Raw genomic sequence first — 55,843 nt, forward strand, 5'->3', positions numbered from 1 at the left:
TGGGACCGCAACGACGCCACCGACGTCGGCCTGTACTCCGGCACCGTCTCCGGGCAGTGGACCTCCTACCTGCGTCCCCAGGAGAACGGCAACAAGACCGACGTCCGCTGGGCCGCGCTGACCGACGGCCGGGGACGCGGCTTGCTCGTGAGCGGTGAGCCGCTGGTGGAGGTCAACGCCTCGCACTTCACGCCCGAGGACCTCTCGGCCGGGGCCCGCCACGACTACCAGCTCACGCCACGGGACGCGGTGGTGCTGCGGATCAACCACCGCCAGATGGGCGTGGGAGGCGACAACAGCTGGGGCGCGCACACCCACGACGAGTTCAAGCTGCCCGCGAACCGCACTTACGCGTACACCTACCGGCTGCGTCCGCTGACGCGCGTGAGCGAGGCGATGGAGGCCTCACGCCGGCCGACCGCCACCGAATAGCACCGACGGTGGGGCAGCGGCGCCGACTCAGTCGGTGGCGTCGCTGATGCCGAGCCGCAGATGCTCCACGTGGTACACGGCCTGGTCGAGCAGCTCGGCGACATGGTGGTCGTGCAGCGCGTAGACCACCGAACGGCCCCGCCGCTCACCCACGACCAGGCCCAGATTGCGCAGCAGCCGCAGCTGGTGCGAACAGGCCGACTGCTCCATGCCGACCTCGGCGGCCAACTCCGTGGCCGGCAGCGGGCCTTCGCGCAGCCGCGCCAGGATCATCAGCCGGGAGGGCGTGGACAGGGCCTGGAGCGTGGTGGCGACCTTCGCGACGTTGTCCGCGTCCAGGCGTACGCGCTCGGCGGTCTCCTGCGCGGGGGTGACGGCTCCATGACCCATGACGTCATCGTACCGGCCCCGCACGAACACATGAATGAATCTTCATCTGTCCCGGTGGGGCGGTGCCGCGCTACCACGTCGATGTCGGATTCTCGCCAGCCCCGGGCCGCCCGGTGCCGGATGCTGGACGCATGCAGATGGGGATGCACACCGACACCGAGCGCTGCCTGCGCGCCGTCCGGTCGAAGGACGCGCGGTTCGACGGCTGGTTCTTCACGGCCGTCCTGACCACCGGCATCTACTGCCGTCCCAGTTGCCCGGTGGTGCCGCCCAAGCCGGAGAACATGGTCTTCCACCCCAGTGCGGCGGCCTGTCAGCAGGCCGGGTTCCGGGCCTGCAAGCGCTGCCGGCCCGACACCAGCCCCGGCTCCCCGGAGTGGAACCAGCGGGCCGACCTCGTGGCCCGCGCCATGCGGCTGATCGCGGACGGAGTCGTGGACCGCGAGGGCGTGCCCGGTCTGGCCGGCCGCCTCGGCTACAGCACCCGGCAGGTCGAACGCCAGCTCCTCGCCGAGCTGGGTGCGGGTCCTCTCGCGCTCGCCCGTGCCCAGCGCGCCCAGACGGCCCGGCTGCTCATCGAGACGACCTCACTGCCCATGGCGCAGATCGCCTTCGCCGCCGGTTTCGCCTCGATCCGCACCTTCAACGACACGGTCCGCGAAGTCTTCGCCCTCCCGCCGAGCGAACTGCGCGCCCGCGCCCCGAAGCGGCAGGGCGCGAGCACCCCCGGCGCCCTGTCCCTGCGGCTGCCGTTCCGTGCCCCGCTCAACCCCGACAACCTCTTCGGCCACCTGGCCGCGACGGCCGTACCCGGCGTGGAGGAGTGGCGCGACGGCTCCTACCGCCGCACCCTGCGCCTGCCCTACGGCCACGGCATCGTGGCCCTCACCCCGAACCCGGACCACATCGCCTGCCGCCTCACCCTCAGCGACCCGCGCGATCTGACCGTCGCCATCAGCCGCTGCCGCCGTCTGCTCGACCTGGACGCCGACCCCGTCGCGATCGACGACCAGCTGCGCGCCGACCCGGTCCTCGCGCCCCTGGTCGGCAAGGCACCCGGACGGCGCGTGCCGCGCACGGTCGACGAGGCCGAGTTCGCCGTCCGGGCCGTGCTCGGGCAGCAGGTCTCCACCGCCGCCGCCCGCACCCACGCCGCCCGCCTGGTCGCCGCGCACGGCGAACCCGTCGAGGACCCCGAGGGCGGACTCACCCACCTCTTCCCGGCCCCCGAAGCCCTCGCGGCGCTGGACCCCGAGTCGCTGGCGATGCCCCGCACCCGCCGCACGACCTTCACCACCCTGGTCCGCGGGCTCGCCGGCGACGACCTCCGCCTGGGCGTCGAGAGCGACTGGCCGCGCACCCGCGCCGAACTCCTCGCCCTGCCCGGGTTCGGCCCCTGGACGGTGGACGTCATCGCCATGCGCGCCCTCGGCGACCCCGACGCCTTCCTCCCCACCGACCTCGGCATCCGCCGCGCCGCCCGGGACCTGGGGCTGCCGTCCACCCCGGCCGCCCTCACCGCCCGCGCGGCGGCCTGGCGCCCCTGGCGGGCGTACGCGGTCCAGTACCTCTGGGCGACCGACAGCCACCCCATCAACTTCCTTCCGGTGTAAGGACCCCCCGATGAAGCAGCACACCGTGACCGACAGCCCGTACGGCCCCCTCACCCTCGTCGCCGACGACGGTGTCCTGTGCGGGCTCTACATGACGGACCAACGGCACCGCCCGCCGGAGGAGTCCTTCGGCACCCGCGACGCCACCCTCTTCGCGGAGGCGGAGGAGCAGCTGAAGGCCTACTTCGCGGGCGAGCTCAAGGAGTTCACCATCCCCCTGCGCCTGAACGGCACCCCGTTCCAGCGCAGCGTCTGGGACGAGCTGCGCCGCATCCCCTACGGCGAGACCCGCACCTACGGCCGGCTCGCCGACGCCCTCGGCGCCCCCACCGCCTCCCGCGCGGTCGGCCTCGCCAACGGCCGCAACCCCATCGGCATCGTCGTCCCCTGCCACCGCGTCATCGGCGCGAACGGCAGCCTGACGGGATACGGCGGCGGCCTGGAACGCAAGCAGCGCCTGCTTGACTTCGAACGCGGGGCGGCGCTGTTCTAGGGCCTGTCGCGTGAGTCCGCCACGATGTGCACCTGTCCGCGGTGGCCGATCGCGACGAGACGCGGCGCTCGGTGTCGGAGGGCGTCCTGAAGAAGCCGGGCAGCCCCGGCGATTCAGACAGGCATCACGCCGTCAGCGCCGTCGAGCAGGTTAGCTCCGTCCGGCCCGGCAGACGGGCCGGCCAGCAGGGAGGACTCGTCGCCGTGAGCATCCACACGCACGGCGGGCATCGCAGAGTCGATCGACAGGGTCTGGGACTCCGTCAACGACCTCTACGCCGCTGCCGAGGTCCTCGACGCAGATGCCGGCCACTTCCGGGAGCTGCCGGTCTTCGGCGGGCGCGCCGTGGCACACAGCGCCGATGCCGACCCCTCCCACCCGCCCCTGGGGGGTTCTATGCACGGGCGGCTGAAGCAGGCCACGCCGTGGTCAGGGCGGTGTGGGCTTGAGACGAGGCCGCGTGCCGGGCCCAGCCATGCGTCAGATGCCGTCCCCGAGGCGGCGCAGCAGCTCCGGCAAGGCCGTGCCGATGGGATCGCGGACGATCTCGTCGGCGCGGTCGTCGTACGGGGTCGGCTCGGCGTTGACGATGACCAGGCGGGCGCCGTGGTCGGCGGCGACACCGGCGAGACCGGCGGCGGGCTGGACCTGAAGGCTCGTGCCGACGGCGACGAAGACCTGACAGGCCTTGCTGATGGCGGCCGCCTCGCCGAGGACGACGGGGTCGAGCCGCTCGCCGAACATCACCGTCGCCGGTTTCAGGATCCCGCCGCACTCCCGGCACGGCGGATCGGCCTCACCGGCGTCGACCCGCGCGAGCGCGTCGGTCATCGGGCCGCGGGCGTGACAGCCGGTGCAGACGACACCGCGGGCCGACCCGTGCAGTTCGAGCACCTTGCGGGCGGGCATCCCGGCGAGCTGGTGCAGCCCGTCCACGTTCTGCGTGATCACCCGCACCGGCACCCCGGACCGCTCCAGTTCCGCCACCGCCCGGTGCGCGGCGTTGGGCTCGGCCCGCAGCGCCCCGCTCTCGCGCCGCATCAGCCAGGAGCGGCGGCGGATGTCGGCATCGCCCATGTAGTACTCGTACGTGACGAGCTTCTCGGCGTCGGGATCCCGCCGCCACAGCCCGTTCGGCCCGCGGTAGTCCGGGATGCCGGAATCCGTGCTGATGCCGGCACCGGTGAGCAGGGCGACGAGGGGTTTGGCCATGGCGCCGAGGGTATGCGGGGCCGCGGGACGGCGGCGAGCGGATATCGGACGGGACGCAGCGGCTCGGGGGCCGGGGTGAGCGGCCGCGGGCCTCAGTGCACCCGCCGGCCGTTCTCCAGCTCCGCCGTGCCCGAGCCGTCCGCCAGAACGTCGAGGGCGGCCAGGACGCGGCCGCCGAGCGCGCCCGGCAGATGGCCGGGCAGCTCCTCGCGCCGGACCAGCCGCCAGGACAGCAGCTCCTCCTCCTGGAGACGGATCGCCTGCAGCTCGTCCCCGCTCAGCACCCCGCCGTCGTACAGGTACGCCACCAGCGGCGGACGGCCCGTGCCGTGCACCCAGTCCACCGCCAGCAGCCGGCCGGGCTCCCGGTCCAGGCCGATCTCCTCGGCCGTCTCACGCCGCGCGCCCTGCCGCGGGGTCTCGCCGTCGTCGGACTCGACGGTGCCGCCGGGCAGCGCCCAGCCCTCCCGGTAGTTGGGCTCGACGAGCAGCACCCGGCCCGTACCGTCCCGGAACAGCACGGCGGCGCCGGCCAGGACACGGGGCAGGGAGGCGATGTAGGCGGCGTAGTCAGGAGAGGTGGTCATCGGTGCAGGGTAACCACGCGAGTCGCCGCCTCGTACCCGGGCGGTCAGGCCGCAGGCTCCGCCAGCCGCAGCGTCCGTTCCGCCAGCTCGCTGATCCGCACCCCGTCGAAGCCGAACACCGCGCTGCGGACCGTGTCCTCCAGCGGCTCCTTCCACTGGCCCGGGATGTCCGCGGCCCCGCCGAACACCCCGGCCACCGAACCCGCGGTCGCGCCGTTGGAGTCGGTGTCCAGGCCGCCGCGGACCGTGAGCGTGATGGTCCGGGTGAAGTCACCGTCGCCGTAGAGCAGGCCGGCGGTGAGCACGGCGGCGTTCGGGACGGTGTGGATCCAGCCCATGCCTGAGGTCTCCTCTGCGACCGTGGTGAGTGTGTCCTCCCAGGACATCCGGGTGTCGTGCAGAGCGACCACCCGGCGCACCGCGCGGGCGAGGCGGCTGCTCGCCGGGATCACGGTGAGGGCCTCGTCGACGGCGTGCCGCACGGTGGGCGCGGTGAACGCCGCCGCGATCAGCGCCGCCGCCCACATCGCCCCGTAGACCCCGTTGCCGGTGTGCGACAGCACCGCGTCCCGCCGGGCGAGCAGGGCGGCGCGGCGCGGGGCGCCCGGACAGGTCCAGCCGAAGACGTCGGCCCGGATGAGGGCGCCGATCCACTCCTGGTACGGGTTGTCGTACGTCGCCGTCAGCGGCGGCTTGAGCCCGCTCGCGAGGTTGCGGTAGGCGGCCCGCTCGGCGGTGAACGTCTGCAGGTACGGCAGCCGCAGCAGCCACAGGTCGCCGACCTGCTCGGTGGTGAAGCCGAAGCCGTGGGTCTCCAGCAGGTCGAGGCCGAGGATCGCGTAGTCGACGTCGTCGTCACGGCAGCTGCCGTGGATGCGGCCGCGGACGCAGCTGCGCCATTCGGGGCGCAGTGCGAACCCGTCGTACTCGCTGATCGGCTCGGGCAGGTAGTCGGTGAGCGGCAGCGCCGCGGCCTGTCTCAGATAGCGGTCGATGCGGTCGCGGGTCCACACCTCGCCCTGTTCGACCGGCTTGCCGAGCATGTTTCCCGCGATGCGGCCGGTCCAGCCGCCGAGGATGCGGTCGGAGAGCGCCGTTCCGGTGCCAACGAGGGTCATGGTTGTGGTCTACCCGTTTCGGGAGGGGGCTTGCGGCGTGTTCGGGTCTGCCGGTGTTCGGTGGTTGTTCGCGCGCCCCCCGGCGGCGGCAGCCGCATCGGACGCAGTCCCGCGCGCCTGGGAGCCTCGGGCCACGAGCCGGGCGGATGCTGACGGACGGGGCGTCGGCCGGTTAAGGTCACAGCGGCGCGACTGGCCTTGACGTGCGTGAGGGCCCGGAGAGCAAGGGGAGTGCAAGTGGCGGACGCTGCAGTGAGCGGCACCCGGAAGGCAGAGCGGGTGCTCGTCGCCGCGGACAAGTTCAAGGGGTCGCTGACGGCCGTGCAGGTCGCCGAGCGGGTCACGGCCGGGCTGCGCCGGGCCTGCCCGGACCTCGAGGTCGAGGCGCTGCCCGTGGCCGACGGCGGCGACGGGACCGTGGCCGCGGCGGTCGCGGCCGGGTTCGAGCGCCGGGAAGTACGGGTCGCCGGCCCCCTCGGTGACGAGGTGACCGCGGCGTTCGCGCTGCGTGCGGGCACCGCCGTCGTGGAGATGGCCGAGGCGAGCGGGCTGCAGCGGCTGCCCGCCGGGGTCTTCGCCCCCCTCACGGCGTCCACGTACGGCTCGGGCGAGCTGCTGCGGGCCGCGCTGGACGCCGGTGCCCGCACGATCGTCTTCGGGGTCGGCGGCAGCGCCACCACCGACGGGGGCGCCGGGATGCTGTCCGCGCTCGGTGCCCGGTTCCTGGACGCCGAGGGGGAGCCGGTGCCCCCGGGCGGCGGCGGACTCGCCGAGCTGGCCACCGCCGACCTGTCCGGCCTCGACCCGCGCCTCGCCGAGGTCGAGCTGGTCCTCGCGAGCGACGTCGACAACCCACTGACCGGCCCGAAGGGCGCGCCCGCGGTCTACGGCCCGCAGAAGGGCGCCTCACCCGACGACGTAGCGGCCCTGGACGCGGCCCTCGCGCACTTCGCGGAGGTGCTCCGGGGTCCGGCCGGCGCGAAGGCCGCCGAGTACGCGGCGTCGCCGGGCGCGGGCGCGGCGGGTGGCATCGGCTACGGCGCCCTCCTGCTGGGCGCCCGGTTCCGTCCCGGCATCGAGGTGATGCTCGACGTTCTGGGCTTCGCGGCCGCCCTGGAGCGCGCCGATCTGGTCATCACCGGAGAGGGCTCCCTCGACGAGCAGACCCTGCACGGCAAGGCGCCGGCGGGCGTGGCCGCGGCAGCCCGTGCCGCGGACAAGGACGTCGTGGCGGTCTGCGGCCGTCTCGCGCTGCCGCCGCAGACGCTGGGCCGTGCCGGTTTCCGCCGGGCCTACCCCCTGACGGACGCGGAACCGGACGTCGCGAAGTGCATCGCGGAGGCCGGGCCGATCCTGGAGCGTGTGGCGGAGCGGATCGCGCGGGACTTCCTGACCTGAGCCGGGCGGATCCCGCCGCCCGGGCACGAGGAAGGCCCCGAGCTCCTTGGGTTCTAGCGGTCCTCGCAACACCCGCGATTTGTGGGAGTTGCGAGGACCGTGGGCGTTGAGCGTGATCTTGCGGATTGCGGGAGCGTTTCCTTGCACGGCTGGATGTCGTGGGGAACGTGACCGTGGTGGCGCGTGAGCTGGGGGTGAACCGGAACACCGCTTTCGGCTGGGCTCGGAAGGCCGGACGGAGTTCGGTGCGTCTGCCGCGCCGGCATCCCGGGCGGGACGAGTACGAGCGGCTTCGGGCCACCGGTGTCGCACGCCGAGTGGCGGCCCGGCAGGTCGGTGTGAACGAGCGCACGGCCAAGGACTGGGACTGGGGCGTCAAGAAGAGCCGCTCTGCGCGCACCTATGCCGACGGGCGCCGTGTCGATTACACGGCGGGGACCGTCACGATGTGCGGTGTGACCACAGCACCGGTGGGCCTGACGGCCCTGGAGAAGCAGCTCAACCCGCGGTTCTTGACACTGGCCGAGCGCGAACGGATCCGCGATCTCCGCACGACAGGTCAGTCACTGCGGGCGATCGGACGGGCCCTGGGACGGCCGGCGAGCACGATCAAGCGGGAGATCGACGCGAACTCGGGCAGCGAGGGCTACCAGCCCTACACGGCCCACCGGACGGCGGCAGCGCGCAGGCCCCGGCCCAAGGACCGCAAGCTGCTGCGCGAGGGACGGCTGCGCCGCTTCGTCCAGGACGGACTGCGCAGACGGTGGTCACCGGCACAGATCTGCCACGCTCTGCTGAGGGAACATCCCGACGACGAGAGCATGCGGGTGAGCGTGGAAACGATCTACCAGGCGCTGTACTTCCAGGCCCGCGGCGGCCTGAAACGGGAAGTGCAGGCAGCCATCCGCTCCGGCCGGACCCGCCGCAAACCACGCCGGGATCCCGAGCGGCGCACCCCACGATTCATCGACCCGATGGTGATGATCAGCGACCGCCCCGCCGCCGTCGAGGACCGGGCCGTGCCCGGACACTGGGAAGGCGACCTGATCATCGGCGCGGGCGGGCGCTCCGCGATCGCCACCCTGGTCGAACGGAGCACCCGCTACACCATGCTGGTCCACCTGCCGGGCGGAGCCCACGACGCCGAGACCGTCCGCGACGGGCTCGTCCGCACCATCCAGACCCTGCCCGACCACCTGCGCGGCTCTCTCACCTGGGACCAGGGCAGCGAGATGGCACGTCACAAGCAGTTCAGCATGGCCACCGACATGCCCGTCTACTTCTGCGACCCGGCCTCGCCCTGGCAACGCGGCTCGAACGAGAACACGAACGGGCTGCTGCGGCAGTACTTCCCGAAAGGCACCGATCTGAGCCTGCACAGTCCTGAAGACCTCGAACACGTCGCCCAGGAACTCAACGGCCGCCCACGCAAGACGCTCGGCTGGGATACCCCAGCCGAGCGTCTACGTGATCTACTCACCACCTGAAACCAAGCGGTGTTGCGACGACCCCTTGAACCCAAGCTCGAAGCTCGGGGCCTTCCTCGTCGTACGGTCGCTACGGCAGCTGAGCCGCCCGCGCCTCCCGGCGGTTGCCGCGGAAGTTGTTCACCCGCCGAGCCGTCGCGAACAGCGGGATCACCGCCCCCATGACCAGCTGGAGCGCACAGCCCGTCTGGAGCAGCAGCTGGCCGCTCGGCGCGTCGAACGCCCAGGCGGCCATCAGGCCCATGCCCAGCACGATCCACGACAGCATCGCCACGGCGAGCCGGCCCCGCGGCTTCGGGTACTCCACGCGGCTCACCATCAGCCACGCCGTCCCCAGGATCGCCAGCAGGGTCGCCACGAAGGGCAGCTCCAGCAGCACGATGGACACGACCGTCAGTGCGCCGAACGGTGACGGCATGCCCTGGAAGGTGCCGTCCTTGACCGTGACGCACGAGAACCGGGCAAGCCGCAGCACCACCGCCAGCAGCACCACGATCGCCCCGACCGCCGCGACCCGCTGGTACGCGCCCTCGGCCACCATGCCGTAGACGAGGACGAAGTACGCCGGCGCCAGGCCGAAGCTGATCAGGTCGGACAGGTTGTCCAGCTCGGCGCCCATGGGGGAGGAGCGCAGCTTGCGCGCCACCAGGCCGTCGAACAGGTCGAAGACCGCCGCGCACAGCATCAGGATGACCGCCGTGGCCGCGCTGTTGCGCGCCATGCCGGACTCCTGGCTGCCCATGAGGTCAGGGATCAGGATGCCGGTGGTGGTGAAGTACACCGCCATGAAGCCGCACGTCGCGTTGCCGAGCGTCAGGGTGTCCGCTATCGACAGGCGAAGAGAGAGGGGCATCTCCTCTTCTTCGTCGACCTCGTCGGCCTCCGGGACCCAGCCGGCCTTGGTATCAGGATCAATCACGGTCAATGCGAGTCACCCCCGCCACGGTCTTCTGACCGACCTCGACCGCGACCTCCACGCCCTCGGGCAGGTAGAGGTCCACGCGCGAGCCGAAGCGGATCAGGCCGATCCGCTCGCCCTGCTCGACCTTGGTGCCCTGCGGCACGTAGGGGACGATGCGGCGGGCGACCGCGCCGGCGATCTGGATCATCTCGATGTCGCCGAGCTCGGTGTCGAAGTGCCAGACGACACGCTCGTTGTTCTCGCTCTCCTTGTTGAAGGCGGGAACGAAGCCACCGGGGATGTGCTCGACCGACGTCACCGTGCCGGCCAGCGGCGCGCGGTTGACGTGGACGTTGAGCGGGCTCATGAAGATCGCGACGCGGGTGCGGCCGTCCTTCCACGGCATGATGCTCTGCACCACACCGTCGGCGGGCGAGATGACCCGGCCCTGGGTGATCTCGCGCTCGGGGTCGCGGAAGAACCACAGCATCCCCGCCGCCAGCGCGGTGGCGGGAACGGCCACGGCCTTGGCGGCGCCGGAGCGGCGCGCGCGGGCGAGGCTGAGTGCTGCGGTGGCGACGGTCGGAAGGAGCCACGGCGATGCTCCGCGCGCGAGGCGTACGCCGGCCCGGCTGTCGCGAGGTGCAGAGGTTTGGCTGTGGGGCATGGATGACCTTCGTAGCGGATGATGCCGCACTCTGACGGGGGACGGCGGCTTTCCGGCGATCGTAGCGGCTCGGGGCCGTAACTGGGTAAGCCAGGCAGCCGAGTCGGCGGCAGAAGAGTGCTGACGGGGTGTGATCTTCTTCTCCAAGAAAACACCCCGTATCCGGACATCTAGCCCTGGAATCGATACTCTTCGAGCAGCCGCCTGCCGATGATCATTTTCTGGATCTCGGCGGTACCTTCACCGATGAGCAGCATCGGGGCCTCGCGGTAGAGGCGCTCGATCTCGTACTCCTTGGAGAAGCCGTAGCCGCCGTGGATCCGGAAGGCGTCTTCGACGACCTCCTTGCAGTACTCGGAGGCGAGGTACTTCGCCATCCCTGCTTCGAGGTCGTTTCGCTCCCCGGAGTCCTTTTTGCGAGCTGCGTTCACCATCATCGCATGGGCGGCCTCGACCTTGGTAGCCATCTCGGCCAGCTTGAACTGGATCGCCTGGTGCTGGGCGATCGGCTTCCCGAAGGTGTGGCGCTGCTGGGCGTACTGGACGCCCAGCTCGAACGCACGCTGAGCGACGCCGCAACCACGCGCCGCCACGTTCACGCGGCCGACCTCGACCCCGTCCATCATCTGGTAGAAACCACGGCCGGTGACCCCGCCGAGCACGCGATCCGCAGGAATCCGCAGGCCATCCATGATGAGTTCGGTGGTGTCGACCCCCTTGTAACCCATCTTGTCGATCTTGCCGGGGATCGTGAGACCCGGACGCACCTCGCCGAAGCCGGGCTCCTTCTCGACCAGGAAGGTGGTCATCGACTTGTGGGGCGCCGTGCCCTCGGGGTGACCTTCGTCACTTCTGACCAGGACGGCCACCAGGGACGACGTTCCGCCGTTTGTCAGCCACATCTTCTGGCCGTTGAGGACGTACTCGTCGCCGTCCTTCACCGCCTTCGATGTGATCGCCGACACGTCCGAGCCGAGGCCCGGCTCCGACATCGAGAAGGCGCCCCGGATGTCGCCGGCCGCCATCCTCGGCAGGAAGTGGTCCTTCTGCTCCTGCGTGCCGTGCTGCTTGAGCATGTACGCCACGATGAAGTGGGTGTTGATGATGCCGGACACCGACATCCACCCGCGGGCGATCTCCTCCACGCACAGCGCGTAGGTAAGGAGCGACTCGCCCAGGCCCCCGTACTCCTCGGGGATCATCAGGCCGAACAGGCCCAACTCCTTCAGCCCGTCGACGATCTGCTGGGGGTACTCGTCGCGGTGCTCCAGCTCGGTCGCGACCGGAATGATCTCCTTGTCCACGAAGTCCCGGACAGTGGACAGGATCTCCTGCTGGACGTCCGTCAGACCGGCGGTCTGGGCGAGTCGCGCCATGGCTACTTCTCCTGCTCCTTGAGCTCGGGGCGGCCGGGCTGCTCGCCGCCGCGCTCCTTGATGTACGTCTCGGTCGGCACCATCACCTTGCGGCGGAACACACAGACCAGCGTGCCGTCCTGCTTGTAGCCCTTGGTCTCGACGTGCACGATGCCGCGGTCGTTCTTCGACTTCGACGGCCACTTGTCGAGCACGGTCGTCTGGCCGTAGATCGTGTCGCCGTGGAAGGTCGGCGCCACGTGCTTGAGCGACTCGATCTCCAGATTGGCGATGGCCTTGCCGGAGATGTCCGGCACGGACATGCCGAGCAGCAGCGAGTAGATGTAGTTCCCGACGACGACGTTCTTGCCGAAGTCCGTCGTCTTCTCCGCATAGTTCGTGTCCATGTGGAGCGGGTGGTGGTTCATGGTGAGGAGACAGAACAGGTGGTCGTCGTACTCCGTGACCGTCTTGCCCGGCCAGTGCTTGTACGTCGCCCCGACCTCGAACTCCTCGTAGGTGCGCCCGAACTGCATCGCGCTCAGCCCTCCGGAATCTCGAACTTGCTGGTGCGCTGCATACCGGCGGCGCGGCCCTTGCCGGAGATGACCAGCGCCATCTTGCGGCTGGCCTCGTCGATCATCTCGTCGCCGAGCATCGCCGAGCCCTTCTTGCCGCCCGCCTCGGACGTGTAGTAGTCGTACGCGTCCAGGATCAGCTCGGCGTGGTCGTAGTCCTCCTGCGACGGCGAGAAGATCTCGTTGGACGCCTCGACCTGGCCCGGGTGCAGCACCCACTTGCCGTCGAAGCCGAGCGCGGCGGCGCGCTGGGCGACCTCGCGGTAGCCGTCGATGTTGCGGATCTGCAGGTAGGGGCCGTCGATCGCCTGGAGGTTGTTGGCGCGGGCGGCCATCAGGATCTTCATCAGGATGTAGTGGTAGGCGTCCGCCGGGTAACCGGGCGGCTGCTCGCCCACCACCAGCGACTTCATGTTGATGGACGCCATGAAGTCGGCCGGGCCGAAGATGATGGTCTCGACGCGCTGGGACGCCGTCGCGATCTCGTTGACGTTGTTCAGGCCCTGCGCGTTCTCGATCTGCGCCTCGATGCCGATCTTGCCGACCTCGAAGCCCATCGTCTTCTCGATCTGCGTCAGCAGCAGGTCGAGGGCGACGATCTGCTGGGCGTCCTGGACCTTCGGCAGCATGATGCAGTCGAGGTTCTGGCCGGCGCCCTCCACGACCGTGACGACGTCGCGGTAGGTCCACTCGGTCGTCCAGTCGTTGACGCGCACGACCCGCGTCTTGCCCGTCCAGTCGCCCTCGTTGAGGAACTTGACGATGGTGTGCCGCGCCTCGGGCTTGGCGAGCGGGGCGCAGGCGTCCTCCAGGTCGAGGAAGACCTGGTCCGCGGGGAGGCCCTGGGCCTTCTCCAGGAAGCGCGGGTTCGAGCCCGGTACCGCCAGGCAGGAACGCCGGGGGCGAAGGCGGTTGACCGTGGTCATGCGGGGACCTCCAGGGGGTCGAGCTTGTTCGCTTTCCGGATCTCGTCGACGATGCGGCCGATGATTCCGGTGATGTCGAAGTCCTTCGGGGTGAAGACCGCGGCCACTCCGGCTTCCCTGAGCTGCTCGGCGTCACCATGGGGGATGATGCCACCGGCGATCACGGGTATATCTGTGGCACCGGCCACACGCAGCCGTTCGAGGACGTCCGGGACCAGCTGGGCGTGGGAGCCGGACAGGATGGACAGTCCCACCGCGTGCACGTCCTCGGCGAGGGCCGCGTCCACGATCTGCTCGGGCGTCAGCCGGATGCCCTGGTAGACCACCTCGAAGCCGGCGTCGCGCGCACGGACGGCGATCTGCTCGGCGCCGTTGGAGTGACCGTCCAGGCCCGGCTTGCCGACCAGGAAGCGCAGCTTGCCCACGTTCAGGTCCTTGGCCGTGAGGTCGACCTTGCGGCGGACCACGGCGAGCGCGCTGCCCTCCTCGACCGGAACGGCCACCGGCGCCGACGAGACGCCCGTCGGGGCCCGGAACTCGCCGAACACCTCGCGCAGGGCCCCGGCCCACTCGCCGGTCGTCGCCCCGGCGCGGGCGCACTCCAGGGTGGCCTCCATCAGGTTCTCGTCGCCGCGCGCGGCCTCCTTCAGCCGTTCCAGGGCCTTGCAGGGCCGCGGGTGGTTGAAGGGCGGCTGGTAGCGGCTGTCGCGCCACTGCTGGAGCGAGGCGATGACCCGGGCCTCGACCGCCGGGTCCACCGTCTGGATCGCGGTGTCCAGGTCGGCGGTCAGCGGGTTGGGCTCGGTGCCCTCGAAGGCGTTGACACCGATGATCTTCTCCTGGCCGGACTCGATCCTGCCCCGGCGCTCGGCGTGCGAGGCGACGAGCTGCGACTTGAGGTAGCCGGACTCGACGGCCGCCATCGCACCGCCCATCTCCTGGATGCGCTCGATCTCGGCGAACGCGTCCTCGACCAGCTGCTCCACCTTCGTCTCGATCACCTTCGAGCCCTCGAAGATGTCCTCGTACTCCAGCAGATCGCTCTCGTACGCCAGCACCTGCTGGATGCGCAGCGACCACTGCTGGTCCCAGGGGCGGGGCAGGCCCAGGGCCTCGTTCCAGGCGGGCAGCTGCACGGCACGCGCGCGGGCGTCCTTGGAGAGGGTGACGGCCAGCATTTCCAGGACGATCCGCTGGACGTTGTTCTCCGGCTGCGCCTCCGTCAGGCCCAGGGAGTTGACCTGGACGCCGTAGCGGAAGCGGCGCTGCTTGGGGTTCTCGATGCCGTACCGCTCGCGGGTGATGCGGTCCCAGATGCGGCCGAACGCCCGCATCTTGCACATCTCCTCGATGAAGCGGACGCCCGCGTTCACGAAGAAGGAGATGCGCGCCACGACATCGCCCATGCGCTCCTGCGGCACCTGGCCGGAGTCGCGCACGGCGTCCAGGACGGCGATCGCGGTGGACATCGCGTACGCGATCTCCTGGACCGGCGTGGCGCCCGCCTCCTGCAGGTGGTAGCTGCAGATGTTGATCGGGTTCCACTTCGGGATGTGCGAGACCGTGTACGCGATCATGTCCGTCGTCAGGCGGAGGCTCGGCCCCGGCGGGAAGACGTGCGTCCCGCGGGACAGGTACTCCTTGACGATGTCGTTCTGGGTCGTGCCCTGGAGCTTGGTGATGTCCGCGCCCTGCTCCTCGGCGACGACCTGGTAGAGCGCCAGCAGCCACATGGCGGTGGCGTTGATCGTCATCGAGGTGTTCATCTGCTCCAGGGGGATGTCCTGGAACAGCCGGCGCATGTCACCGACGTGCGCGATCGGCACGCCGACCCGGCCGACCTCGCCGCGGGCGAGGACGTGGTCGGAGTCGTAGCCGGTCTGCGTCGGCAGGTCGAACGCCACCGACAGACCTGTCTGGCCCTTGGCGAGGTTGCGCCGGTACAGCTCGTTGGACGCCTCGGCCGTGGAGTGACCGGCGTACGTGCGCATGAGCCACGGCCGGTCCTTCTCCCGCTTCGCCTGGGCGGGCTGACGCTCAGTCATCTATGACCCCGGGTGTCTCAGATGTTGCGGAAGCGGTTGATGGCGTCGATGTGCTGGGCGCGCTTCTCCTGGTCGCGCACGCCCAGGCCCTCCTCGGGGGACATGCAGAGCACGCCGACCTTGCCCTGGTGGAGGTTGCGGTGCACGTCGAACGCGGCCTGGCCGGTGTCCTCCAGGGAGTACACCTTCGACAGGGTGGGGTGGATCTTGCCCTTCGCGATGAGCCGGTTGGCCTCCCAGGCCTCGCGGTAGTTGGCGAAGTGCGAACCGATGATCCGCTTCAGCGACATCCACAGGTAGCGGTTGTCGTACTCGTGCATGTAGCCCGAGGTCGAGGCGCAGGTGGTGATGGTGCCGCCCTTGCGCGTGACGAAGACGCTCGCGCCGAAGGTCTCACGGCCGGGGTGCTCGAAGACGATGTCGATGTCCTCGCCGCCGGTGAGTTCGCGGATGCGCTTGCCGAAGCGCTTCCACTCCTTGGGGTCCTGGGTGTTCTCGTCCTTCCAGAACTTGTAGCCCTCGGCGTTGCGGTCGATGATCGCCTCGGCGCCCATCGAGCGGCAGATGTCCGCCTTCTGGTCGCTGGAGACGACACAGATCGGGTTGGCGCCGCCCGCCAGCGCGAACTGGGTGGCGTAGGAGCCGAGTCCGCCGCTCGCGCCCCAGATCAGGACGTTGTCGCCCTGCTTCATGCCGGCGCCGTTGCGGGAGACCAGCTGCCGGTAGGCGGTGGAGTTGACCAGACCGGGGGCGGCGGCCTCCTCCCACGACAGGTGGTCGGGCTTCGGCATCAGCTGGTTGGACTTGACCAGCGCGATCTCGGCCAGGCCGCCGAAGTTGGTCTCGAAGCCCCAGATGCGCTGCTCGGGGTCGAGCATCGTGTCGTTGTGGCCGTCGCTGGACTCCAGCTCGACGGACAGGCAGTGCGCGACGACCTCGTCACCGGGCCGCCAGGCGTTGACGCCCGGGCCGGTGCGCAGCACGACGCCCGCGAGGTCGGAGCCGATGATGTGGTACGGCAGGTCATGGCGCTTGGCCAGCTCGCTGGTGCGGCCGTAGCGCTCCAGGAACCCGAAGGTGGACAGCGGCTCGAAGATCGAGGTCCACACCGAGTTGTAGTTCACCGACGAGGCCATGACGGCCACCAGGGCCTCGCCCGGGCCGAGCTCGGGCAGCGGCACCTCGTCCAGGTGGATCGACTTGCGCGGGTCCTTCTCGCGGGTCGTCATGCCCGCGAACATCTCCGTCTCGTCCTTGTGCACGGTGATCGCGCGGTACGACTCGGGGAGCGGGAGGGCAGCGAAGTCCTCCGACGTGGAGTCGGGCGACTGGATCGCGGCCAGGATGTCCTTAACGGTCACGGTGTTGCCTCCGGCGGTGAGCGCCCTGAGGGAGGGGCGCCGATGGGTTCGTCGGTGCTGCTGAGGGTTGAGGGTGTGCCGTCGGTTCGGCGATGGTGCTGTTCGGCAGCGCATGGTGGCGCGGGAGGTTGCCTGTGACGCAGGCGTCCGGGCGTGCAGGCGGGTTCGGCCTGCCGGGACGTCGTCCGGACTCCTTCAACGTATGACACCGCGTGTCACCCCGCAAGGCACTGAGTGCCAGAACTTGGCCTCAGATGAAATCTTTACGTAACAAATGAGCGATGATCGATCGAATGGGCTCGGCAAGGCCCAGCAAAACAGCCTCTGACATGCCAAAACGGCCACCCCGAAGGGTGGCCGTCATCACAGGGCGGGGGAGGCTCAGCGCTCCTTGAGTGCCTGCTCGATGGTCCGCATGACCTCGTCCAGCGGCGCGTCGGTGCGGGCGACGGTCACGAGCACCTCGCCCTGCGCCGAGGCGGTGGCCACGGCCGGCTGTGGTTCCGTGGAGCGCCCGGCCCCGATGCCCGTGCCGAACGTCTTGCGCACGATCGCGAAGGCGTGGTCCAGCTGCGCCTCCACGTCGCCCTGCCCGCCCGCACGCAGCCAGCGCCGCAGGACGTGGTTGTGGGCCGTGACGACCGCGGACGCGGCGACCTCCGCCAGCAGCGGGTCGTCGTTGGCGTCGTCGGCGTGCGCCCGCTCGTCGAAGTGACCGAGGAGGTAGCGGGTGAAGAGGCGCTCGTAGCGGGCCACCGACGCGATCTCCGCCTCACGCAGGGTGGGCACCTCGCGCGTCAGCTTGTAGCGGGCGACCGAGATCTCCGGCCGGGCCGCGTACATCCGCATGACTTCCTTGATGCCACGGCACACCGTGTCGAGCGGATGCTCGTGCGCGGGCGCGGCGTTGAGCACCGCCTCGGCGCGGATCAGGGTGTCGTCGTGGTCGGGGAAGATCGCCTCTTCCTTGGAGCGGAAGTGGCGGAAGAAGGTGCGGCGGGCGACGCCGGCCTGGGCCGCGATCTCGTCGACGGTGGTCGCCTCGTACCCCTTGCTCGCGAACAGCTCCATCGCTGCGGCTGCCAGTTCCCGGCGCATCTTGAGCCGCTGGGCGGCGGCGCGAGAGCCGGCGGCACTCTCCGGCGCGTCGGCCGTGGCGGGTGTACGTGAGGACTTGGCGGGCTGGGGCATGCCCTGAACGTACTGCATGTGCGCAGCTCGCCGCGCATGGCCCGGTTCTTCCCCGGCGCCCGGGGGCGGGGGAGGGGCGGACCGGCCGGCCGGGTGGAACCGGTCCGGGCCGAGCAGGCCGCCCCACTCCGCGCCGGACCGGAACCGGTCGCCGGATCGCTCAGCGCTTGGCATATTCGCGGAAGCCACGGCCGGTCTTGCGGCCGAGGCAGCCCGCGGCCACCAGGTGCTCCAGCAGCGGCGCGGGAGCGAGCCCCGGGTCGCGGAACTCGCGGTGCAGGACCTTCTCGATGGCGAGCGAGACGTCCAGCCCGACCACGTCCAGCAGCTCGAACGGGCCCATCGGGTAGCCGCCGCCCAGCTTCATCGCCGCGTCGATGTCGTCGAGCGAGGCGTAGTGCTCCTCGACCATCTTGATCGCGTTGTTCAGGTACGGGAACAGCAGCGCGTTCACGATGAAACCGGCCCGGTCACCGCAGTCCACCGGGTGCTTCCTGATCCGGCCGCACACCTCGCGGACCGTCGCGTGGACGTCGTCGGCGGTCAGCACCGTACGGACGACCTCGACCAGCTTCATGGCCGGCGCCGGGTTGAAGAAGTGCATGCCGATCACGTCCTGCGGGCGCGAGGTGGCACGGGCACAGGCGACGACCGGCAGCGACGAGGTCGTGGTGGCCAGGATCGCGCCCGGCTTGCAGACCTTGTCCAGGGCCGCGAACAGCTGCCGCTTGACCTCCAGGTCCTCGGCGACCGCCTCCACGGCCAGGTCGACGCCCGCGAAGTCGTCGTAGGTGCCCGTGGCGGTGATGCGGTCCAGGGTCTCGGCGGCCGCCTCCGCGGTCATCCGGCCCTTGTCGACCGAGCGGTTCAGGGACTTGCCGATCCGGGCCTTGGCGTTCTGAGCCTTCTCCGCGCTGCGGGCGGCGATGACCACCTCGTACCCGCCCTTGGCGAAGACCTCGGCGATGCCGGAGGCCATGGTGCCCGAACCCGCGACACCGACCGAGCGGACTTCCCGCCCGGGGACCAGGTCGCCGCCCTCCACCGGGGTCTGCGCGTCCCGCACGACGACCGCGCTGCCCGGCGCCTCGTACGTGTAGAAGCCGCGCCCCGCCTTGCGGCCCGTCAGGCCCGCCTCGCTGAGCTGCTTGAGGATCGGGGCCGGGGCGTGCAGCCGGTCACGGGAGGCGGCGTACATGGCCTCCAGGACCGTGCGCGCGGTGTCGACGCCGATCAGGTCGAGCAGTGCCAGCGGCCCCATGGGCAACCCGCAGCCCAGCCGCATCGCGGCGTCGATGTCCTCGCGGGAGGCGTACTTCGCCTCGTACATCGCGGCGGCCTGGTTGAGGTAGCCGAACAGCAGGCCGTCCGCGACGAACCCGGGCCGGTCGCCGACCGCGACGGGCTCCTTGCCCAGGTCGAGCGCCAGATCGGTGACCGCCGTGACGGCCGCCGGCGCGGTCAGCACCGAGGAGACGACCTCGACCAGCTTCATGGCCGGGGCCGGGTTGAAGAAGTGCAGGCCCAGCACCCGCTCGGGGCGGGAGGAGTCCGCGGCCAGCCGGGTCACGGACAGGGCGTTGGTGCCGGTCGCCAGGATCGTCTCGGGGCGCACGATCCCGTCGAGTTCCCGGAAGATCTGCTGCTTGATCTCGTACGACTCCGGGGCCACCTCGATGACCAGGTCGGCGTCGGCCGCGGAACGCAGGTCGGCGGAGGTGCGGACACGGCCGAGGATCTCGGCACGCTCCTGCTCGGTCAGCCGCCCGCGCTCGACGCCGCGGGCGGTGGATGCCTCCAGCGCGGCGACGCACTTCGCGGCCTGGGCCTCGCTGATGTCGATGCCGACGACCGTGCGGCCGGCCTGGGCGAGGACCTCGGCGATGCCGGTGCCCATCGTGCCGAGGCCGACGACGGCGACGGTCCGCAGCGGGGACAGGGACGGGTCGGAAAGGGGAGTGGCCATCGCGGGACTCCAGGATGAGGGTGACGACGGGGAACGCGCTCCGGGTGCGCCGGAGGCGGCCCGGCAGGAGCCGGACCACGGGCGCACCGGGTGCGTGGTGAAGTGCGGGTGCTGGCCGGGCTGCGAAGCGCACACGCCCGGTGCCGCGCCGCGGGCGTGCACACGCCCGGGGTGAACGGCGGATCCGACCGGCCCTGTCCCGGGGCCGAGCCGTACTGCGGTACCTGAGGCACCGAACCGACTGCTCCCGCGACAGCCGCGTCACCAGACCGCCGCGAGGAAATGCGAGTGGGTAACTCGCTCGTCTGAGCTTAACTGGCGGGTAACGAGCGCGCCAGCCCTCGTCTTTGTGATGTACGTCCCGCGCGGCTCGCCACGCCCTAACCTCTGATTCATGGACGAAGAGTTGCGATCACTCACGGAGCGCTTACGGCGGGAGTCGGGGGCCTCGCCCGTGTTCGAGCGGCTCGTGGCGACCGGCGACCCCGACGCCCTGGCAGCGGTGCTGACCGAGCCCGGACAGCCCCTGTGGGCGCGGGAGCTGGCCGCGTTCCGGCTGGGGCTCGCGCAGGACCGGCGGGCGTTCGAGGCGCTGGTGCTGCTGCTCAACCACCGCGACCCCCCGCGCTGCGCCTCCGCCGCCCACGCGCTGTCCCGGCTCGGAGACCCGCGCACCGCCCGCGCGGCCGCCGCCCTCGCCACCAACGAACTGCGCGTCGCCTACGCCCTGCATCCGGTACGGCTCCTGGTCGAGCTGCGGGCCCCCGAGGCGGTGCCCGCGCTCATCACCACGCTCCGGCGGCGGCTGCGCCCGCACGACCCCCACCGCCGCGTGGCCCTCGCCTGTGTGGACGGGCTCGGCGCGCTGGGCGACGTCCGGGCCGGGCCCGTGCTGAACGAGGCCCTCGCGCATCCGGCGCTGGCCGAGGCGGCGGTGCGGGCGCTGGGGCGGATTCCGAGGCAGAGGTGAGGTCAGCGGGGGAGTGACCTGGCGTACCGCACCTCGGGGACCGCGACCCCGTCCACCTCGAACGGCTCCTCGGCGCCGTCCGCCCGGAACCCGGCCCGCTCGTAGAAGCGGCGGGCCCGGTCGTTCTCCTTGAGCACCCACAGCAGGAGACGGCCGTGGCCCACGGCGGAGCAGCGGGCCACGGACTCCGTGAGCAGGGCCCGCCCCACGCCTCGTCCCAGCTGATCGGGGTGCACGTAGATGGCGTACAACTCGGCGTCCCCGGTGAGGATTTCGCCTTCCCGGTACGGGCCGTGGCACGCCCAGCCGACGAGTTCGCCGCCGGCGTCCTCGGCGACCAGGTTCACCACGCTGCCGTCGGCCTGCGCGAGGTACGCACGACGCCGCTCGGCGTCCGCCCCGACGCTGAGCCCGTCCAGGTAGGACTGCGGGATCAGGCCCCGGTAGGCGCTGCGCCAGCCGCCGACGCGGATCTCCGCGACGCGGTCGCAGTCGGCGAGCGCCATCTCCCGTATCCGCAGGCTCATGACGCGACCGGAAGGCTGTGCCGGGCGGGTGGGGCGACGCCGTCGGGGGCGGGGGTCCTCGTCGGTTCACTCATGGCCCCCATGGTGGACCATGGCGCGGACGGCACCGCCCCCGACGGGTCGTCAGCCGATCAGTGGCCGAAGCCCAGCAGGCCGTGCAGCGTCGAGCCGTTCGAGGAGGCCGGCGTCGCCTTCGCGGCCGCCGCCGGTTCCGGATCGGGCAGCGCCTCGCACACCGCGTCCGCCTCGCCGTGCCCGCGCGGCACGGTGCCGTCGGTCAGGTACGCCGCCAGGTGCTCGTCCAGACAGGCGTTGCCGCTCAGCGTGACGCCGTGGTTGCCGCCGCCCTCCTCCACGACCAGGCTGGAACCGGCCAGCAGACGGTGCACGGTGACGCCGCCCTCGTACGGGGTGGCCGCGTCGCCGGTCGCCTGGAACAGCAGCACCGGCGGCAGCTTCCCGTTCGCCACGTTCAGCGGGCGCAGCGAGCCCGCCGGCCAGAACGCGCACGGTGCGTTGTACCAGGCGTTGTTCCAGGTCATGAACGGCGCCTTCTCGTACACCGCCCAGTTGTCCTCCCGCCACCGCCGCCAGTCGCGCGGCCAGCCGGCGTCCCGGCACTGCACAGAGGTGTAGACGCTGTAGCCGTTGTCGCCCGAGGCGCCGACCGCGCCGAAGTCCTCGTACGCCTCGACGAGCGGCTCGGAGTCCTCGTCGTTCACGTACGCCGCGAACGCCTCCGCGAGGCTCGGCCAGTAGCCGTTGTAGTAGCCGCCCGGGATGAAGGTGTCCTCCAGTTCCGAGGCGCCCACCGTGCCGCCCGCCGGCTTCTCGGCGAGGGCCGCGCGCATCGCGTACCACCTGGCCTCGACCTTCTCCGGATCGGTGCCCAGCCGGTACGTCGCGTCGTGCCCGGCGACCCAGGCCAGGAAGGCGCGGTGGCGGTCGTTGAAGGCCAGGTCCTGGTTGAGGTTGGCCTCGTACCAGACCTCGGTCGGGTCGACCACGGAGTCCAGCACCATGCGCCGGACCCGCTCCGGGAAGAGCTCGGCGTAGACCGCCCCCAGGTAGGTGCCGTACGAGTAGCCGAAGTAGGTGATCCGCTGCGCGCCCAGGGCCCGCCGGATCGCGTCCATGTCGCGCGCGGCGCCGGTGGTGTCGATGTACGGCAGGAGATGCGCGTACTTCTTGCCGCAGGCGGCGGCGAAGGTCCTGGCGCGGTCGAGGTTGGCCTGCTCGATCGCGGGTGTCGTCGGCAGCGAGTCCGGGCGGACGGGGCCGAAGTGGCCCGGCCCGCAGTCCAGTGCGGGCCTGCTCGCCCCGACGCCGCGCGGGTCGAAGCCGATGACGTCGTACTGGGCCGCGACCTTCGCGGGCAGCGACGAGGCGACGAACCCGGCGAGCGTCAGCCCGCTGCCGCCCGGGCCGCCGGGGTTGACCAGGAGCGGGCCCTGGTGGGTCCGGGCGGTGTGCGGGACGCGGGACAGGGCGAGGGTGATCTTCTCGCCCCGGGGTCTGCGGTGGTCGAGCGGCACTTTCAGCGACGCGCACTGGAGCGTCGGATGATCCTCGGTGGCGCAGCTCTTCCAGGAGAGCTCGGCGTACCGGGTGGTGGTCGCGGTGCCGGATGCGCTCGCCTCGGCGGGGACGGCCGTGAAGGTGCCGGCCATGACGACGGCGGCGCCGCACAGCGCGGCTGCCCGTTTTCTCATGGAGTCCTCCCGGGACGGCGGGATGTCGGACCGCTGGGGTCGCCGTCCTCGCGGCATCGTCCCGGAAAGCGGTCCCGGAAGAACTCATTGCGTACAGCTCATGACCCGATCGGATCTTCGGATTGCCTCGAATGCTCGTCACGGGGCAGCCGGTCGATCCTCCTAGAGGAGAGAGAGCTGGGTCGGTCCCGCGACCGGCGGCTCCGGCGCCGGCTCGGGAGGGCTGATCCGTCGCGGCGTCCCCGCGCGGGTCGGTCCGATGCCGTATTCCTCGGCCAGTTCGTGCACCTGACGGGTGATCCGCCGCTGGTACCACTTCGGGGCGTACGAGCCCTCCGCGTACAACCGCTCGTAGCGGGCCACCAGGTGCGGATGGTGCTGCCCCAGCCAGGCCATGAACCACTCGCGGGCACCGGGCCGCAGATGCAGGACCAGCGGCGTCACTGACGTGGCGCCGGACATCGCGATCGCCCGTACGGCGGCGCGGAGTTGGGCGGGGGTGTCGCTCAGGAACGGGATCACCGGCGCCATCAGCACTCCGCAGCCGATGCCGTGATCGCCGAAGGTGCGCACGACCTCCAGGCGCCGTTCGGGGGCGGGTGTGCCCGGTTCCACGGTGCGCCAGAGCTCCTGCTCGGTGAAGCCGACCGAGACGGAGACGCCGACGTCGGTCACCCGCGCCGCCTGCTTGATCAGCTCCAGGTCGCGCAGGATGAGCGTGCCCTTGGTGAGGACGGAGAAGGGGTTCGCGTGGTCGCGCAGCGCCGCGATGATGCCCGGCATCAGGCGGTAGCGGCCCTCGGCGCGCTGGTAGCAGTCGACGTTCGTGCCCATGGCGATGTGCTCGCCCTGCCAGCGGCGCGAGCCGAGCTGCCGGCGCAGCAGCTCCGGCGCGTTGGTCTTGACCACGATCTGGCTGTCGAAGTCGAGGCCCGTGTCGAGGTCCAGGTAGCTGTGCGTCTTGCGGGCGAAGCAGTACACGCACGCGTGCGAGCAGCCTCGATAGGGGTTGACCGTCCACTGGAACGACATCCGTGACACCGCCGGCACCCGGTTGATGATCGAGCGGGCCCGGATCTCGTGGAAGGTGATCCCGCGGAACTCCGGCGTGTCGAAGGTACGCGTGACCACCGCGTCCGCGCCGAACAGCGCGGCATCGGCCCGGCTGTGTTCGGAGTCCACGGTGAGGTTCTCCCAGCGCATGACGCCTCCTCGGTAGCACTGACCACAGAATAGAACACATGTTCCCTTGATCGTGCGAGGGCGTTTTCCGAACGCGTTCGACCACGTTGCGCCACCCCGATTTGGGGGGCCGGGTGGCGGGGTGGTTGGCTTGCCCCGACCCCCGAGCAACCAGGTCCTGGAGGAAAGCGATGGCGCAGGTCGAGGCCACTACGGAGCGGATCGTCGCGGCGGACGCGGAGACGGTGTTCGACGCCCTCGCCGACTACAGCGGCACGCGCGCGAAGCTGCTGCCCGAGCAGTTCAGCGAGTACGAGGTCAGGGAGGGCGGTGACGGCGAGGGCACCCTCGTCCACTGGAAGCTCCAGGCCACCAGCAAGCGCGTGCGCGACTGCCTCCTGGAGGTCGCCGAGCCCACCGACGGTGAGCTGGTCGAGAAGGACCGCAACTCCTCCATGGTCACCACCTGGCGGGTCACCCCGGCCGGTGAGGGCAAGTCCCGGGTCGTCGTGACCACCACCTGGACCGGCGCCGGCGGCATCGGCGGCTTCTTCGAGCGGACCTTCGCTCCCAAGGGACTCGGCCGGATCTACGACGCGATGCTCGCGAAGCTCGCCGCCGAGGTCGAGAAGTAACCCGCCCCAAGACCCGGATTTGCAGGGGCTGTTGCGCCCCTCACCGGTTCGAGTGATCTCCCCACGGCCGGCTCCCGTGCCGTAACTCGTCGCGCTTGCTCGTAGTTGTCGCCTTTACGCGGGAATGGTGCGGCAGCGCGACGAGGGGAGCGGTGAGTGGGCGGGATCACTCTGGCGCAGGACGAACCGGCGGTGGCACCTCCCCACGCCCCCGTACCACCACCGGATCCGGACGGCGGCCCGAGCCCGCGACGGGTGCGGCTGGTCTTCCTCGCGCTGCTGCCGGCCCTGCTCCTGGCGGCGCTGGAGCAGATGATCGTCGCCACCGCGCTCCCGAAGATCGCAGGAGAACTGCACGGCCTGGACCGGATGTCGTGGGCGATCACCGCCTACCTGCTCACCGCCACCGTCGGCCTTCCGATCTACGGCAAACTGGGCGATCTCCTCGGCCGCAAGGGCGTCTTCCAGTTCGCGATCGCCGTCTTCGTCATCGGCTCCGCGCTCGCGGGCCGGGCGCGGACCATGGACCAGCTGATCGCCTTCCGCGCCCTCCAGGGCGTCGGCGCGGGCGGCCTCATGATCGGCGTCCAGGCCATCACCGCGGACATCGTGCCGCCCCGGCGGCGCGGCCGCTACATGGGCCTGATCGGCGCCGCATTCGGCCTGGCCTCCGTGGCCGGACCGCTGCTCGGCGGCTACTTCACGGATCACCTCTCCTGGCGCTGGTGCTTCTACGTCAACGTCCCCTTCGGCCTCGTCACCCTGGCCGTCGTCGCCGTCACGCTGAAGCTCCCCAAGCCGGCCACGCGGGCCCGGCTGGACGTCCTCGGCGCGCTGCTGCTGACCGCCGCCTCCACCTGCCTGGTCCTGCTGACCAGCTGGGGCGGCACCGAGCACGCCTGGGACTCGCACATGATCCTCGGTCTCGCCGCCGGAGCGCTGGCGGCGACCGTCCTCTTCCTCGTCACCGAGCGCTTCGCCGTCGAACCCCTCATCCCCCTGCGGCTGTTCAGGGACTCCGTCTTCAACGTCACCGGCCTGGTCGGCCTGGTGGTCGGCGTGGGCCTGTTCGGCGCCGCCGGTTACCTGCCGACGTACCTGCAGATGGTCGACGGGGCGACCGCCACCGAGTCGGGCCTGCTCATGCTGCCGATGACGGCCGGCATCGTCGGCGCCTCCATCGTCGTCGGCCGGCTCATCAGCCGCACCGGCCGCTACAAGGCCTACCCGGTCCTCGGCGGCGCCCTCTCCGCCGTCGGCATGTGGCTGCTGTCGCGGCTGGAGGCCGGCACGCCCCGGCTGCACTACAGCATCTGGACGGCCGTCCTCGGCGCCGGCATCGGCATGGTGATGCCGGTACTGATCCTCGCCGTGCAGAACTCCGTACGCCCCGCCGACCTCGGCACCGCGACCAGCGCCAACAACTACTTCCGCCAGATCGGCGGCAGCGTCGGAGCCGCCGTCTTCGGAACCCTCTTCGCGGACCGTCTCGCCGACGCCCTCCACGAGAGCCTCCCCGCGCGCGGGGGAGCCGGACTCCCGGACCCGGAGTCCCTCACCCCGCAGCTCGTGCACGCACTGCCCCCGGCCCTGCGCGACGACTACATCCGGGCGTACGCCGAAGCCATGCCGCGGATCTTCCTCTACCTGGTGCCGGTGCTCGTCCTCGGACTGGTCGTCGCCCTCTTCCTCAAGGAGAAACCCCTGGTGTCCCACAACGTCTCCGTCACCGACCCGGACACGGCGCCGGGGAACGCCCCCATCCCGCCGGCCCGGACCGCGTACGCCGCCGGCGTGCCCGTGTGCGGCTCGGTGCAGCACCACGACGGAACCGTCGTACCCCGCGCCGCACTCACCCTCATCGACGTCACCGGGCAGCAGACCGGGCGCGTCGCGAGCGGCGAGGACGGGCGCTACGCCCTGGCCACCCCGGGCCCGGGCTCGTACGTGCTGATCGCCGCGGCCGGTGGTCACCAGCCGCAGGCGGTCACGGTGACCGTCGGCGAACGTCCCGTCGAACTCGACATCGTCCTCGGCGGCGCCGGAAACCTGATCGGTACCGTCGTCACCGCCGACGGCACGCCCGTACGGGACGCCACCGTCACGCTCACCAACGTGCACGGCGAGGTCGTCGCCACCACCCGCAGCGGCCGGGAGGGCGGCTACGTCATCACCGAGCTCGTCGCCGGCGAGTACACCCTCGCCGCCAGCGCGCCCGCCTTCCGCCCCGCCGCGCTTCCCGTCACCGTCCAGGCCGCCCGCGAGACCCGCCGGGACATCGAGCTGGCCGGCGGCGCCGTGCTGCGCGGCACGGTCCGGGCGGGCGGCGGCCGTCCCGTGGAGGACGCGCGCGTGACACTGCTCGACGTGGCCGGCAACGTGGTCGACACCCTCACCACCGGGGCCGACGGCACCTTCCGCTTCGTCGACCTGTCCTCCGGCGAGTACACCGTCATCGCCGCCGGCTACCCACCCGTCGCGACCGTGCTCCAGGTCGCCGGAGGAGGCCGTACCGAGCGGGATCTCCAGCTGAGCCACGAGGGCTGAACGGGCACCGGCCGAGCACCGGACAGCACCGGCGCGCGGGGTCGCACGCCGGTGCGAACCCCGCGGCGGGCAATTCCCGCGTTGCCTCACATCGCCGCCTCCCCTGGCCGTACGGTGGTGATGCCTGGACAGATCTTGCGTCCGTGGGGAGAGAGGGCCTGGGCCATGGACCGTGGCACCGACAAGGCTGAGCAGCGCACAGGCACGGAACCCGCCGAGCCCGGCCGCGTCCCGCTGGCCGTCGTCGTGGTCGACCGCGACGGCCTCGTCTCCCACTGGAGCCGCGGCGCACGGCGCCTGTTCGGCCTCTCCAAGGAAGAAGCGATCGGCCGCACCGCACTCGACCTGCTCCCCGTCTCCGGCGCCCTGCCCGAGGAGCCGGCCTCCGGCGCGTACGCCGCCCCCGGCGGGCAGGACAGCAGCGCCCGCACCGCCTCCGGTGGGCACGACACCACCGCGTACGCCGCCTCCGAAGGGCCCGGTCCGGACCTGGAGGCCTCCCTCGACGGAGGGCTCTCCTACCCTGCGGCCGGCCGTGCCCGGCTCACCGCGTCCGGGGACGGCCGGGTCGACGTCCTGTGGTGGGCCTATCCGCTGGTGGGCCCCGGCCCCGAGCGGCTGCTCGTGCTGGCGGCCGACGCGGACGGACTGCGCGCGGACGACGGGCCGTTCGAGCGGATCGCTCCCGGCTTCGCGCTGCACACCGACTTCCCCGGCGCGGAGGACCTCGCCCGCCGGCTCCCCGAGATCCTGCCGAGCATGAGCGTCGGCGAGAGCGCCCGGATCGTCACGCAGGTCCTCGAATTCGGCTATCCGATTCTGGAGTTCAGCCAGAACGACCGGGTGCCCGTCACCCCCGACTGGGGCGTGGCCCGGCGCGCCGAGCGCAGGGCGCGCCGGGAACGGGCCGCGCGGGCCCTGGCCGCCGGCGAACCCGTGCCCGAGGACCTGCGGGACGAAGGCGAGGACCTCGAGTACGCCGCCGTCCGTGAGCGACTGGAGTTCCTCAACGAGGTCAGCGGACGCATCGGCACCTCCCTCGACCTGGCGCGGACCATCACCGAGGTCAGCAGGGCCGTCGTGCCCCGCTTCACCGACGTCGCCGGGACCTATCTGCGCGAACAGGTCGTCGCCGGCGAGGGGTTCGAGGACGGTGTGCCCGACACGACCACGATGTGGCACCGGGTCGCCGTCGAGCACACCGACGAGCCGGGCCGCTGGGACGACGTCGTCCCCGTCGGAGAAGCCATGCCGTTCCCGGCGCACACGCCGTTCTTCCAGTGCATGACCAGCGGTGAACCCGTGCTCGTGCCGCGCATCAGCGAGGAGATGGGACACGCCATCGCCGCGCAGTTCGAAAAACGCGACATCCGGCCGCTCATCACCGGCCGCTCGATGCTCGTCGTGCCCCTCAAGGCGCGCAACGTCGTCCTCGGCTTCATGATCCTGCTGCGGCACCCCGAGCGTCCCGTCTTCAACGACATGGACCGCGTCACCGGCGCCGAACTCGCCGCCCGGGCGGGCCTCGTGCTCGACAACGCCCGCATGTACACCTTCCAGGAGAACGTCGCGGAGACGCTCCAGGACAGCATGCTGCCGCACATCCCGCCCCGCATGGCCGGCTGCGACATCGCCACCCGCTATCTGCCGGGCACGCTGCTCGGACGGGTCGGCGGCGACTGGTTCGACGCGGTGAAACTGCACGGCGGACGCACGGCGTTCGTGGTCGGCGACGTCATGGGCCACGGCCTGAACTCGGCTGCGATGATGGGACAGTTGCGCACTGCCGTACAGACCATGGCCGGGCTCGACCTGCCGCCCGCCCAGTTGCTGCGCAATCTCGACGACCTCGCCCAGCGTCTCGGCGACAGCTATCTGGCGACCTGCCTGTACGCCGTCTACGACCCGATCGCGAGCGAGCTCCACCTCGCCAACGCCGGGCACATCCCGCCCGTCCTGGTCCGGGCCGACGACGGTCGCAGCGAACTGCTGGACCTGCCCACGGGCGCGCCCATCGGCGTCGGGGGCGTGCCGTTCCAGGCCGTACGCGTGCGCGTCGAACCCGGCGACCGGCTGGTGATGTGCACCGACGGGCTGGTCGAGGTGCGCGGCGAGGACATCGGGGTCGGCCTCGCGACGCTCTGCGAGTCGGCCGCGCACCCGGCCGCGTCCATGGACGACGCCTGCGACACCATCATCCGGGCGCTCAACACGCGCGGTGGCCGCAAGGACGACGTCGCCCTGCTGATGGCACGCCTCAACGGCATCGAGCCGGACGACGTGGCGGAATGGCGCCTCGCCCTCGACCCGGCCGAGGTGGGCCGGGCCCGCGCCGCGGTCCGCGAGCAACTGCACGACTGGGGCCTTGCGAAGCTCGTCGCGGCGGCCGAGCTGATGGCCGGTGAACTCGTGACCAACGCCGTACGGCACTCCCACACCCGCCCCGCCGGCCTGCGGCTGGTCCGGGGCGACACCCTGCTGTGCGAAGTGGACGACGACGACCACGAGTTGCCGACGCTGCTCCAGGCGGGTCCGCTCGACGAGGCCGGGCGCGGTCTGCGCGTGGTCAGCACGCTGGCCCGCGAGTGGGGGACCAGCCGGACCCGGACCGGCAAGACGGTCTGGTTCGAACTCACGCTGCCACGGCGCTGAACACCGTCCGTGCTGCCGCGCGGGCGCGGTGCTGAACGCCGTCGGTGTTGTTGCGCGGGCGTGGTGCTGGTCGCCGTCGGTGTTGTTGCGCGGGCGCGGTGCTGATCGCCGTCCGTGCCGCCGCGGGAGCGGCGCCGCACCGGCGGCCGGGTTTCCTCGGCGCGCCCGGCCCGCCGCCGGCCGGCGGCCCCGCTTAGGCCGGACACGAAGGGGCGCCGCGCCCGCGTTCTTGTCGCCGCGGCCCGGGCGCGGTACACCGTACTCGCCCGTCGTGTGGCGGGATTCGTTCGCACCCCGGGGAGTGGGCCATGAGCGTGACGAGCAGGTACCGGGAAGCCTGGGAGGGGTTCTGGCGCGAGGCGTCCGCCGAGCCCGGGGCGGTGTTCTGGGACGCGGAACCGGTCCTGACCGCGGGCCCGCACCTCGCCCTGTTCGAACCGTATCTGGCCGATCCCGCGCTGCCGTTGGTGGATCTCGGCTGCGGCAACGGTACGCAGACCCGCTATCTCGCCGACCGCTTCCCGCACGTCCTGGGCGTCGACCTGTCCGCCGCTGCCCTCGACCACGCCCGGCGGGCCGACCCGGCGGGGCAGGCCGCCTACCGGCAGCTTGACGCCGCGGCGAAGGAGGAGACGCAGGCGCTGCACGCGGAGCTCGGTGACGCCAACGTCTACCTGCGGGGTGTCCTGCACCAGTGCGAGCCCGACGACCGGCAGTCCCTGGTCGACGGGATCGCCACGCTGGTCGGAGACCGCGGCCGCGCCTGTCTGGTGGAGCTCTCGGGTGCCGCCAAGCCGGTGCTGGCGGGCCTGGCCGGCGACCCCGACGGCCCGCCGCCCAAGCTCGCGCCGGTCTTCCGGCACGGCATCGCGCCGGGAGAGGTGTCGGACGAGGCCGTGCCCGAGTATCTGGGAGCGGCCGGTCTGACGGTGCTGGCGAGCGGTCGGCTGCCCCTGAAGACCACGGAGTACCGACCCGACGGCACCCGTATCGAGCTGCCGTCCACCTGGCTGGTGGCGGGGCGTACGGCCTGAGCCGGGCGGCCGGGCGGCCGGGCCGGCCGGGCCGGGGGCGTGGTCTGGTGGGCGATGGATTTGTCGGTGTACGGTCACCCTGCCCCGGTCCGTGCACCTGCCTCGTCCCCACGGAGGACAGTCATGCCGATGCCCTGGTCACGGATGCCGGCCGTGTCAGCGGTGTCGGCGCTGCTGGTCGCCACCTCCGTCGTCACGACCGCCGCCGCACCGGCTCCGGCTCCCCGCCCGGTACGGGACAGCGTCCACACCGCCGGCCGGGTCGAGGACGGCGGCGACGTGCTCCGGTACAGCTGGCCCGGCGTCTACTTCGAGGGCCGGATCCGGGGCACCGGCGTGGGCGTCGTGCTCGACGACCCGGCCGCCGACTACGACGTCCAGGTCGACGGGGCCACCGTCGCGACCCTCGTGACCCCGGGCAGGACCACGCACTGGATCAGGGGTCTGCGCGACGCCGCGCACACCGTCCGGCTCGTCAAGCGCAACGACACCCCGTGGAGCACCAGCTCCTTCGGCGGATTCGTCGCCACACCGGGCGGCGCCGTGCTGGCCCGGCCGGCCGCGCGCAGCCGCCAGATCGAGTTCATCGGCGACTCCCTCACGGCCGGCTACGGCAACCTCTCGGCCTCCCGCGAATGCGACGGCGAGCAGCTCAAACGCACCACCGACGCCGACGTGAGCTACGGCGCCCTCACCGCCCGCGGGCTGCGCGCCGACTACCAGATCAACGCGTACTCGGGCCAGGGCATGGTGCGCAACTACAACGGAAGCTCACCGGAGGTGAACTACCGCAGCTTCTACGACCGCGCGCTGCTGAACGTGCCGGGAGACGTATGGAAGAACCCGGGCACCTGGCGGCCGCAGCTCGTGGTGGTGCACCTCGGCACGAACGACTTCTCGACCCCGGTCAACCCGGGCGAGCCGTGGACCGGTGAGAGCCTCGCCGCCGCCTACCGCAGCGCCTACAGCGGCTTCCTCACGAAACTTCGGCAGCGCTACGGGACCGCCACCACCATCCTCGCCGTCGGCACCGGCCCCTTCGCCGGCCATGTCGAACAGGTCGTCCGCGAACGCACCGGCGCGGGCGACCGCCGCGTCCGCCTCTGGGCCCTCGACACCTCAGGCCTGGACTTCACCGGCTGCCACTGGCACTACTCGGCCCGTGACCACCGCCTCCTGGCCGACCGCCTCACCGCGTTCCTCGCCGACCTGCCGATCCGTTGGTGAGAGGTTCGTAGCCCGTTACGCCCGCAGCGCGTAACGTGACGAGCCATGAACATCTCCGCCCGGGACGGCTCGTCATGAGAATCCTCATCAGCGCCGACATGGAGGGCGCCACCGGCGTCACCTGGCCCGACGACGTCGTGCCGGGCGCCTCGCAGTGGGAGCGCTGCCGTTCCCTGTTCACCTCCGACGTCAACGCCGCCGTGCTGGGATTCCACGACGGCGGTGCCGACGAGGTGATCATCAACGAGGCGCACTGGTCGATGCGCAACCTCCTGCTGGAGCAGCTCGACGACCGGGCGCAGCTGCTCACCGGCCGGCACAAGACCCTGTCCATGGTGGAGGGCGTGCAGCACGGCGACGTCGACGGCATCGCGTTCGTCGGCTACCACGCGGGCGCCGGCATGGAGGGCGTCCTCGCGCACACCTACCTCGCCAACTCCATCACGGGCGTGTGGCTGAACGACGTACGGGCGAGCGAGGGGCTGCTGAACGCCCATGTCGTCGCCGAGTACGGCGTGCCGGTCGTGCTGGTCACCGGGGACGACATCGCCTGCGAGGACGCGCTCGGATACGCGCCCGAGGCGCTGAAGGTCGCCGTCAAGGACCACGTGTCGCGCTACGCGGCGGTGTGCCGGACGCCCGCGAGGACGGCGGCGGACATCCGGGCCGCCGCCAAGGAGGCCGCCGCGCTGGCGGTGCGTCACGAACCCGTCCGGGGCGGCCCGTTCACCGTGGCCGTGGAGTTCGACGCCGAGCACCTGGCGATGGCCGCCACCGTCGTCCCGGGTGTGGACCGGATCGGGGAGCGCAAGGTGGCGTACACGAGCGAGACCATGTATGAGGGCATCCGCGCCTTCAAGGCGGTCACCACGATCGTCTCGGCCGCGGTGGAGGAGCAGTATGGCTGAGCAGGTGGACGAGCAGGCGCTGGACGAGGTCGTGACGTACACGTCCGGCCTCATCCGGATCGACACCACCAACCGGGGCGGGGGCGACTGCCGCGAACGGCCCGCCGCCGAGTACGCCGCCGCACGGCTCGCCGACGCGGGGATCGAACCGACCCTGCTGGAGCGCACCGAGGGTCGCACCAACGTCGTCGCCCGCATCGAGGGCAGCGACCCCTCGGCCGGTGCCCTGCTGCTCCACGGCCATCTGGACGTCGTGCCCGCCGCTGCCGCCGACTGGAGCGTGCACCCGTTCTCCGGGGAGATCCGCGACGGGGTCGTCTGGGGGCGCGGCGCCGTCGACATGAAGAACATGGACGCGATGATCCTGGCCGTCGTGCGCGGCTGGGCCAGGCAGGGCGTGCGGCCCCGACGGGACATCGTGGTCGCGTTCACCGCGGACGAGGAGGACAGCGCCGAGGACGGCTCCGGATTCCTCGCAGACCGGCACCCCGGCCTGTTCGAGAACTGCACGGAAGGCATCAGCGAGTCGGGCGCCTTCACCTTCCACGGCGGCGACGGACGGCAGATCTACCCGATCGCGGCCGGGGAACGCGGCACGGCCTGGCTGAAGCTCACCGCCCGCGGACGCGCCGGGCACGGCTCCAAGGTCAACCGGGACAACGCCGTGACACGTCTCGCGGGTGCGATCGCCCGGATCGGCGCGCACGAGTGGCCGCTCAGGCTCACCCCGACCGTACGCGCCGCCCTCACCGAACTCGCCGCGCTGTACGGCATCGAGACCGACCTCACCGACGTGGACGCGCTGCTGGAGAAGCTCGGACCGGCCGCCGCCCTCGTCGAGCCGACCCTGCGCAACAGCGCCAACCCGACCATGCTGGACGCCGGTTACAAGGTCAACGTCATTCCCGGCGAGGCCGTGGCGCACGTGGACGGCCGGTACATGCCCGGCGGCGAGGAGGAGTTCCGCACCACCCTCGACCGGCTCACCGGGCCGCACGTGGACTGGGAGTTCCACCACCGCACGGCGGCCCTGGAATCGCCGGTGGACTCGGCGACGTTCGCGGGAATGCGGGCCGCCGTAGAGGAGTTCGCGCCCGAGGGACACGTCGTGCCGTTCTGCATGTCCGGCGGCACCGACGCCAAGCAGTTCTCCCGCCTCGGCATCACCGGCTACGGCTTCACCCCGCTGAAGCTGCCGGACGGCTACGACTACGCGGCCATGTTCCACGGGGTCGACGAGCGGGTACCGGTCGAGGCGCTGCACTTCGGTGTCCGCGTACTCGACCGGTTCCTGCGGACGGCCTAGGAGAGTGGGGGAGACGGTGCGGACGCTGGCCTACGGGGCGTGGCCCTCGCCCATCGACGCGGCCCTGACCGCCGCGCACGACGGGCACCCGGAGTACGTGGGCTTCGTCGGCGACGAGGTGTGGTGGACCGAGCCGCGCCCCGCCGAGGGCGGCCGGCGCACCCTGGTACGGCGGCACGCCGACGGCCGGGAGGAGCCGCTGCTGCCCGCGCCGTGGAACGTGCGCAGCCGGGTCATCGAGTACGGCGGGCACCCGTGGGCCGCTCTCGTCGGCGACACCGGACCGCTGGTGGTGTTCGTGAACTTCGCCGACCAGCGGCTGTACCGCTGCGAGCCCGGCGGTGAACCCCGCCCCCTCACCCCCGAGTCACCGGTGGGCGAGGGCCTGCGCTGGGCCGAGCCGTTGCCGCTGCCCGAGCGGGGTGAGGTGTGGTGCGTGCTGGAGGAGTTCACCGGGGACGGGCCCACCGACGTGCGCCGCGTCCTGGCCGCCGTCCCGCTGGACGGATCCGCCGCCGAGGACCGGGGCGCGGTACGCGAACTCACCGACGGCCGGCACCGGTTCGTGACCGGGCCGAAGCTCTCGCCCGACGGGCGCCGGGCCGCCTGGCTCGCCTGGGACCATCCGCGGATGCCCTGGGACGGCACCGAACTGCTCGTTGCCGACGTCACCCCCGAGGGCACCCTGAGCGGCGCCAGGACCGTGGCCGGCGGCCCCGGCGAGTCGATCCCCCAGGCCGACTGGACCCGCGACGGACGCCTGTTGCACGCGAGCGACCGCACCGGCTGGTGGAACCTCTACCTCGACGGGAGGCCGCTGTGCCCGCGCGAGGAGGAGTTCGGCGGGGCGCTGTGGAAGCTGGGATCGAGATGGTTCACCCCGCTGGAGAGCGGTCTGATCGCCGTGGTGCACGGCAGGGGCGCCACCGCCCTCGGCGTACTGGACCCCGAGACCGGTGAGGTCGTCGACGCGGCCGGCCCCTGGACCGAGTTCGCCCCCACCCTCGCCGCCCACGGCGAACGGGTCGTCGCCGTAGGGGCCAGCCCGCGCAGCGCCTACGAGGTCGTCGAGCTGGACGCCCGCACCGGCCGGGCCCGGGTCGTCGGTGCCGAGCACGACGACGCCGTCGATCCGGCCTACTACCCCGAGCCGCAGATCCGCACCTTCACCGGGCCCGACGGGCGCGGCATCCACGCCCACATCTACCCGCCGCACCACCCCGGCTGCGTCGCGCCCGGCGACGAACTGCCGCCCTACGTGGTCTGGGCGCACGGCGGGCCCACCGGACGCGCGCCGCTCGTGCTCGACCTGGAGATCGCCTACTTCACCTCGCGCGGCATCGGCGTCGCCGAAGTGAACTACGGCGGCTCCACGGGGTACGGCCGCTCCTACCGCGAGCGGCTGCGCGAGCAGTGGGGCGTGGTGGACGTCGAGGACTGCGCCGCCGTGGCCCTGGCCCTCGCCGACGAGGGCACCGCCGACCGGGCCCGGCTCGCCGTCCGGGGCGGCAGCGCGGGCGGCTGGACCGCTGCGGCCTCGCTCACCACCACCGACGTCTACGCCTGCGGCACCATCAAGTACCCCATCCTGGACCTGGCCGGCTGGGGCACGGGGGAGACCCACGACTTCGAGTCGCGGTACCTGGAGAGCCTGATCGGGCCGCTCGCCGAGGTGCCCGCCCGGTACGCGGAGCGCTCGCCCGCCGCCCACGCCGACCGCCTCACCGTGCCGTTCCTGCTGCTCCAGGGCCTGGAGGACGTGATCTGCCCGCCCGTCCAGTGCGAGCGGTTCCTGGCCCGGCTGGACGGCAGGCGGGTGCCGCACGCGTACCTCGCCTTCGAGGGGGAGGGCCACGGCTTCCGCAGGGCGGAGACCATGGTGCGCGCCCTGGAGGCCGAACTCTCCCTGTACGCCCAGGTGTTCCGCCTGGAACCGCCAGGCGCCCCCACCCTGGAGCTCACCAAGTGAAACACCTCGTCCGCCCGCCCCGGCTCGCCCCCGGCGCCCGCGTCGCCGTCGTCGCGCCGAGCGGGCCCGTGCCCGAGGAGCGGCTCCAGGCCGGGCTGGACATCCTGCGCGGCTGGGACCTCGAACCCATGGCGGCGCCCCATGTGCTCGCCCGGGACGCGGAGTTGCCCTACCTGGCGGGCACGGACGCCCAGCGGGCCGCCGACCTCCAGCGTGCCTGGTGCGATCCGTCCGTCGCGGCCGTGCTGTGCGCCCGGGGCGGGTACGGCGCCCAGCGCATGGTCGACCTGCTCGACTGGGAGGCGATGCGGGCGGCGGGCCCGAAGGTGTTCGCCGGGTTCAGCGACGTCACCGTCCTGCACCAGGCGTTCGCCACCCGCCTGGGCCTGGTCACCCTGTACGGGCCCGCGGCCGCGGGCGTCGACTTCCTCAAGCACGCCAGGGCCCAGGAGCACCTGCGGGCCACCCTCTTCGAGCCCGAGTCCGTGCGGACCCTCACGGCCCCGTCCCCGGGCGGCACCGCACTGGTCCCGGGCCGTGCCCGGGGCGTCACGCTCGGCGGCTGTCTGAGCCTGCTCGCGAGCGACCTCGCCACCCCGCACGCCCACCCCGGGGCGCGGGGCGGACTGCTGCTGATCGAGGATGTCGGCGAGAGCCCGTACCGCCTGGACCGCTGTCTGACCCAACTGCTGCGCTCCGGCTGGCTCGACGGGGTCGCCGGGATCGTCCTCGGGTCCTGGGAGGGGTGCGGCCCGTACGAGGCGGTGCGCGCGGTCTGGGCCGACCGGCTCGGCGGCCTGGGTGTCCCGGTCGTGGAGGAATTCGGTTTTGGACACGGTGCGGGCGCTCTGACCATGCCCCTCGGAGTGCGGGCCGTTCTGGACGCCTCGGCGGGCACGCTGACGCTGGAAGAGCCGGCCCTCGGCTGACGCCACGATGATCGAAGGACCGCCAAGGAACCTCGTCATGGTGATCGACGGCTTCTGACGACTGGGGGCGCACAGTCGGCGCGGTTACTGTGGCGGGGTGCCGCATCACGCATCCCGCCACCTCGCCGAGGGCCCCCGGGTGGGCATCCGCCACTTCACCCACGAGGACGGCGCCGAGTTCACCGCCCGCGCCCGGGAGAGCAAGGACCTGCACCACCCGTGGCTCTTCCCGCCCACCACGGCACAGGCGTACACCGCCTACGCGGGCCGCCTGATCGAGGACCCCGCCAAGGCCGGTTTCCTGGTCTGCGAGAAGGACGACGGGGCCATCGGCGGGTTCATCAACATCAACAACATCGTCGAAGGCGGCTTCCAGTCCGGGGCGCTGGGCTACGGCGCCTTCGCGCACGCCGCCGGCCGGGGGCTGATGCGCGAAGGACTGGACCTCGTCGTGCGGTACGCCTTCGGCCCGATGCGGCTGCACCGGCTGGAGATCAACGTCCAGCCGGGGAACGCCGCGTCGATCGCCCTGGCCCGAAGCTGCGGGTTCCGTCTGGAGGGCTTCTCGCCGAAGATGCTCTTCGTCGACGGGGCCTGGCGCGACCACGAACGCTGGGCGATCACCACCGAGATGATCACCGGAGCGGGGCGCCACTGAGCCCCGTCGCCGCCTACGCCTGGCGGTCCACGTACTCGTAGACCGACCCGTCCGGATGCAGGGCGATCAGATTGCGGCCCGCCGGTGAGGCGATCGGGCCCGCGACGATGTGGGCGCCGAGCCCGGTCAGCACCTTGTGCGTCTCCTCGACGTCCGTCACCGCGATCGTGGCGGCGACCTTGCGCAGCACCTCCAGTTCGGCCGGGGGACCGCTCATCAGCAGGAAGCAGCCGATCGCCGCCACCTGGACACCTCCCCGCTCGAAGCGCTGGGCTCTGCCGCCCGCCAGTCGCTCGTAGAAGGGGATCGCGGTCTCGAGGTCCTCGACGCAGACGCGCAGTGTGGCACCCAGAATCTCCATGCCGCCGAGCCTAGTGCCGCGGCAGACGGCGTTCGCCCCGTCGCGACGCCCGGCACGCCGTTCCTTGACGGGCGAACGTTGCCTGCCGCGGCACTAGTTACGCGCGGGGGGCCGAGGGTACCCGGCCGGGCATGAAGCCGTTGGATCACCTGGAGCATCTGGACAAGCACCTCGTCGACGAGCTGGCACAGGTGGCGCGCGAGACCGTACGGGACGAGCTGCGCGAGCAGACGCGCAAGCAACGCCGCAAGGCCGCCGTGTACGCCGCGTCCGGCGCGCTCGCCCTGTACGCGGGCGCGGCCCTCGCCCTCGCCGTCGGGCTGGCCCTCGCCCTCGGCCTGCCCGACTGGGCCGCCGCGCTGATCACCGCCGTGATCCTGGGCGCCCTGGCCTACGTGCTGCGCGGCATGGCCCGCCCGCACCGGCCGGGCCCGGAGCACGCGGCCGGCATGGCGAACGGGGACGGCGCCCGGCAGACCGCGGCCGGGGCGGCCGGCGGCGCGCCGTATCCGCCGGTTCCGCCGGCCCCGCCCGGCGGGACGGCCGCGCCGGGCCCCGTGCCCCCGCGGCCCGCGGAGGCCCCGGACGTACCCCGCCGCGGGGTGTGATGCCCGGTGCGCACGGCAGGAACCAAGCGCGGCCGCGTGGTGGTCGTGACCGGGGCCAGCGGCGGTGTCGGCCGGGCCGCGGTCCGTGCCTTCGCCGCACGCGGCGACCGGGTCGCCCTGCTCGCCCGCGGGCGTGAGGGACTCGCCGCCGCCGCGGACGACGTGGAACGTGCCGGAGGAGAGGCCCTCGTCGTCCCCGTCGACGTCTCCGACGCCAAAGCCGTCGAGGACGCCGCCCAGCAGGTCGTCGACACCTACGGCCACATCGACGTCTGGGTCAACAACGCCTTCACCGGAGCCTTCGCGCCCTTCACGGACATCGCCCCGGACGAGTTCCGGCGGGTGACCGAAGTGACCTACCTGGGCTACGTGTTCGGCACCCGGGCCGCCCTGCGGCACATGCTGCCTCGCGACCGGGGCACGATCGTGCAGGTCGGCTCGGCGCTGGCCTATCGGGGCATCCCGCTGCAGTCGGCGTACTGCGGGGCCAAGCACGCGATCCAGGGGTTCAACGAGTCGCTGCGCTGCGAGCTGCTGCACGCGCGCAGCGGGGTGCGGACCACGATGGTGCAGCTGCCGGGCCTCAACACCCCGCAGTTCGACTGGGTGCTGAACCGGATGCCGGGGCGTGCCCGGCCCGTGGCGCCCGTGTACCAGCCGGAGGTCGCCGCCCGGGCCGTCGTGCACGCCTCGTCGCACGCCCGGCGCCGGGAGTACTGGGTGGGTGGCTCCACCGCCGCCACGCTCCTCGCCAACGCGGTGGTCCCCGGGCTGCTCGACCGCTACCTGGCCCGCACCAACGTCGACGCGCAGCAGGAGGACGGGCCGGCCGAGGGGCCCGCGAACCTGTGGTCCCCGGCGGACGGTCCGCATGGGCGGGATTTCGGCGCGCACGGGCGCTTCGACGCCGAGTCCACGGACGACAGCCCACAGCAGTGGTTGTCCCGCAACCGGGGGTGGCTGGGCGCTGCCCTCACCACGGCGGCCGCCGCCCTGACCGTACGCAAGCTGACCGGCCGGGCGGGGCGCCAGGCCGTGTCCGCCCGCCCGGGCGTCCTCACGGGCCCCTGAGCTCTTCCGGGCCGTTCTCGTTCCCTGAGCCGTCGAGGAACCGCAGCAGTACGGCCGCCTCCGCCCGCAGCCGAGCGGCACGGCCGGCGTGGGCGGGGGCGGTCAACTGCGCTGCCGCCGCCAGCCGTTCGGCGGCCTCGGCGCGCACGACGTCCACCATCTCTCCCTCGCTGAGCTCGCGCCGGACCGCCTCGGTGGCGCCGGCGCCCACCGGTGAGGCCTCCAGGGCGGCGGCCCGGGGCACACTGCCGTCCACGGGCACCGCCTCGGCGTTGTCCAGCGCGGCCAGCGTGCCGCGCAGAGCACTCACCGCGGCCTTGTCCCGGGCCCGCATCGCTTCGGGCAGGGCATCACGCATACGAAGACGTACAGACATGCCGACGACGGTAGGCGACCCGGTACACGTCCGCCGCCGGATTTCCCGTGCACGGCCGCCCCCGGCATTCCCGGTCGCGCGCGTCCGAGCCCTGCTTCGACGGTTACGAGCGCCCGCCCCCGCATGTCCCGGGAGCGCGGGTCAGACGGCCTGCTGGAGCTGCGGCAGCACCTTGGTGCGGTAGAAGTCGAAGAAGCCGCGCAGGTCCGGGCCGATCTGGTTCACGTAGATCCGGTCGTAGCCGGCGTCGGCGAACTGCTTCAGTTCCGCCACGTGCTCGTCCACGTCGTCGCCGCACACCCGGTTTTCCCGCACCATGTCCTCGGTGACCAGCTGCTGCGCCTGCTCGAAGTGCCTGGGGGAGGGCAGCACCTGACCCAGTTCGCCGGGTAGCTGCTCGTTCGCCCAGAGCCGGTGGACGGTCCGGACGGCCTCCTCCTTGTCCATGCCGTAGCAGACCTTCGTGCCGCCGCTGACCAGCTTTCCGCCGCCTCCGCCCTTGCGGTACTGCTCCACCATCGCCTCGTCCGGCATGACCGAGATGTAGCCGTCGCCGACGCGGGACGCGAGCTGGGTCGCGGCGGGCCCGAAGCCGGAGATGTCGATCGGGATCGGCTCGTCCGGGACGGTGTACAGACGGGCGTTCTCGACCGTGTAGTGCGGCCCGTGATGATTGACCTCCTCGCCGCTGAACAGCCGCCGCATCACCTGGATGGCCTCCTCCAGCATGTCCAGCCGGACGTGCGCCGGGGGCCAGTGGTCGCCCAGGATGTGCTCGTTGAGCGCCTCACCGGAGCCGACACCCAGCCGGAAGCGGTTGTTCGTCATCACCGCGCTGGTCGCCGCGGCGTGCGCCACCACCGCCGGATGCATGCGCACGGTCGGGCAGGTCACCGCCGTCTGGATCGGCAGGGACACCGCCTCGGACAGCGCACCGATCACCGACCACACGAACGGGCTCTGGCCCTGCTCGTCGTTCCACGGGTGGTAGTGGTCGGAGATCCACAGCGCCTGGAACCCGGCCTGTTCGGCCATCCGCGCCTGCTCGATCAGCTCGGCGGGCCCGTACTGCTCGCACGAGAGGAAATATCCGTACTCGGGCATGGGAGAGTGCCTCCGCGACGTCGGCGGTCCGTATCCAGCACCGGGTACCCGTGGCGGGGGCCGGAAACCGGCGCCGTCCGTGTGGGCGGGCCACGCCGACGTTTGGGTGCCCTGGCCGGGGGGACGCGGAAGGCTCCCGAGCTACGCGACAGCGCCGGAGGCGAGCGACCGTGAGTCGACCCCGCATCCTGGTCGTCGGTGCCGGATTCGCCGGTTACCGCACGGCCCGCACCCTGTCCCGGCTCACCCGGGGCCGGGCCCACATCACCCTGCTCAACCCGACCGACTACTTCCTGTACCTGCCCCTGCTGCCCCAGGTCGCCGCCGGCGTGCTGGAACCGCGCCGGGTCACGGTCTCCCTGTCGGACACGCTGCCGGACGTACGGCTGGTGCTGGGCGAGGCCGAGCGCATCGACCTCGACGGCCGCACACTGCACTACACCAGCCCCGAGGGGGAGGGCGGCACCCTCGCGTACGACCGGCTGGTGCTCGCCGCGGGCAGTGTCAACAAGCTGTTGCCCATCCCCGGTGTCGCCGAGCACGCGCACGGCTTCCGGGGGCTGCCCGAGGCGCTGTACCTGCGCGACCACGTCACCCGGCAGGTGGAGCTCGCGGCCTCCTCCGACGACCCAAAGACGTGCGCCGCGCGATGCACCTTCGTCGTGGTCGGGGCGGGGTACACCGGTACCGAGGTCGCCGCGCACGGGCAGATGTTCACCGACGCGCAGGTGCGCAAGCACCCGCTGCGGCAGGGCATGCGACCGCGCTGGATGCTGCTGGACGTGGCTCCGCGGGTGCTGCCCGAGATGGACGAGAGGCTCTCCGCCACCGCCGACCGGGTCCTGCGGCAGCGGGGCGTGGACGTGCGGATGGGCACCTCCGTGCAGGAGGCCACGCACGAGGGGGTCGTGCTGACCGACGGCGCGTTCGTCGAGACCCGGACGCTGGTGTGGTGCGTGGGCGTACGTCCCGACCCGCTGGTCGAGTCCCTCGGGCTGCCCATGGAGAAGGGGCGGCTGCTCGTCGACCCGCATCTGAAGGTGCCCGGGCGGCCGGAGTTGTTCGCGTGCGGTGACGTGGCCGCGGTACCCGATCTGGAGAACCCGGGGAGCTGCACGCCGATGACCGCGCAGCACGCCTGGCGGCACGGCAAGATCGCGGCGGAGAACGTCGCCGCGTCGCTCGGCCTCGGTGGTGCGCGCAAGCCCTACCGCCACCGCGACCTCGGCTTCGTCGTCGACCTGGGCGGGGCGAAGGCCGCCGCCAATCCGCTCGGCGTGCCCCTGTCCGGCGTACCGGCGGGGGCGGTGACGCGGGGCTACCACCTCGCCGCGATGCCCGGAAACCGCGTCCGGGTCGCGGCCGACTGGCTGCTGGACGCCGTACTGCCGCGCCAGGCCGTGCAGTTGGGGCTCGTACGGTCCTGGTCGGTGCCGCTGGACACGTCGTCGCCCGAGGTGGCCCGGGTGGCCGGCGGGCCGCAGCGGCAGGGAGCGAGCGCCCGGTCCGGGCCGGGAGCGGCGCTCGCGGCCGACACGGACGACGGGGGCGCCGGCGACGGACCGGGCCGGTACCGGCCCCCCGATGAGCCCGCGAAGGGGCAGCCCGGATCCGGGGCGACGCAGGTGCGGCCCGGATCCGGGGCCGCGCGATGGCACGCACAACTGCGCTCGGAGTCCGAGACGGCGAAGGGCCGTCCGAAGGCGGACCGCCCCGGCTCCGGGCACGCGCGGCCGCTCACCGAGTCCGAGACGGCGAAGGGCCGCCCGGCTGCGGGCGCCGGGCGAACCGCCGACGAGCCCGCGAAGAACCAGCCAGGCGGTGAGCCGGCCAGGAACCAGCCGGGTGGTGAGCCCGCGAAGAACCAGCCCGGCCCCGGGCACCCTCCCGGCTCCGGACACCAGCCCCCGGAACCCCACCCCGCGCCCGGCCCCGTCAAGCGAACCGAAGTCCCGGACGACCGGGACGACTCCACGAAAGGAGACTCATGAACACCGGTGAACTCACCGACCTCGGACAGCAGCTGCGGGTGGACAGTGTCCGCGCCGCGGCCGCCGCGGGCTCCGGGCACCCGACGTCCTCGATGTCCGCGGCCGACCTGATGGCCGTCCTGCTCGCGCACCACCTCCGCTACGACTTCGACCGCCCCGCCCACCCCGGCAACGACCGCTTCGTCCTCTCCAAGGGCCACGCCTCCCCGCTGCTGTACTCCGCGTACAAGGCGGCCGGCGCCATCGACGACGACGAGCTGCTCACCTTCCGCAAGCTGGGCAGCCGCCTCGAAGGGCACCCCACCCCGCAGCGTCTGCCCTGGGTCGAGACGGCCACCGGTTCGCTCGGGCAGGGACTGCCCGTCGGGGTCGGCATCGCGCTGGCCGGCAAGCGGCTCGACCGCACCGGCTACCGCACCTGGGTGCTGTGCGGTGACAGCGAACTGGCCGAGGGTTCCGTGTGGGAGGCCGCCGAGCACGCCGGGTACGAGCACCTGGACAACCTCACCGTGATCGTCGACGTCAACCGGCTCGGCCAGCGCGGTCCCACCCGGCACGGGCACGACCTGGACGCCTACGCCCGGCGCTTCCAGGCCTTCGACTGGCACACCATCGAGGTCGACGGCCACGACGTGGACGCCGTCGACCGCGCCTACGCCGAGGCCGCCTCCACCAAGGGCCAGCCCACCGCGATCCTCGCCCGCACCCTCAAGGGCAAGGGCGTCGAGGGCGTCCAGGACAGGGAGGGCCTGCACGGCAAGCCCCTCCCGGAGGCCGAGGCCGCGATCACCGAACTCGGCGGCCCGCGCGACATCCGCGTCCGGGTGCAGGAGCCGCCGGCCGCCCGCATGCTGCACTCCGTGCACACCGGCGACTTCGAACTCCCGAGGTGGGACAAGGGCGAGGAGGTCGCCACCCGCAACGCCTTCGGTGAGGCGCTCGCCGCTCTCGGCACCGGCCGCGGCGACATCGTCGCCCTGGACGGCGAGGTCGGCGACTCCACCCGCGCCGAGTTCTTCGCCAAGGAACACCCCGACCGCTACTTCGAGTGCTACATCGCCGAGCAGCAGCTGGTGGCCTCGGCCGTCGGCCTCGCCTCCCGCGGCTGGGTGCCGTACGCCGCCACGTTCGCGGCGTTCCTGACCCGGGCCTACGACTTCGTCAGGATGGCGTCCGTCAGCGGGGCCGGCATCAACCTCGTCGGCTCCCACGCGGGCGTCGCCATCGGCCAGGACGGCCCCAGCCAGATGGGCCTGGAGGACCTGGCGATGATGCGGGCGGTGCACGGCTCGACCGTGCTGTACCCGTGCGACGCCAACCAGACCGCCCGGCTGGTCGGCGCGATGGCCGGCCTGGAGGGCGTCCGCTACCTGCGCACCTCGCGCGGCGAGAGCCCCGTGATCTACGGCCCCGACGAGGACTTCCCGGTCGGCGGCAGCAAGGTGCTGCGCTCCTCCGGTCAGGACCGGCTGACCCTCGTCGCGGCGGGCGTCACCGTGCACGAGGCGCTGGCGGCCGCCGACGCCCTGCAGCAGGAGGACATCGCCGTGCGGGTCATCGACCTGTACTCCGTGAAGCCCGTCGACCGGGCCACCCTGCGCCGGGCCGCCGAGGAGACCGGCTGCCTGGTGACCGTGGAGGACCACCACCCCGAGGGTGGCATCGGGGACGCGGTCCTCGACGCCTTCACCGACGGGCGGCCCGTGCCGCGCCTGGTGCGGCTCGGTGTGCGGACCATGCCGGGTTCGGCGTCCCCTCAGGAGCAACTGCGCGCCTCGGGCATCGACGCGGAGTCCATCGCGGCGGCCGGACGGCTGCTGGTCGAGGAGGCGGTCGTGCGGTGAGCGGCGGCGACGGCACGCGCAGGGTGCGGGCGGGCCGCCGCACGGTGGAGGTGCACCGGCCGGAGAAGGTGCTGTTCCCGGGCGGCGGCGACGCCAAGGAGTACACCAAGGGCGACCTGGTGGACTACCACCGGGCCGTCGCGCCCTACATGCTGCCGCACCTGCGCGGCCGCCCGCTGATGCTGGAGCGGCACCCGGACGGCATCGACGGCCCGACGTTCATGCAGAAGAACACCCCGGAGCACTACCCGGAGTGGATCCCCCGGGTCGAGGTGGCGAAGGAGGGCGGCACGGTCCGTCACGCCGTCTGTGACGACACGGCCACCCTGCTGTACCTGGCCGACCAGGCGAGCATCACCCTGCACCGCTGGCTGTCGCGCGCCGCCACGGTGGACCACCCCGACCGGCTGGTCTTCGACCTCGACCCGTCGGGGGACGACTTCGAGGCCGTGCGCGCGGCCGCACGGCTGCTCGGGGAGCTGCTCGACGAGCTGGAACTGCCCTCGGCGCTGATGACCACCGGCTCGCGTGGGCTGCACGTGATCGTGCCGCTGAACGGACGGCACGACTTCGACGACGTGCGGGCGTTCGCCCGGGACGTCGCCGACACCCTCGCCCGGGCGCACCCCGACCGGCTCACCACGGCGGCGCGCAAGAAGGAGCGTGGCGAGCGGCTCTACCTCGACATCCAGCGCAACGCCTACGCCCAGACGGCCGTCGCGCCCTATACGGTCCGGCCCCGCCCCGGCGCCCCGGTGGCCACCCCCATCACCTGGGACCAGCTGGACGATCCGGAGCTGCACGCCCGCCGGTGGACCGTCGCCGACGCCGTCGAGCAGGCCCGGACCAACCCCTGGTCGGGCGTGCCGGGCCGCGGCCGGGCGCTGGGACCGGCCCGGCGGCGGCTGAACGCCCTGCGCGGCTGAGAACCCCCGGCGATCTTCCGGTGAGTGTCAGATGCATGCAGCCGTAGAGGTTTGGCGAACACGCTTGCGGCCACACGGAGGGGGAGGTGGCCATGTCGAACACAAAAAACACGCAAGAGTCACAGGATTCACAGGAGTCCCAGAACTCCCGGAACTCGAGCAAGACGAACGACAAGCAGACGGCCAAAAGCCGGCCGAGCCCGATGGAGGTGCTGCGCGAGGCGCGCGGTCAGCTCGCGGAACTCACCGGGATGGAAGCCGAGTCCGTGTCGTCCTTTGAGCAGACGGAGGAGGGCTGGGCGCTGGAGGTCGAGGTCCTCGAACTCGAGCGCGTACCCGACACGATGAGCCTGATGGCGAGCTACCAGGTGGAGCTCGACGTAGAGGGGCAGCTCACGGGTTACCGGCGCGTCCGCCGCTATGAACGCGGTCGGTCCGACGGGCGCAGAGGCGGCCGCTAGGCCCCTGACAGGACCCGCACCCACACACGAGGAGGAAAACCCCGCATGACAGTCGTACCGGCACAGCAGTCCGGCGGCGGAGGCGGCAGCAGCGGTCTCTACGACGTGCTTGAGCTCGTCCTGGACAGGGGGCTCGTCATCGACGCATTCGTGCGTGTCTCCCTGGTCGGCATCGAGATCCTCAAGATCGACGTCCGCGTCGTCGTCGCCAGCGTCGACACCTATCTGCGCTTCGCCGAGGCGTGCAACCGGCTCGACCTGGAGGCCGGGCCGCGCAAGGATCCGGGCCTGCCCGACCTCGTCGGGGAGATGACCGAGTCCGGTGCTCGCGGCAAGTCCAAGGGGGCGCTCTCCGGCGCCGCCGAGACCATCTCCGACGCCTTCAAGCAGGCGCGGAGCGAAAGCTCCGAGCGTGAGACCGAGTCACGTCCGCGAGCCCGCAAGAGCACGTCGTCCCGCCGTAAGGAGGAGCAGGAGTGAGCACCTACGTCTACGGCATCGCGGCGAGTTCGCACCCCGGCCTCCCCGAGGGGATGAGCGGCGTCGGCGACCCGCCCCGCCCGGTACGCATCCTGCGGGTGGGTGACCTGGCGGCCGTCGTCAGTGATGCGCCCGACGGGCTGCGGCCCAAGCGCAAGGAACTGCTCGCCCACCAGAACGTGCTCAGCGAGGCGGGTGCGGCCGGCTGCGTGCTGCCCATGCGGTTCGGCAGCGTCGCCCCGGACGACAACTCCGTCACCGGAGTGCTCGCCGAGCGCGCCGAGCACTACAAGGAGCGGCTCCAGGCCCTGGACAACCGGGTCGAGTACAACATCAAGGCCAACCACGTCGAAGAGGCCGTTCTGCACCAGGTGATGGCCGAGAGCCCCGACATTCGCGGGCTCGCGGAGGCGAACCGGCAGGCTGGCGGCGGCAGTTACGACGACAAGATCCGGCTCGGCGAGATGGTCGCGGCCGCCGTCAAGGCCAAGGAGGCCGGCGACGGTGCCGCGGTGCAGCGCGCCCTGGAGTCGGCCGCCGACGACGTGAGCGTGGGCCCCGAGTCCACGGGCTGGCTGGCCAACGTGTCGTACCTGGTGGAACGGGACGAGGTCGAGTCCTTCCTGGCCGCGGTCGAGCAGCTCCGCAAGGACATGCCGCACCTCGAGGTGCGGGTCAACGGTCCGCTGCCGCCGTACAGCTTCGTCGAGCCCGGCCCGGCCGAGCCCGCGGGCACCGTGGCGAGCGGAACGGACACCGGAGCGGGGTGACGACGTGGGCCTGATCTCTGAGGTGCTGCTGCTGCCGTTCGCACCGGTACGCGGCAGCGCCTGGGCCATCAAACAGGTGGTGCAGGAGGCCGAGCGGATCTACTACGACCCCGCCACGATCCGGGCTGAACTGGCCCGCCTTGAAGAGCAGATGGAGGCCGGAGAGATCACGGAGGACGAGTTCGACCGTCTTGAGGACGAACTCCTCGACCGGTTGGAGATCGCTTCGCGCGGCAGCGCGGGAACAGGCAACGGGACAACACAATGAACCGAACGGGACTGGGTCTCGCCATAGGGGCCGGATATCTCCTGGGACGGACCAAGAAACTGAAGATGGCGATGGCCGTCGGCGGTCTGGTCGCCGGGAAGAAGCTGAACCTGAGCCCGCGCATGGTCGCGGATCTGGTCCAGCAGCAGCTGCGGAACAACCCGCAGTTCAAGGAGATCGGCGACCAGCTGCGGCAGGATCTGCGCGGTGTCGGCAAGGCCGCTTCCGGTGCCATGGTCGAGCGGCAGATCGACGCCCTCGCCGACCGGCTGCACGGCCGCACCGCCAAGGTGCGCGATCAGCTGACGGGCGTGGTGCCCGGCCAGGACGAGGACGCCGAGGACGCCGAGTACGAGGACGAGGAGCCCGAGGACTCCGAAGCCGAGCACGAGGACGAGGAGCCCGAGGAGCCCGAGGAGGACGAGGAAGCCGAGGCCTCCGACGAGGAAGAGGAAGAGGAAGAGGAAGAGGAAGAGGAGCCCGAGGCGAAGAAGGCTCCCGCCAAGAAGGCCCCCGCCAAGAAGGCTCCGGCCAAGAAGGCGGCGAAGAAGGCCCCTGGCAAGAAGGCCCCCGCGAAGAAGGCTCCGGCGAAGAAGACGGCGGGCCGCAAGGCGGCGGCGAAGAAGACCACGCCCGCCAAGAAGGCGAGCTCCGGGGGGCGGGGCGGCAGCGCCCGGTCCCGGCTGCCGAAGGGAGGCGGTGAGGGATGAGTGACACTCTCGGCTCGGCGAAGTCCGCCGCCAACGGAGCGACGAAGAACCCGCTCACAGACCTGGCTCACAGCGAGGCCGCCGACCGGCTGAAGGCCGAACTGCAGGAGTACCTCGCCGCTCAGGCCACACGCGTGCTGACCGGCGTGGGCCGCAAGCTCGGCGATACCACCGGCAAGCTGAACGACATCGCCGAGGGCAACAGCCCCGGCTTCGCCAAACTCGCCCTCGACGGCGGGCGCAAGCTGGCCGAGGGCAAGGGACCGCTGCGCTCCGCACTGGAGCTGGGCGGCTCGCACCTCAAGGACAAGGTCACGGGCGCCTTCAAGGGCCTGGTCGGCAAGGGCAAAGGCAAGGGCAAGGGACGGTCCGGCAACAAGCCCACCGTCATCATCGAGCACATCGATGTCGGCGTACCGCTGCGCACGGCATACGACCAGTGGACCCAGTACCAGGACTTCAGCACGTTCGCGAAGGGCGTCAAGTCCGCGAGCAAGTCCGACGACACCACCTCCGACTGGCAGTTGAAGGTCTGGTGGTCCAACCGCAGCTGGAAGGCGACCACGACCGAGCAGGTCCCCGACGACCGCATCGCCTGGACCTCCGAGGGCGCCAAGGGCACCACGAAGGGCGTCGTCTCCTTCCACCGGCTCGACGAGAACCTGACCCGCGTGCTGCTGGTCATCGAGTACTACCCCGCCGGCTTCTTCGAGAAGACCGGCAACATCTGGCGCGCCCAGGGCCGCCGCGCCCGGCTCGACCTGAAGAACTTCGTCCGCTTCATCACGATCAAGGGCGAGGCGGAGGACGGCTGGCGCGGGGAGATCCGTGACGGCGAGGTCGTCCGCAGCCACGAGGACGCCGTCGCCGAGGAGGAGTCGGAGTCCGAGGAGGAGAGCGCCGAGGGCGAGGAGCCCGAGGACGAGTACGACGAGGAGGAGACGGACGAGGAGGGCGAAGAGGAGCCCGAGGGCGAGTACGAGGACGACTCCGAGGCCGAGTACGACGAGGAGGCCGGGGAAGAGGAGCCCGAGGACGAGGAGGAGCCCGAGGCTGAGTACGAGGACGAGCCCGAGGACGAGGACGAGGACGAGGATGAGGAAGTCGAGGCGGGGAGCCGGCGATGACGACGCCCAGCAGGATGCCCGAACCCTACGGACAGGGGAGCGGCGCCAACCTCGCCGACATCCTTGAACGGGTACTGGACAAGGGCATCGTGATCGCGGGCGACATCCGGATCAATCTGCTCGACATCGAACTCCTCACCATCAAACTGCGGTTGATCGTCGCCTCGGTCGACAAGGCGAAGGAGATGGGCATCGACTGGTGGGAGACCGACCCGGCCCTGAGCTCGCGGGCCCGTCGTGACGAACTGACCCGTGAGAACACCGAGTTGCGCGAGAGGCTGGCCCGGTTGGAGGAACTGGAGTCCGGCCGGGCGGAGAAGAAGGAGGCACCGTGACCGGACTGCGGTACGTCTACGCCGTCTGCCGCCCCTTCGGTTCACCGCTCCAGTCCCAGCTGACGGGGGTGGCGGGTGACCCGCCCAGAACGCTGACCCACCACGGCCTGGTGGCCGTGGTGAGCCACGTACCGGAGCGGGACTTCGCGGAGGAACCGCTCCACGCCCATCTGGAGGACCTGGACTGGCTCACCGAGACCGCCCGGGCCCACCAGGGCGTCATCGACGCGCTCACCACCGTCACGACCCCGCTGCCGCTGCGGCTCGGCACCGTCTTCCACGACGACAGCGGCGTACGGACGATGATGGAGGCCCGCGAGGAGAGCTTCCGGCAGACCCTCGAGCGGCTGGAGGGCCGCGTCGAGTGGGGCGTCAAGGTGTATGCCGAGTCCGAACCGCAGGAGACCCCCCGGCCGGCGCAGAAGCCTGCGTCGGGCCGGGACTACCTGCGGCAACGGCGTATGCAGACCAGGTCGCACGAAGAAATGTGGCAGAAGGCCGAGGCTTTCTCCACCCGGCTGCACGAGGAGCTGTCCGCATTTGCGGAGGATTCCCGGCTGCATCCCCCGCAGAATCCCGCGCTTTCCAAGGCGACCGGGCGGAACGTCCTGAACGCCGCTTACCTCGTGCCGCGTGCGCATTCCGAGGAATTCGTGGAACTGGTGGACCGCACCAAGGGCGACTTGCCCGGAATGCGCGTGGAACTCACCGGCCCCTGGGCGGCCTATTCCTTCGCGGGGGAGGCCACATGAACGAGGGGGAGAGTCCGTGACCGTAGTGGAACGCCGTGAGGTCGCCCTCGTGGACCTGCTCGACCGGCTGCTCGCCGGCGGAGTGGTGATCACCGGGGACATCACCCTGCGCATCGCCGACGTCGACCTGGTCCGTATCGACCTCAACGCGCTCATCAGCTCGGTGAACGCCCAGGTGCCCTCACCGTTCGAGGAGTTGCTGTGACCGCCCCGGAGAACCCCCGGCCGCGCTCCAACCACATGGATCTGGAGCCCGACACGGTCGAGCGCGACCTGGTCAAACTCGTGCTGACGGTGGTGGAGTTGCTGCGCCAGCTCATGGAGCGCCAAGCGCTGCGCCGGTTCGACGTGGGCGACCTGAGCGAGGAGCAGGAGGAGCGGATCGGACTCACGCTCATGCTGCTCGACGAGCGGATGACGGAACTGCGCGAGCGCTACGGACTGCGGCCCGAGGACCTCAACCTGGACCTCGGGCCGCTGGGACCGCTGCTTCCGCGGGACTGACGCTCACGTGTCTCCCCGGGCCTTCGTCGGGGCCCGGGGAGACACGTGTTCCTTCACCACCTGTACCAACGGCCCCTGCCGCCGGCTGCGGACGTACCACGGACGAAGAATCCCAGCAGCCACAGGACGAGAACCGCGAGCGCGATCCACCAGAGAATCTTCACTGCAAATCCGGCGCCGAACAGAACCAGGGCCAGAAGCAGCACCAGCAGGATGGGAACCATAATTCGAACCTCCTGCTTTCCGGATGTCCCCGAAACGGTGTTTCAGGCTTCCTTACGGCAGAGAACCTCTCCGTGCAGCACGCTGAACCACCCGTCCTCCCGCGTGCCCCACTCCCGCCAGGCGTCGGCCACCGTCCGCAGTTCCCGGTCGCCGGCGTGCCCGCCCAGCCGGGCCCGGTCCGCGTACGCCGACGCCAGCGTGCGGTCCGCCCACAGCCCGTTCCACCAGGCCCGCTCCTCGGGTGTGGCGAAGGTCCAGGTCCCGGAGGTCGCCGTGATGTCCGTGAAGCCGGCCTGCTGAGCCCAGGCCTTCAGCCGGCGTCCGGCGTCCGGCTCGCCGCCGTTGGCCCGGGCGACCCGACGGTAGAGGTCCAGCCAGGAGTCCAGCCCCCGGGACTCCGGATACCAGGTCATGGCCGCGTAGTCCGCGTCACGTACGGCGACGATTCCGCCGGGCCTGACGACCCGCTTCATCTCGCGCAGTGCCTGCACCGGATCGCCCACGTGCTGGAGCACCTGGTGGGCGTGGACGACGCAGAAGGTGTCGTCCGGGTAGTCCAGGGCGTGGACGTCGGCGACCGCGAAGCCGACGTTGGCCAGTCCCCGCCCGGCGGCCGTGGCGCGCGCCTGCTCCAGGATCTCCGGCACGCGGTCGACGCCGGTCACGTGCCCGTCGGGCACGAGTGCCGCCAGGTCGGCGGTGATGGTGCCCGGCCCGCAGCCGATGTCGAGGATCTTCATGTGGGGCTTGAGCGAAGGCACCAGGTACGCGGCCGAGTTGGCGGCGGTCCGCCAGGTGTGCGAGCGGAGCACGGACTCGTGGTGCCCGTGGGTGTAGACGGCGGTCTCGCGGGGTTCCGGCATGGCGGATCCCACCCCTTCCGGTCGGGTCGGCAGGGAATCACCGTATGCCTGTTCACCACATACTGAGACCGATATCCCGAGATGTGGACTGGCAGTGTGTCAGTCAAGGGTGAGCGTGCCCAGCACGCGCCCCGGTGCCGAAACCCGTTTGCCCCGAGCCCCCTGGCGCCCACAGAATCGCGCCCATGGGACACCTCGAAGCCGCACACCTGGAGTACTACCTGCCCGACGGAAGGGCGCTGCTGGGTGATGTCTCGTTCCGGGTGGGGGAGGGGGCCGTCGTGGCCCTGGTGGGGCCCAACGGCGCCGGGAAGACCACCCTGCTCCGGATGCTCGCCGGCGAGCTCAAGCCGCACGGCGGGTCCGTCGTCGTCGGGGGCGGGCTCGGGGTCATGCGGCAGTTCGTGGGGTCCGTACGCGACGAGACGACCGTGCGGGACCTGCTCGTGTCCGTCGCCGCGCCCCGCATCCGCGAGGCCGCGCAGGCCGTCGACAAGGCCGAGCACGCCATCATGACCGTCGACGACGAGGCCGCCCAGCTTCAGTACGCGCAAGCCCTCGCCGACTGGGCCGAGGCCCGTGGCTACGAGGCGGAGACGCTGTGGGACATGTGCACCACGGCCGCGCTCGGGGTGCCGTACGGCAAGGCGCAGTTCCGGGAGGTCCGCACCCTCTCCGGCGGTGAGCAGAAGCGGCTCGTCCTGGAGGCGCTGCTGCGGGGCACGGACGAGGTGCTGCTCCTCGACGAGCCCGACAACTATCTCGACGTCCCCGGCAAGCGGTGGCTGGAGGAGCGGCTGAAGGAGACCCGCAAGACGGTCCTGTTCGTCTCCCACGACCGCGAACTCCTCGCCCGTGCCGCCGAGAAGATCGTCTCCCTGGAGCCCGGACCCGCCGGCGCCGACGCCTGGGTGCACGGCGGCGGCTTCGCCACCTTCCACGAGGCCCGGCGTGAGCGCTTCGCCCGCTTCGAGGAACTGCGCAGGCGCTGGGACGAGAAACACGCGCAGCTGAAGAAGCTCGTGCTGACCCTGCGTCAGGCCGCCGCCGTCAGCCATGAGATGGCCTCCCGCTACGCGGCCGCGCAGACCCGGCTGCGCAAGTTCGAGGAGGCCGGGCCGCCCCCGGAGCCGCCGCGCGAGCAGGACATCACGATGCGCATCAAGGGCGGCCGCACCGGCGTCCGGGCCGTCACCTGCGCGAACCTGGAGCTCACCGGCCTGATGACCCCCTTCGACCTGGAGGTCTTCTACGGCGAACGCGTCGCCGTCCTCGGCTCCAACGGCTCCGGCAAGTCGCACTTCCTGCGCCTGCTCGCCGGCGACGACGTGGCGCACACGGGGGAGTGGAAACTGGGCGCGCGGGTCGTGCCCGGCCACTTCGCGCAGACACACGCCCACCCGGAACTGGAGGGCCGCACCCTCCTCGACATCCTGTGGAAGGAACACGCACAGGACCGCGGCGCCGCGATGTCCCGCCTGCGCCGCTACGAGCTCACCCAGCAGGCGGAACAGACGTTCGAGCGCCTCTCCGGCGGCCAGCAGGCCCGCTTCCAGATCCTCCTGCTGGAGCTCCAGGGCGTGACCGCGTTGCTGCTGGACGAGCCGACCGACAACCTGGACCTGGAGTCCGCCGAGGCCCTGCAGGAGGGCCTGGAGGCCTTCGACGGCACGGTCCTCGCGGTCACCCACGACCGCTGGTTCGCCCGCTCCTTCGACCGCTTCCTCGTCTTCGGCAGCGACGGCCGGGTCCGGGAGACCCCGGACCCGGTCTGGGACGAACGCAGGGTGGAACGGGCCCGCTAGGGCCCGCTCCCGGTCACTTCCAGCGCAGCAGCGCTCCGAGGCCGCCCACGGGGACCTCGCGTTCGGAGACCGACAGCGCCGGCGCGTCCGTGGCCACCGCGGAGCGGATCAGCGCGTCGTCGGCCCGGGCCGGCCACGAGTGCTGCTCGCCCAGGACCTTCAGGTCCGTACGACGCACCGCCAGCTGGTCGGGGTCCTCCCCGATCCACACCTCACGGTGTGCGTCGGGTCCGTCCACCCTGATCAGCAGCTCGTCGATGCGGTGCTCGCGCGCCGCGTCGACCAGGGCGGGCACGCCCTCGACGGCCCCGGCCCGGCCCTCGTCGTCCGGCGTGCGGGCGGCACGGAAGCGTTCCAGTTCCGCCTCCGCCTGCCGCCCCATGTGCTCGGCCCTGGCCCGCTCCACGTCCTCGTCGAGCAGCCGGCTGCCGGTGCCGTGCGGCGCCTCCACCACCAGGCCGTGCAGCCGCTTGGGCAGGTGCTCGTGCACGGACCGCCGCTCCCGGTCGTCGCCGACGAGGATCAGCAGGTCGGCCTTGGTCTCCTCCTGGCACACGGCGAGCGCGTCGGCGATCTCCGCGGCGTTGTGCTCCCAGGTGTTCTCCACCCGCAGCTGGAAATGCCGCTCGGACCAGTCCACGGAGCTCGTCCGGTGCACCGGCCACTGCCGCCCGGTGACGCTCCCGGCGTCCTCCCGGCCCAGCGAGCTGCGCAGCTCGAAGTCCGCGCCCTTGCGGTCGACGTACGCCACCACGCACACCGGGTCCTCCCCGGCCAGCTCCAGCAGCGGCGCGACCCGCGGCAGCGGCGCCCATTCGGCCCAGTCACCGCCCTGCGGGGGACGGACCAGCGGCGGGTCCAGGACGACCTCGCCGGCCCGCGCGAACAGGGCCCGGCCGTGCGGTTCGGAGGAGTGCCTCAGATCCTCGATCGCGCTCCGCACGGCCTGGCACGTCGCCTCGTCCGCCCCCTGCTCGGCCAGCGACCTGGCCATCGCCTGGGCCGTCAGCTCCCGCTCGTGCGGAGTGCCCTCCGTGTGCCGTGAGGTGCCGACGTACACGGAGGCCCAAGGCCCGGGGTGTTCGTACAGTGGGTGCAGAAAGGCGAGATCCATGGTTCCTCCCGGATGCCGCTCGGGGGTAGTGCTCAGTTGCTCCGAGGGCGGGTACCCGGGCCGCATGAACGAACACGACGAACGGGGCGACACAATGACCGGAGTGGACCCTGACCGGCTGGACGACCAGCAGCTCATGAAAGAGCTGGAGACCATCCACCGCACGCGCCAC

55 protein-coding genes (2 of these 55 only partly in view) are annotated in these 55,843 nt (G+C 71.7%); 33 read left to right on the forward strand and 22 right to left on the reverse strand.

All coding sequences use genetic code 11. The annotated features are described in order from the left end of the window. Window positions 1-432, forward strand: the final stretch of a protein-coding gene (locus AB0937_RS31510; RefSeq protein ID WP_366716481.1) for a glycoside hydrolase family 2 TIM barrel-domain containing protein. The gene continues 3,462 nt to the left of window position 1, outside the view; 432 of the gene's 3,894 nt are visible here — the last part of the coding sequence; its start codon lies off the left edge, out of view; the stop codon is at window positions 430-432. A gap of 27 nt (window positions 433-459) precedes the next feature. Here AB0937_RS31510 and AB0937_RS31515 read toward each other — a convergent pair whose 3' ends face one another. Further along, window positions 460-822 (reverse strand): metalloregulator ArsR/SmtB family transcription factor, encoded by a 363-nt coding sequence (locus AB0937_RS31515; protein ID WP_366716483.1) that lies wholly within the window; start codon window positions 820-822, stop codon window positions 460-462. A gap of 131 nt (window positions 823-953) precedes the next feature. On the opposite strand from AB0937_RS31515, the gene AB0937_RS31520 reads away from it, so the two are divergent. Together AB0937_RS31520 and AB0937_RS31525 are read left to right on the forward strand one after the other, a co-directional pair. Further along, the gene (locus AB0937_RS31520) at window positions 954-2,435 is read left to right on the forward strand and encodes an AlkA N-terminal domain-containing protein (protein WP_366716485.1); all 1,482 of its coding nucleotides are present in this window, start codon (window positions 954-956) and stop codon (window positions 2,433-2,435) included. Between the two features lie 10 nt (window positions 2,436-2,445). Further along, the gene (locus AB0937_RS31525) at window positions 2,446-2,928 is read left to right on the forward strand and encodes a methylated-DNA--[protein]-cysteine S-methyltransferase (RefSeq protein ID WP_366716486.1); all 483 of its coding nucleotides are present in this window, start codon (window positions 2,446-2,448) and stop codon (window positions 2,926-2,928) included. A gap of 480 nt (window positions 2,929-3,408) precedes the next feature. Here the strand turns inward: AB0937_RS31525 and AB0937_RS31530 are convergent, their stop codons facing one another. The 3 genes from AB0937_RS31530 to AB0937_RS31540 all read right to left on the reverse strand — a co-directional run bounded on the left by AB0937_RS31530 (window position 3,409) and on the right by AB0937_RS31540 (window position 5,845). Continuing rightward, window positions 3,409-4,140, reverse strand: a complete 732-nt coding sequence (locus AB0937_RS31530; protein WP_366716488.1) for a Sir2 family NAD-dependent protein deacetylase — start codon at window positions 4,138-4,140, stop codon at window positions 3,409-3,411. 92 nt (window positions 4,141-4,232) lie between these two features. Continuing rightward, the gene (locus AB0937_RS31535) at window positions 4,233-4,727 is read right to left on the reverse strand and encodes an NUDIX hydrolase (RefSeq protein ID WP_366716490.1); all 495 of its coding nucleotides are present in this window, start codon (window positions 4,725-4,727) and stop codon (window positions 4,233-4,235) included. Between the two features lie 44 nt (window positions 4,728-4,771). Continuing rightward, window positions 4,772-5,845: an ADP-ribosylglycohydrolase family protein gene (locus AB0937_RS31540; protein ID WP_366716492.1), complete on the reverse strand. Its 1,074-nt coding sequence runs from the start codon at window positions 5,843-5,845 to the stop codon at window positions 4,772-4,774. A gap of 279 nt (window positions 5,846-6,124) precedes the next feature. Between AB0937_RS31540 and AB0937_RS31545 the strand changes: the two genes are divergently transcribed. Then, window positions 6,125-7,243 (forward strand): glycerate kinase, encoded by a 1,119-nt coding sequence (locus AB0937_RS31545; protein ID WP_366716595.1) that lies wholly within the window; start codon window positions 6,125-6,127, stop codon window positions 7,241-7,243. A gap of 446 nt (window positions 7,244-7,689) precedes the next feature. Beyond that, a complete protein-coding gene (locus AB0937_RS31550) occupies window positions 7,690-8,730 on the forward strand; it encodes an IS30 family transposase (RefSeq protein WP_366716596.1) in 1,041 nt (346 codons plus the stop codon). Window positions 8,731-8,800: 70 nt separating this feature from the next. On the opposite strand, the gene pssA is transcribed toward AB0937_RS31550, so the two are convergent. The 9 genes from pssA to AB0937_RS31595 all read right to left on the reverse strand — a co-directional run bounded on the left by pssA (window position 8,801) and on the right by AB0937_RS31595 (window position 19,720). After that, entirely contained in the window at window positions 8,801-9,583 is a 783-nt protein-coding gene (gene pssA, locus AB0937_RS31555; protein WP_097223278.1) for a CDP-diacylglycerol--serine O-phosphatidyltransferase, read from the reverse strand. A gap of 58 nt (window positions 9,584-9,641) precedes the next feature. Further along, window positions 9,642-10,298 carry a phosphatidylserine decarboxylase gene (locus AB0937_RS31560; RefSeq protein ID WP_003994082.1) on the reverse strand — a complete coding sequence of 219 codons (657 nt, stop codon included), beginning with the start codon at window positions 10,296-10,298 and terminating at the stop codon, window positions 9,642-9,644. A gap of 170 nt (window positions 10,299-10,468) precedes the next feature. Then, window positions 10,469-11,674 (reverse strand): acyl-CoA dehydrogenase family protein, encoded by a 1,206-nt coding sequence (locus AB0937_RS31565; RefSeq protein ID WP_103783615.1) that lies wholly within the window; start codon window positions 11,672-11,674, stop codon window positions 10,469-10,471. Between the two features lie 2 nt (window positions 11,675-11,676). Further along, entirely contained in the window at window positions 11,677-12,189 is a 513-nt protein-coding gene (locus AB0937_RS31570; protein ID WP_016431745.1) for a MaoC family dehydratase, read from the reverse strand. A gap of 5 nt (window positions 12,190-12,194) precedes the next feature. After that, entirely contained in the window at window positions 12,195-13,157 is a 963-nt protein-coding gene (locus AB0937_RS31575; protein ID WP_234846300.1) for a CoA ester lyase, read from the reverse strand. Beyond that, the gene (locus AB0937_RS31580) at window positions 13,154-15,202 is read right to left on the reverse strand and encodes a protein meaA (RefSeq protein WP_366716496.1); all 2,049 of its coding nucleotides are present in this window, start codon (window positions 15,200-15,202) and stop codon (window positions 13,154-13,156) included. The genes AB0937_RS31575 and AB0937_RS31580 overlap by 4 nt, the downstream gene beginning before the upstream one ends. 17 nt (window positions 15,203-15,219) lie before the next feature. Beyond that, a complete protein-coding gene (gene ccrA, locus AB0937_RS31585; RefSeq protein WP_366716498.1) occupies window positions 15,220-16,563 on the reverse strand; it encodes a crotonyl-CoA carboxylase/reductase in 1,344 nt (447 codons plus the stop codon). A gap of 381 nt (window positions 16,564-16,944) precedes the next feature. Further along, complete coding sequence (locus AB0937_RS31590) at window positions 16,945-17,754, reverse strand: TetR family transcriptional regulator (protein ID WP_366716500.1); 810 nt, start codon at window positions 17,752-17,754, stop codon at window positions 16,945-16,947. Window positions 17,755-17,914: 160 nt separating this feature from the next. Further along, window positions 17,915-19,720 carry a 3-hydroxyacyl-CoA dehydrogenase family protein gene (locus tag AB0937_RS31595; protein WP_366716502.1) on the reverse strand — a complete coding sequence of 602 codons (1,806 nt, stop codon included), beginning with the start codon at window positions 19,718-19,720 and terminating at the stop codon, window positions 17,915-17,917. 394 nt (window positions 19,721-20,114) lie between these two features. Here AB0937_RS31595 and AB0937_RS31600 point away from each other — a divergent pair, with 394 nt between their 5' ends. Then, window positions 20,115-20,690: an adenylosuccinate lyase gene (locus AB0937_RS31600; protein WP_366716504.1), complete on the forward strand. Its 576-nt coding sequence runs from the start codon at window positions 20,115-20,117 to the stop codon at window positions 20,688-20,690. A 2-nt stretch (window positions 20,691-20,692) separates the two neighbouring features. Here the strand turns inward: AB0937_RS31600 and AB0937_RS31605 are convergent, their stop codons facing one another. The 3 genes from AB0937_RS31605 to AB0937_RS31615 form a co-directional block, all read right to left on the reverse strand. Beyond that, entirely contained in the window at window positions 20,693-21,217 is a 525-nt protein-coding gene (locus tag AB0937_RS31605; RefSeq protein WP_366716506.1) for a GNAT family N-acetyltransferase, read from the reverse strand. Window positions 21,218-21,348: 131 nt separating this feature from the next. Then, window positions 21,349-22,929: an alpha/beta hydrolase gene (locus AB0937_RS31610; protein ID WP_366716508.1), complete on the reverse strand. Its 1,581-nt coding sequence runs from the start codon at window positions 22,927-22,929 to the stop codon at window positions 21,349-21,351. A 162-nt stretch (window positions 22,930-23,091) separates the two neighbouring features. Further along, on the reverse strand, window positions 23,092-24,132 hold the full coding sequence (locus AB0937_RS31615; protein ID WP_366716510.1) for an Rv2578c family radical SAM protein: 1,041 nt from the start codon (window positions 24,130-24,132) through the stop codon (window positions 23,092-23,094). 170 nt (window positions 24,133-24,302) lie between these two features. On the opposite strand from AB0937_RS31615, the gene AB0937_RS31620 reads away from it, so the two are divergent. From AB0937_RS31620 to AB0937_RS31665, 10 genes are all read left to right on the forward strand, one after another. Next, window positions 24,303-24,746 (forward strand): SRPBCC family protein, encoded by a 444-nt coding sequence (locus tag AB0937_RS31620; protein ID WP_366716512.1) that lies wholly within the window; start codon window positions 24,303-24,305, stop codon window positions 24,744-24,746. Window positions 24,747-24,902: 156 nt separating this feature from the next. Continuing rightward, window positions 24,903-27,293, forward strand: a complete 2,391-nt coding sequence (locus tag AB0937_RS31625; RefSeq protein WP_366716514.1) for an MFS transporter — start codon at window positions 24,903-24,905, stop codon at window positions 27,291-27,293. 165 nt (window positions 27,294-27,458) lie between these two features. Then, window positions 27,459-29,945: a SpoIIE family protein phosphatase gene (locus AB0937_RS31630; RefSeq protein WP_366716516.1), complete on the forward strand. Its 2,487-nt coding sequence runs from the start codon at window positions 27,459-27,461 to the stop codon at window positions 29,943-29,945. Between the two features lie 308 nt (window positions 29,946-30,253). Then, window positions 30,254-30,979 carry a class I SAM-dependent methyltransferase gene (locus tag AB0937_RS31635; RefSeq protein WP_366716518.1) on the forward strand — a complete coding sequence of 242 codons (726 nt, stop codon included), beginning with the start codon at window positions 30,254-30,256 and terminating at the stop codon, window positions 30,977-30,979. Between the two features lie 129 nt (window positions 30,980-31,108). Next, window positions 31,109-32,206: a GDSL-type esterase/lipase family protein gene (locus AB0937_RS31640; RefSeq protein ID WP_366716520.1), complete on the forward strand. Its 1,098-nt coding sequence runs from the start codon at window positions 31,109-31,111 to the stop codon at window positions 32,204-32,206. Window positions 32,207-32,280: 74 nt separating this feature from the next. After that, window positions 32,281-33,114 carry a M55 family metallopeptidase gene (locus AB0937_RS31645; RefSeq protein ID WP_366716522.1) on the forward strand — a complete coding sequence of 278 codons (834 nt, stop codon included), beginning with the start codon at window positions 32,281-32,283 and terminating at the stop codon, window positions 33,112-33,114. Beyond that, entirely contained in the window at window positions 33,107-34,420 is a 1,314-nt protein-coding gene (locus AB0937_RS31650) for a M20/M25/M40 family metallo-hydrolase (RefSeq protein ID WP_366716523.1), read from the forward strand. The genes AB0937_RS31645 and AB0937_RS31650 overlap by 8 nt, the downstream gene beginning before the upstream one ends. A gap of 4 nt (window positions 34,421-34,424) precedes the next feature. Then, window positions 34,425-36,389: a prolyl oligopeptidase family serine peptidase gene (locus AB0937_RS31655; RefSeq protein WP_366716525.1), complete on the forward strand. Its 1,965-nt coding sequence runs from the start codon at window positions 34,425-34,427 to the stop codon at window positions 36,387-36,389. Then, window positions 36,386-37,318, forward strand: a complete 933-nt coding sequence (locus AB0937_RS31660) for an LD-carboxypeptidase (protein ID WP_366716527.1) — start codon at window positions 36,386-36,388, stop codon at window positions 37,316-37,318. Before AB0937_RS31655 ends, AB0937_RS31660 begins: the two co-directional genes overlap by 4 nt. A 97-nt stretch (window positions 37,319-37,415) precedes the next feature. Then, the gene (locus tag AB0937_RS31665; RefSeq protein WP_366716529.1) at window positions 37,416-37,976 is read left to right on the forward strand and encodes a GNAT family N-acetyltransferase; all 561 of its coding nucleotides are present in this window, start codon (window positions 37,416-37,418) and stop codon (window positions 37,974-37,976) included. 13 nt (window positions 37,977-37,989) lie between these two features. Here AB0937_RS31665 and AB0937_RS31670 read toward each other — a convergent pair whose 3' ends face one another. Continuing rightward, window positions 37,990-38,337 carry a VOC family protein gene (locus AB0937_RS31670; protein ID WP_366716530.1) on the reverse strand — a complete coding sequence of 116 codons (348 nt, stop codon included), beginning with the start codon at window positions 38,335-38,337 and terminating at the stop codon, window positions 37,990-37,992. Window positions 38,338-38,468: 131 nt separating this feature from the next. Between AB0937_RS31670 and AB0937_RS31675 the strand changes: the two genes are divergently transcribed. Continuing rightward, window positions 38,469-38,945 (forward strand): phage holin family protein, encoded by a 477-nt coding sequence (locus AB0937_RS31675; protein WP_366716532.1) that lies wholly within the window; start codon window positions 38,469-38,471, stop codon window positions 38,943-38,945. Between the two features lie 6 nt (window positions 38,946-38,951). Beyond that, window positions 38,952-40,016 (forward strand): SDR family oxidoreductase, encoded by a 1,065-nt coding sequence (locus AB0937_RS31680; protein ID WP_366716533.1) that lies wholly within the window; start codon window positions 38,952-38,954, stop codon window positions 40,014-40,016. Here the strand turns inward: AB0937_RS31680 and AB0937_RS31685 are convergent. Then, window positions 40,003-40,350, reverse strand: a complete 348-nt coding sequence (locus AB0937_RS31685; protein WP_366716598.1) for a hypothetical protein — start codon at window positions 40,348-40,350, stop codon at window positions 40,003-40,005. The two genes, AB0937_RS31680 and AB0937_RS31685, sit on opposite strands and share 14 nt — an antisense overlap. A 183-nt stretch (window positions 40,351-40,533) precedes the next feature. Then, the gene (locus tag AB0937_RS31690) at window positions 40,534-41,496 is read right to left on the reverse strand and encodes a TIGR03557 family F420-dependent LLM class oxidoreductase (RefSeq protein ID WP_366716535.1); all 963 of its coding nucleotides are present in this window, start codon (window positions 41,494-41,496) and stop codon (window positions 40,534-40,536) included. A 170-nt stretch (window positions 41,497-41,666) separates the two neighbouring features. Here AB0937_RS31690 and AB0937_RS31695 point away from each other — a divergent pair, with 170 nt between their 5' ends. From AB0937_RS31695 to AB0937_RS31755, 13 genes are all read left to right on the forward strand, one after another. After that, entirely contained in the window at window positions 41,667-43,487 is a 1,821-nt protein-coding gene (locus AB0937_RS31695) for an FAD-dependent oxidoreductase (RefSeq protein ID WP_366716537.1), read from the forward strand. Then, window positions 43,484-45,331: a transketolase gene (locus AB0937_RS31700; protein ID WP_366716539.1), complete on the forward strand. Its 1,848-nt coding sequence runs from the start codon at window positions 43,484-43,486 to the stop codon at window positions 45,329-45,331. Before AB0937_RS31695 ends, AB0937_RS31700 begins: the two co-directional genes overlap by 4 nt. After that, a complete protein-coding gene (gene ligD, locus AB0937_RS31705; protein ID WP_366716540.1) occupies window positions 45,328-46,257 on the forward strand; it encodes a non-homologous end-joining DNA ligase in 930 nt (309 codons plus the stop codon). Before AB0937_RS31700 ends, ligD begins: the two co-directional genes overlap by 4 nt. A gap of 92 nt (window positions 46,258-46,349) precedes the next feature. Next, window positions 46,350-46,718: a gas vesicle protein gene (locus AB0937_RS31710; protein WP_366716542.1), complete on the forward strand. Its 369-nt coding sequence runs from the start codon at window positions 46,350-46,352 to the stop codon at window positions 46,716-46,718. Between the two features lie 45 nt (window positions 46,719-46,763). Next, entirely contained in the window at window positions 46,764-47,198 is a 435-nt protein-coding gene (locus tag AB0937_RS31715) for a gas vesicle structural protein GvpA (protein ID WP_366716544.1), read from the forward strand. Beyond that, window positions 47,195-47,968, forward strand: coding sequence for a GvpL/GvpF family gas vesicle protein (locus AB0937_RS31720; protein ID WP_366716546.1), 774 nt, complete (start codon window positions 47,195-47,197; stop codon window positions 47,966-47,968). The genes AB0937_RS31715 and AB0937_RS31720 overlap by 4 nt, the downstream gene beginning before the upstream one ends. Before the next feature lie 4 nt (window positions 47,969-47,972). After that, complete coding sequence (locus tag AB0937_RS31725) at window positions 47,973-48,236, forward strand: gas vesicle protein GvpG (RefSeq protein ID WP_366716547.1); 264 nt, start codon at window positions 47,973-47,975, stop codon at window positions 48,234-48,236. Next, window positions 48,233-48,946 carry a DNA primase gene (locus AB0937_RS31730; RefSeq protein WP_366716548.1) on the forward strand — a complete coding sequence of 238 codons (714 nt, stop codon included), beginning with the start codon at window positions 48,233-48,235 and terminating at the stop codon, window positions 48,944-48,946. The genes AB0937_RS31725 and AB0937_RS31730 overlap by 4 nt, the downstream gene beginning before the upstream one ends. Beyond that, a complete protein-coding gene (locus AB0937_RS31735) occupies window positions 48,943-50,073 on the forward strand; it encodes an SRPBCC family protein (protein WP_366716550.1) in 1,131 nt (376 codons plus the stop codon). Before AB0937_RS31730 ends, AB0937_RS31735 begins: the two co-directional genes overlap by 4 nt. Further along, window positions 50,070-50,408 carry a gas vesicle protein gene (locus tag AB0937_RS31740; protein WP_366716551.1) on the forward strand — a complete coding sequence of 113 codons (339 nt, stop codon included), beginning with the start codon at window positions 50,070-50,072 and terminating at the stop codon, window positions 50,406-50,408. Before AB0937_RS31735 ends, AB0937_RS31740 begins: the two co-directional genes overlap by 4 nt. Next, window positions 50,405-51,160 carry a GvpL/GvpF family gas vesicle protein gene (locus AB0937_RS31745; RefSeq protein WP_366716553.1) on the forward strand — a complete coding sequence of 252 codons (756 nt, stop codon included), beginning with the start codon at window positions 50,405-50,407 and terminating at the stop codon, window positions 51,158-51,160. Before AB0937_RS31740 ends, AB0937_RS31745 begins: the two co-directional genes overlap by 4 nt. A gap of 16 nt (window positions 51,161-51,176) precedes the next feature. Beyond that, the gene (locus tag AB0937_RS31750; RefSeq protein WP_003994122.1) at window positions 51,177-51,365 is read left to right on the forward strand and encodes a gas vesicle protein; all 189 of its coding nucleotides are present in this window, start codon (window positions 51,177-51,179) and stop codon (window positions 51,363-51,365) included. Window positions 51,366-51,400: 35 nt separating this feature from the next. Then, window positions 51,401-51,664, forward strand: a complete 264-nt coding sequence (locus AB0937_RS31755) for a gas vesicle protein K (protein ID WP_031108664.1) — start codon at window positions 51,401-51,403, stop codon at window positions 51,662-51,664. Between the two features lie 53 nt (window positions 51,665-51,717). Here the strand turns inward: AB0937_RS31755 and AB0937_RS31760 are convergent, their stop codons facing one another. Together AB0937_RS31760 and AB0937_RS31765 are read right to left on the reverse strand one after the other, a co-directional pair. Further along, on the reverse strand, window positions 51,718-51,888 hold the full coding sequence (locus AB0937_RS31760) for a hypothetical protein (RefSeq protein WP_031136400.1): 171 nt from the start codon (window positions 51,886-51,888) through the stop codon (window positions 51,718-51,720). Window positions 51,889-51,930: 42 nt separating this feature from the next. Continuing rightward, window positions 51,931-52,752, reverse strand: coding sequence for a methyltransferase domain-containing protein (locus tag AB0937_RS31765; RefSeq protein WP_366716556.1), 822 nt, complete (start codon window positions 52,750-52,752; stop codon window positions 51,931-51,933). A gap of 185 nt (window positions 52,753-52,937) precedes the next feature. Here AB0937_RS31765 and AB0937_RS31770 point away from each other — a divergent pair, with 185 nt between their 5' ends. Further along, window positions 52,938-54,557, forward strand: a complete 1,620-nt coding sequence (locus AB0937_RS31770; protein WP_366716558.1) for an ATP-binding cassette domain-containing protein — start codon at window positions 52,938-52,940, stop codon at window positions 54,555-54,557. A 13-nt stretch (window positions 54,558-54,570) separates the two neighbouring features. Here AB0937_RS31770 and AB0937_RS31775 read toward each other — a convergent pair whose 3' ends face one another. Then, the gene (locus tag AB0937_RS31775; protein WP_366716560.1) at window positions 54,571-55,671 is read right to left on the reverse strand and encodes a Vms1/Ankzf1 family peptidyl-tRNA hydrolase; all 1,101 of its coding nucleotides are present in this window, start codon (window positions 55,669-55,671) and stop codon (window positions 54,571-54,573) included. Between the two features lie 64 nt (window positions 55,672-55,735). On the opposite strand from AB0937_RS31775, the gene AB0937_RS31780 reads away from it, so the two are divergent. After that, window positions 55,736-55,843, forward strand: the 5' portion of a protein-coding gene (locus AB0937_RS31780; protein WP_031118201.1) for a DUF6158 family protein. The gene runs 180 nt beyond the window's last position; 108 of the gene's 288 nt are visible here — the first part of the coding sequence; its start codon is at window positions 55,736-55,738; its stop codon lies off the right edge, out of view.

The sequence above is a fragment of the Streptomyces sp. NPDC047880 genome (assembly GCF_040706515.1).
Classification (GTDB): domain Bacteria; phylum Actinomycetota; class Actinomycetes; order Streptomycetales; family Streptomycetaceae; genus Streptomyces.

Excerpts from the sequence above, each read along its gene's own strand:
- AB0937_RS31595 (WP_366716502.1), bottom strand. The coding sequence starts at position 19,720 with ATGGCCACTCCCCTTTCCGACCCGTCCCTGTCCCCGCTGCGGACCGTC.
- AB0937_RS31760 (WP_031136400.1), bottom strand. The coding sequence starts at position 51,888 with ATGGTTCCCATCCTGCTGGTGCTGCTTCTGGCCCTGGTTCTGTTCGGC.
- AB0937_RS31640 (WP_366716520.1), top strand. The coding sequence starts at position 31,109 with ATGCCCTGGTCACGGATGCCGGCCGTGTCAGCGGTGTCGGCGCTGCTG.
- AB0937_RS31580 (WP_366716496.1), bottom strand. The coding sequence starts at position 15,202 with ATGACTGAGCGTCAGCCCGCCCAGGCGAAGCGGGAGAAGGACCGGCCG.
- AB0937_RS31590 (WP_366716500.1), bottom strand. The coding sequence starts at position 17,754 with ATGCCCCAGCCCGCCAAGTCCTCACGTACACCCGCCACGGCCGACGCG.
- AB0937_RS31605 (WP_366716506.1), bottom strand. The coding sequence starts at position 21,217 with ATGAGCCTGCGGATACGGGAGATGGCGCTCGCCGACTGCGACCGCGTC.
- AB0937_RS31600 (WP_366716504.1), top strand. The coding sequence starts at position 20,115 with ATGGACGAAGAGTTGCGATCACTCACGGAGCGCTTACGGCGGGAGTCG.
- AB0937_RS31630 (WP_366716516.1), top strand. The coding sequence starts at position 27,459 with ATGGACCGTGGCACCGACAAGGCTGAGCAGCGCACAGGCACGGAACCC.
- AB0937_RS31530 (WP_366716488.1), bottom strand. The coding sequence starts at position 4,140 with ATGGCCAAACCCCTCGTCGCCCTGCTCACCGGTGCCGGCATCAGCACG.
- AB0937_RS31770 (WP_366716558.1), top strand. The coding sequence starts at position 52,938 with ATGGGACACCTCGAAGCCGCACACCTGGAGTACTACCTGCCCGACGGA.
- AB0937_RS31740 (WP_366716551.1), top strand. The coding sequence starts at position 50,070 with ATGACGACGCCCAGCAGGATGCCCGAACCCTACGGACAGGGGAGCGGC.
- AB0937_RS31520 (WP_366716485.1), top strand. The coding sequence starts at position 954 with ATGCAGATGGGGATGCACACCGACACCGAGCGCTGCCTGCGCGCCGTC.
- AB0937_RS31525 (WP_366716486.1), top strand. The coding sequence starts at position 2,446 with ATGAAGCAGCACACCGTGACCGACAGCCCGTACGGCCCCCTCACCCTC.
- AB0937_RS31775 (WP_366716560.1), bottom strand. The coding sequence starts at position 55,671 with ATGGATCTCGCCTTTCTGCACCCACTGTACGAACACCCCGGGCCTTGG.
- AB0937_RS31700 (WP_366716539.1), top strand. The coding sequence starts at position 43,484 with ATGAACACCGGTGAACTCACCGACCTCGGACAGCAGCTGCGGGTGGAC.
- AB0937_RS31670 (WP_366716530.1), bottom strand. The coding sequence starts at position 38,337 with ATGGAGATTCTGGGTGCCACACTGCGCGTCTGCGTCGAGGACCTCGAG.
- AB0937_RS31715 (WP_366716544.1), top strand. The coding sequence starts at position 46,764 with ATGACAGTCGTACCGGCACAGCAGTCCGGCGGCGGAGGCGGCAGCAGC.
- AB0937_RS31690 (WP_366716535.1), bottom strand. The coding sequence starts at position 41,496 with ATGCCCGAGTACGGATATTTCCTCTCGTGCGAGCAGTACGGGCCCGCC.
- AB0937_RS31650 (WP_366716523.1), top strand. The coding sequence starts at position 33,107 with ATGGCTGAGCAGGTGGACGAGCAGGCGCTGGACGAGGTCGTGACGTAC.
- AB0937_RS31675 (WP_366716532.1), top strand. The coding sequence starts at position 38,469 with ATGAAGCCGTTGGATCACCTGGAGCATCTGGACAAGCACCTCGTCGAC.
- pssA (WP_097223278.1), bottom strand. The coding sequence starts at position 9,583 with ATGCCCCTCTCTCTTCGCCTGTCGATAGCGGACACCCTGACGCTCGGC.
- AB0937_RS31575 (WP_234846300.1), bottom strand. The coding sequence starts at position 13,157 with ATGACCACGGTCAACCGCCTTCGCCCCCGGCGTTCCTGCCTGGCGGTA.
- AB0937_RS31535 (WP_366716490.1), bottom strand. The coding sequence starts at position 4,727 with ATGACCACCTCTCCTGACTACGCCGCCTACATCGCCTCCCTGCCCCGT.
- AB0937_RS31540 (WP_366716492.1), bottom strand. The coding sequence starts at position 5,845 with ATGACCCTCGTTGGCACCGGAACGGCGCTCTCCGACCGCATCCTCGGC.
- AB0937_RS31615 (WP_366716510.1), bottom strand. The coding sequence starts at position 24,132 with ATGCGCTGGGAGAACCTCACCGTGGACTCCGAACACAGCCGGGCCGAT.
- AB0937_RS31620 (WP_366716512.1), top strand. The coding sequence starts at position 24,303 with ATGGCGCAGGTCGAGGCCACTACGGAGCGGATCGTCGCGGCGGACGCG.
- AB0937_RS31755 (WP_031108664.1), top strand. The coding sequence starts at position 51,401 with ATGGATCTGGAGCCCGACACGGTCGAGCGCGACCTGGTCAAACTCGTG.
- AB0937_RS31685 (WP_366716598.1), bottom strand. The coding sequence starts at position 40,350 with ATGCGGGCCCGGGACAAGGCCGCGGTGAGTGCTCTGCGCGGCACGCTG.
- AB0937_RS31710 (WP_366716542.1), top strand. The coding sequence starts at position 46,350 with ATGTCGAACACAAAAAACACGCAAGAGTCACAGGATTCACAGGAGTCC.
- AB0937_RS31735 (WP_366716550.1), top strand. The coding sequence starts at position 48,943 with ATGAGTGACACTCTCGGCTCGGCGAAGTCCGCCGCCAACGGAGCGACG.
- AB0937_RS31560 (WP_003994082.1), bottom strand. The coding sequence starts at position 10,298 with ATGCCCCACAGCCAAACCTCTGCACCTCGCGACAGCCGGGCCGGCGTA.
- AB0937_RS31635 (WP_366716518.1), top strand. The coding sequence starts at position 30,254 with ATGAGCGTGACGAGCAGGTACCGGGAAGCCTGGGAGGGGTTCTGGCGC.
- AB0937_RS31730 (WP_366716548.1), top strand. The coding sequence starts at position 48,233 with ATGAACCGAACGGGACTGGGTCTCGCCATAGGGGCCGGATATCTCCTG.
- AB0937_RS31570 (WP_016431745.1), bottom strand. The coding sequence starts at position 12,189 with ATGCAGTTCGGGCGCACCTACGAGGAGTTCGAGGTCGGGGCGACGTAC.
- AB0937_RS31610 (WP_366716508.1), bottom strand. The coding sequence starts at position 22,929 with ATGAGAAAACGGGCAGCCGCGCTGTGCGGCGCCGCCGTCGTCATGGCC.
- AB0937_RS31765 (WP_366716556.1), bottom strand. The coding sequence starts at position 52,752 with ATGCCGGAACCCCGCGAGACCGCCGTCTACACCCACGGGCACCACGAG.
- AB0937_RS31565 (WP_103783615.1), bottom strand. The coding sequence starts at position 11,674 with ATGGCGCGACTCGCCCAGACCGCCGGTCTGACGGACGTCCAGCAGGAG.
- AB0937_RS31515 (WP_366716483.1), bottom strand. The coding sequence starts at position 822 with ATGGGTCATGGAGCCGTCACCCCCGCGCAGGAGACCGCCGAGCGCGTA.
- AB0937_RS31550 (WP_366716596.1), top strand. The coding sequence starts at position 7,690 with ATGTGCGGTGTGACCACAGCACCGGTGGGCCTGACGGCCCTGGAGAAG.
- AB0937_RS31645 (WP_366716522.1), top strand. The coding sequence starts at position 32,281 with ATGAGAATCCTCATCAGCGCCGACATGGAGGGCGCCACCGGCGTCACC.